Here is a 52,894-nt window from a genome sequence, read left to right on the forward strand (position 1 = left end):
GCCTCGTCTTCGAGACGGCCAGGGATCGTCATCGCGCGCTCAGCCCAGCATCGAGCCGCGCACGTCCGCCACCGGCAGGTGCGTGGTGCGCAGCAGCAGCGCGGCCACGTTCTCGCCGGCGTCCAGCCGCGCGCGCATCTCGTCGGGGTCGAACTCCACGCCGATCGGGTTCACCTCGAAATGCGGGCCGTGCATGAAGGCATTGGCCTCGTCGTTGGAGGTGTAGCTGTCGGTCTGGAACTCCATCTGGTTGCCGTCGGGGTCGGCGTAGTACAGCGACACGGTGATGCCGTGGTGCACGCACCAGTACGGCGTGACGCCCTTGGCCTTGAGTTCGGCATGCTTGTCGAGCAGCTCGCGCAGCGAGCCGAAGCCGTAGGCCACGTGGTCGACGCCCGGCTGGCCGCGCGGCGCCGCCGCCTCCGACGGGCCCTTCATCAGCCCGAGGTTCAGCAGCGCCACGCGGTGGTGCTCGTCGTCGTAGGTGACGAAGGCGATCACCGGGTTCTGGTACTGCACCTTGGCGCAGAACACGCAGGTGTACCAGGCCAGCATCTGCTCGAAGCGGTATGTGCGGTAGACGATGTGCGCGAACGTGGTGGGGCGGATGCCGGAGCTCATGGTGTCGCCTTCTTTATCGGTAAAACTGACTTTTTTGGCCTGAATCTTCTTTTTATCGATAATATTTGCGCATCCCGCCCCACCCACTCGGTACAAACCCGCCCGCCCATGAGCCAGAACCCGCCGCCGCCCACCGACGACCTGCAAGGCGCCACGCGCGCGAGCATGGTGTTCGAGCGCCTGCGCGAAGACATCCTCGAAGGCCGGCTGGCGCCGGGCGAGAAGCTGCGCATCGAGGCGCTGGAAGCGCGCTACGAGGTGGGCGCGAGCCCCATCCGCGAGGCGCTCAACCGGCTCATCTCGGTGCGGCTGGTCGAGCAGTTCGAGCGCCGGGGTTTTCGCGTGGCGGCGCTGTCGCGCGACGACCTGGTCGACCTGGTGCGCGCGCGGCGGCTGCTCAACGAGGTGGTGGTGCGCGAGTCGTTGCTGCATGGCGACCAGGCCTGGGAAGACGAGGTGGTGCTGGCCTACCACCGCATCTGGCGCTGCCCCATGACGCTGCCCACCGGCCAGACCAACCGCGAGTGGGAGGTGCTGCATCGCCGCTTCCATGCGTCGCTGATCGCGGCCTGTCCGTCGAAGTGGCTCACCGACTTCCACGAGCTGCTGTTCGACGCGTCCGACCGCTACCGCCGCCTCAATGTGCGCGAGCGCGACCTGGAGCACACGCGCACGGAGCACCGCGAGATCATGGAAGCCGCCGTGAGCCGCAATGCGCCGCTGGCGGTGCAGCGGCTCAACGACTCCATCGACACGCTGCTGTCGCACGCGGACGCGCTCGGCGCCGCACCTTCGGCAACCGCTGCGCGCCCCAGCGCGTAGCGGGCTGCTGCGCTGTGCGACAGCGCAGCCCGCGGCCCATCCATCAACCGCCCGTGCGCCCCGGCGGCGTGGCCGTCAGCAGGTTGGCGTCCCGCGCCAGCCGCCACCGGCCGTCCGCCTCCTTGCGCAGCAAGGTGAGCGTGTAGCCCGACCGGTGCACCGGCTCGCCGCCAGCCGGCGTGGCCGTCATGTCGATGCGGTTGCGCATGAAGGCCCACTCGCCCAGCACCTGCAACTCGGCGACTTCGCTCCTGCCTTCGATCCGCACGCCGCGCATGCCTTCGCAGGCCGCGGCAAAGGCATGCTTGCCGAACGGCGCCCGCCCCGGGACCATGAAGACCGCGTCGTCCGTCATCAAGGCGAGCACGGCCGCGGTGTCGCCGCGCCGGCTCGCGTCCATCCAGTCTTCGACGACCTGCCGTATCGCCTTTTCATCGTTCGTCATCGCGATGTCTCCTTTGCTCCTGCGCGCCTTTGCTTGCTGAAACTCACGTGCCGCCATGGTGCGCCGCCGCATGCGCGGCGCGCCCGCTGGACTCCGCCGACGCCAGCTCGTGCGCCGTCAGCACATAGGCCGCGTTCTGCGTCAGGCGGTCGATGGCCAGGTCGATGAACGCCCGGGCACGCGCCGGCTGGGCGGCGCGGCTGCCGTAGTAGATGAACACGCCCGACCGGTCGGCCACGTGCGCGGTGAGCAAGGGCACCAGCCGTCCGGCGCGGATGTGCGCCGCCGCTGTCACGCTGGTGACGAGGCCGATGGCGTGGCCCGCCAGCACCGCCTCGGTCTCCAGCGCCTCGTCGTTGACGCACAGCGCGGGCACCACCGGGTGCTCGATCACCTCGTCGCCCACGCGCACGTACCAGGGCACGATCTTGCCGGTGCTCGGATGGCGAAAGCCGCTGCAGCGGTGGGCCGCCAGCGCGTTCAGGCTGTCCGGCGCGCCGTGGCGGGCCAGGTACGCCGGGGCCGCGCAAACGATCAGCTGGAGCCCGAACAGCCGGCGCGCGATGACGCCCTCGGCCGGCGACGGCCCCACGCGAAAACCCACGTCGACGCGGTCTTCCACCCAGTTGCCGATGCGGTCGTCGAGCTGCACGTCGGGCTGCACCTCGGGGTAGAGGCGGCAGAACTCGTCGAGCAGCGGCCACAGCACCGGCGCGAAGGTCGAGCGCGGGCCCACGATGCGCAGCGGCCCGGCGATCTCGTCGGTGGCGCGGCGCGCCATGTGCAGCGCGCGCTGCAGGCCCACCAGCGCCGGCTGCGCGGCCTCCAGGAACTGGCGCCCCTCGTCGGTGAGCGACATGCTCCGCGTGGTGCGGTGAAACAAGCGCACACCCAGGTGTTGCTCCAGCTGCGCCAGCGCCTGGCTGGCGGCCTGCGGCGTCATGCCCTGCGCGGCGGCCGCCTGGCGCAGGCTGCCGAGTTCCGCGGTCTTGGCGAAGGTGGCGATGGAACGCAGTTCATTGATCGGCATGCGGCCTCCAGTGTGACGGCCGATTATCAAGAGCAGCTTGCCAGTGCTTCAAGGGCATCGCGTCTAGTTCCGCCTGGGGATGCCGGCCTACATTGGCAGCCGGCCGGATGCGCTCAATATGAATCGCAAGGAGTGACGCGCGACATGCAAACCCACGACGAAATGACACTCTCCCGGCGCGAGCTGCTGCTCGCGGGCGCCGCCTCGGCGGCCGCCACCGCCACGCCGGCGCACGCGGCCACGGCGCCGCCCTCCGGGGCCGGCGCGGCCTCCGCCCGCATGAAGACCTCGATGGAGGTCAACGGCAAGCTGCGCACCCTCACGCTCGACACGCGCACGACGCTGCTGGACGCGCTGCGCGAACACCTGCACCTGACCGGCACCAAGAAAGGCTGCGACCACGGCCAGTGCGGCGCATGCACCGTGATCGTCGACGGCCGCCGCATCAACGCCTGCCTCACGCTGGCGGTGATGCACGAAGGCGCCAAGGTCACCACCATCGAGGGCCTGGGCACGCCGGGCGCGCTGCACCCGATGCAGGCCGCCTTCGTCAAGCACGACGGCTACCAGTGCGGCTACTGCACGCCGGGGCAGGTGTGCTCGGCCGTCTCGGTGCTCGAGGAAATCCGCCAGGGCATCCCGAGCCACGCCAGCGCCGACCTCACCGCACAGCCGCTGCTGAACGCGGCCGAGCTGCGCGAACGCATGAGCGGCAACATCTGCCGCTGCGGCGCGTACAGCAACATCGTCGACGCCATCACCGAGGTGGCGGGGAGAACGTCATGAGGTCCTTCACCTACGAACGCGTCTCCTCGGCGGCCGACGCCGTGGCGCACGCGGCCCGCGTGCCGGGCGCGCGCTTCATTGCCGGGGGCACCAACCTGCTCGACCTGATGAAGCTGGAGATCGAGACGCCCGTTCACCTGATCGACGTCAACGGCCTGGGCTTCGATCGCATCGAAAGCACCTCCGACGGCGGCCTGCGCGTCGGTGCGCTGGTGCGCAACACCGACCTGGCCGCCGACGCCCGCGTGCGGCGCGACTACGGCCTACTTTCGCGCGCGCTGCTGGCCGGTGCCTCGGGCCAGCTGCGCAACAAGGCGACCACCGCGGGCAACCTGCTGCAGCGCACGCGCTGCCCGTACTTCTACGACACCCACCAGGCCTGCAACAAGCGCCAGCCGGGCAGCGGCTGCGCGGCCATCGGCGGCTACACGCGCCAGCACGCGGTGGTAGGCACGAGCGAGGCCTGCATCGCCACGCACCCGAGCGACATGGCCGTGGCCATGCGCGCGCTCGACGCCACGGTGGAGACCGTGCGCGCCAACGGCACGCGCCGCACCATCCCGATCGCCGATTTCCACAAGCTGCCCGGCGCCACGCCGCACGTGGAAACCGCGCTGGCGCCCGGCGAGCTGATCACCTCGGTCAGGCTGCCCGCGCCCCTGGGCGGCAGGCACATCTACCGCAAGGTGCGCGACCGGGCCTCGTACGCGTTCGCGCTGGTGTCGGTCGGTGCCATCGTGCAGCGCGACGGCAGCGCCCGCGTGGCGGTGGGCGGCGTCGCGCACAGGCCGTGGCGCATCGAGGCCGCGGAGGCCGAGATGCCGCGCGGCGCCAAGGCCGTGGCCGCCGCGCTGTTCGCCGGCGCCACGCCGACCGTGCAGAACGCCTTCAAGCTGCCGCTGGTCGAGCGCACGCTCGACGCGGTGCTGGCCGAAGCCAGGAGCTGAGCGATGAAGTTCGACACACCCGCCACCACCAACCCCATCGACCAGCTCAAGGTGATCGGCCAGCCAGTGGACCGCATCGACGGCCCGCTCAAGACCACGGGCACCGCGCCCTACGCGTATGAACGCCACGACGTGGCGGCGAACCCGGCGTACGGCTGCATCGTCGGCTCGGGCATTGCGAAGGGGCGCATTCTTTCGTTCGACCTGTCGCGCGCCAAGGCCGCGCCCGGCGTGCTCGCCATCGTCACGCACGAGAACGCGGGCAAGCTGGACAAGGGCCGCTTCAACGCCGCCCGGCTGCTGGGCGGCCCGGTGGTCGAGCACTACCACCAGGCCATTGCGCTGGTGGTGGCCGAAACCTTCGAGCAGGCGCGCGCCGCCGCGCAGCTGGTGCAGGTGACGTACGCGCGCACCGAAGGCGCGTTCGGCCTCGCGCACGCCAAGGCCTCGACCGAGCGGCGCACCACCGACCGCGACAACACCGTCGGCGACTTCGCCGGCGCGTTCGCCAAGGCGGAGGTACGGCTGGACGCCACCTACAGCACGCCCGACCACTCGCACGCGATGATGGAGCCGCACGCCACCCTTGCCGCATGGGACGGCGACAGGCTCTCGGTGTGGACCTCGAACCAGATGATCGACTGGACCACCGGCGACCTCGCCAGGACGCTCGGCATGCCCAGGGACAAGGTGCACCTGATGTCGCCGTACATCGGCGGCGGCTTCGGCGGCAAGCTGTTCCTGCGCGCCGACACGCTGCTGGCGGCGCTGGGCGCGCGCATTGCGCGGCGGCCGGTGAAGGTCGCGATGCAGCGCCCGCTCATCGCCAACAACACCACGCACCGGCCCGCGACCATCCAGCGCATCCGCATCGGCGCCACGCCGCAGGGAAAGATCACGGCCATCGGCCATGAAAGCTGGTCGGGCAACCTGGCCGACGGCAAGCCGGAGAACGCGGTGCAGCAGACGCGCCTGCTCTACGCGGGCGAGCACCGCCTTACGGGCACGCGCCTGGCGCTGCTCGACCTGCCCGAAGGCAACGCCATGCGCGCGCCGGGCGAGGCGCCGGGGCTGATGGCGCTGGAAGTCGCCATCGACGAAATGGCCGAGCGGCTGGGCATCGACCCGATCGAGTTCCGCGTGCTGAACGACACGCAGGTCGATCCGGCCAACGCCGCGCGGCCTTTCTCGCAGCGCCGCCTCGTCGAATGCATGCGCACCGGGGCCGAGCGCTTCGGCTGGAACCAGCGGGGCGCGAGGCCGGGCCTGGTGCGCGATGGCCGCTGGCTGGTCGGCATCGGCATGGCGGCGGCGTTTCGCAACAACCAGGTCACGAAGTCGGGTGCGCGCGTGGCGCTCGACAGGCTCGGCACGGTCACGGTCGAGACCGACATGACGGACATCGGCACCGGCAGCTACACCATCATTGCGCAGACCGCCGCCGAGATGATGGGCGTGCCGCTGGAGCGCGTGGTGGTGCGCCTGGGCGACTCGCGCTTTCCGGTGTCTTCCGGCTCGGGCGGCCAGTGGGGCGCCAACTGCTCGACGGCCGGCGTCTATGCGGCCTGCACCAAGCTGCGCGACGCCGTGGCACGGCGCGCGGGGCTCGAGCCGGTGGGCGCGGTGTTCTCGGACGGGATGGTGCGCGCGGGCGCGCGCAGCGTGCCGCTCGCGGGCCTGGCAGGGCTGGAGGGAGAAGGCGCCATCGTCGCCGAAGACGTGCTGGAGTTCGGCAACCTCGACAAGCAATACCAGCAGTCCACCTTCGGCGCGCATTTCGTCGAGGTGGGCGTCGATGCGTTCACGGCCGAGATCCGCGTGCGGCGCATGCTCGCGGTGTGCGCCTCGGGGCGCATCCTGAACCCCAAGTCGGCGCGCAGCCAGGTGATCGGCGCGATGACCATGGGCGTGGGCGCTGCGCTGATGGAAGAGCTGGCCGTGGACGAGCGGCTGGGCTTCTTCGTCAACCACGACCTGGCGGGCTACGAGGTGCCGGTGCATGCCGACATTCCGCACCAGGAGGTGATCTTCATGGACGAGACCGACCCGATCTCCTCGCCCATGAAAGCCAAGGGCGTGGGCGAACTCGGCATCTGCGGCGTGGGCGCCGCGGTGGCCAACGCGGTCTACAACGCGACCGGCGTGCGCGTGCGCGACTACCCGATCACGCTGGACAAGCTCATCGCGCGCATGCCGGACGCGGCCTGAGCGCGCGGAGACTCGCGCGTCGGGTTCATCGGTCAGGTTCGTCGGATTGGCAAGCGCGGCTTGCCAGTTCTACAAGGCGCCACGGGCTAGTTCCGCGGGGCGGGGCTGCCTAGAGTCGAGGCATGCACTCCCAGCCCGTTCCGAACGCCGATCCTGCACAGCGCCCGCGCCATGCGGCCGTGCTCGCCATCATCCTTGCGAGCTACCTGATGATCGTGATCGACATCTCGATCGTCATCACCGCATTGCCCAAGATGCAGGCCGGCCTGCACCTGTCGCCGGCGAGCCTGTCGTGGGTGCAGAACGCCTACACGCTGGCCTTCGGCGGGCTGCTGCTGCTCGGCGCGCGGGCGGGCGACATCCTGGGGCGGCGGCGCATGTTCATCGCCGGTCTCGGGCTCTTCACGCTGGCCTCATTCGCCATCGGCATTTCACCGTCGCCGGCATGGCTGCTGGCCGCGCGCGCGGTGCAGGGCGTGGGCGCGGCGGTGCTCGCGCCGTCGACACTGGCGCTGCTGTCCACCCACTTCGCCGAAGGGCCGGCACGCACGCGCGCACTCGCCTACTATGCGGCCGCGGCCGGCGTGGGTGCGAGCGTGGGCCTGGTGCTGGGCGGGCTCGTTGCCGACCTGCTCTCGTGGCGCGTGGGCTTCTTCATCAACGTGCCGCTGGGCCTTGTGCTCATGTTCGGCGCGCGGCGCTGGCTGGCGGAAACGCCGCGCCGCGCGGGGCGGCTCGACCTGGTGGGCGCGGTGAGCTCCACGCTGGGCATGAGCGCGCTGGTGTACGGCATCGTGCGCTCGGCGGAAGCCGGCTGGGGCGAAGGCATCGCGCTGGCGGCGCTGCTGGCGGGCGTCGCGCTGCTGGTGCTGTTCGTGGCCAACGAGCGCCGCGTGGCGCAGCCGATTCTTCCGCTGCGCCTGTTCGCCCACCGCGAGCGCAGCGCGGCCTGTGCCGCGCGCGTGTTGTTCCTGGGCGGCATGGTGGGCTTCTGGTTCTTCACCACGCAGTACCTGCAGGGCGTGCTGGGCTACCGCCCGCTCGAGGCCGGCCTGGCGTTCCTGCCGGCCACCCTGCCCAACTTCGCGGCGGCCATGCTGGTGCCCGCGCTCACGCGCAGGTTCGGCAATGCGCGCCTGCTGGCGGCGGGCCTTGCGACAGGCATCGTGGGCATGGCATGGCTCGCGCAGGTGTCGGCGCACTCGCCGTACCTCACGGGCGTCGCATTGCCGATGGTGCTCATCGGCATCGGCCAGGGCGGCGTGCTGGGGCCGCTCACGGTGGCGGCGGTGAGCGGCGTGGACGCGGAAGACGCCGGTGCGGCGTCGGGCCTGGTGAACGTGGCGCACCAGCTCGGCGGATCGCTCGGGCTGGGGCTGCTGGTGGCGGTGTTCGCGGCCTCGAGTACAACAGCGCCGGCGCTGCCTTCGGTGCAGTTGGCCCACCGCATCGCCGCGACCTTCGACGCCAGCACCGTCATGCTGACGATGGCGCTGGCGATCGTCTGGCTGTTCATTGTGCGGCGCCGCATGCCCGAACCCGCCGCAGCCGTGCGCGCTTGACAAGCCTTGCGGCGGCGCCCAATACTCAACTCGCTGGTTAACCATAAACAGGAGACCCGAGATGAAGTACCAAGGAAGCTGCCACTGCGGCGCGGTCAGGTTCGAGGCCGAGGGCGAGATCGGCACGGCCACCGCGTGCAACTGCTCGATGTGCCAGCGCAAGGGCATCCTCATGTGGTTCGTGCCGCGCAGCGCGCTGCACCTGCTGACGCCCGAGGAGAACGCGTCCACCTACATGTTCCACAAGCACATCATCAAGCACCGCTTCTGCCCGACCTGCGGCATCCATCCTTACGGCGAAGGCGTGACGCCCACGGGCGAGCCCATGGCCGCCATCAACCTGCGCTGCATCGAGGGCATCGACCTGCAGGCCATTCCGGTGCAGCACTTCGACGGCCGCTCGAAGTGAGCGGCTGACCGCCGACTGACGGGCCCGGCGCGGGAAAGCCACGAACCGCCGGCCTTGCCTCTCGTTCGTCACCCGCGGCGCGGCAGATGTGTCAAAGTCCGACAAAGACTCTTGAGCGTCACCGTTGCGGAACCGCCCCTTGTTCAGTCGACCCTCCATCACCTCCCGGACGATGGCTTTCGTGGCTGTCGTCTGCCTGAGCCTCGTCGCGCTGGACGGCTGGAACAGCTGGAACTCCCGCTCCGAGGAGCTGCGGCAGATGAGCACCGCGGCGTCGAACCTCGCGCGCGCCATGGCGCAGCAGGCCGACGACACCATCAAGGAGGCCGACACCGCGCTGGTCGGCGTGGTCGAGCGCATCGAGTACGACGGCACGGGGCCGGCGGCCGTGGAGCGGCTTCGCAAGGTGCTGGCCTCCCAGGTAACCGAACTGCCGCAGCTCGACGCGCTGCACGTGTACGACAAGGACGGCAACTGGATCGTCAACTCGCGGCACAACGCGCCGGAGAACCTCAACAACGCCGACCGCGAGTACTTCATCTTCCACCGCACCCACGCAGAGCGCGGCCCGCACATCGGCATTCCGGTGAAGAGCCGCACCACCGGGCGGCTGCTGGTGCCGATCTCGCGGCGCATCGACCAGGCGGACGGCAGCTTCGCGGGCGTGGCGCTCGCGACCATCGACATCGACTTCTTCATGAAGTTCTACGACAGCCTGGACATCGGCGAGGCGGGTGCCGTGGCGCTGGTGCTGGAAAACGGCACGATGATGACGCGCCGGCCCTTCAGCGCCGGCACGGTCGGGCGGGACATGCGCGACACCGACCTCTTTCGCGCCTACACGGCGCAGGGGCCGGCCGGCACCGCCTACATCCGCTCGGCGCAGGACGGCGTGACGCGCCTGAACAGCTTCCGGCGCGTGGCGAACTACCCGCTGTTCGTGGCGGCCGCGTTGTCGAAGGACGAGATCCTTGCCGTCTGGTGGCACGACACGCTGTGGCATTCGGCCGGCGTCATCCTGCTGGCGGGCATCGTCGGCTTCGTCGGGCTGCGGCTGGTCAGGCAGATCGAGCTGCGCACCAAGACCGAGGCCGAGCTGCGCCGCGCGCGCGACGCGCTCGAGAAGCTCAACAAGACACTCAACACGCTCGCCATGGAAGACGGCCTCACGGGCCTGGCGAACCGCCGGCAGTTCGACGCGACGCTCGACACCGAATTCAGCCGCGCGCTGCGCGACGCGAGCACGCTGGCGCTGATCCTGATCGACGTCGACTGCTTCAAGCAATACAACGACATCTACGGCCACGCCGCCGGCGACGAGTGCCTGCAGTCGATCGGGCGCACCATCGCCGAGCTGACACCGCGGCGCCCGGGCGACCTCGCCGCGCGCTACGGCGGGGAAGAGCTGGCCGTGCTGCTGCCCGAGACGGAGGTGGCCGACGCCGTCGAGCTGGCGGAACGCATCCGCCACGCGGTGCGCAACCTGAAGATCGAGCACACGGGCACCGAAGCCGGCTTCGTGACCCTGAGCGCCGGCGTGGATACGCTCAGCCCCGTGCCCGGCGCGGGCCAGGCCAAGGAACTGATCCGCTCGGCCGACAAGGCCCTGTACGTGGCCAAGACGGCGGGGCGCAACCGGGTGTGCACCAACGAAGACGCCGGCCCCGACGGCTGAAGGACACTGGTCAGACCGCTCAGACCGCTCAGACCACTCCGACCGCATTCACCGGCGACGCCAGCGCGTGCCGTTCCAGCGCACGCATCACCGCCGCCGTGCGCGTCTCCACGCCCAGCTTCACGTACACATGCTCCAGGTGCTTGTGCACGGTGCGCGGGCTGATCTCCAGCAGGGCGGCGATCTCGGCGTCGGTCTTGCCGCGTGAAAGCCAGTGCATCACGTCGCCCTCGCGTGGCGTGAGGACGGGCGCCGGTCCCACAGGTCCCGCAGCTTGCACAGTTGCATCGGGCGCGGCGGACAGCGGCAACTCGGCACGGCAGGTCAGCAGCCGGTACAGGAAGGCCACCGCCACCGCATGCTCCAGCCCCGCGCGACGGTAGTAGTCGGCCAGCCCCGCGCGACGGTAGTAGTCGGCCAGCCCCGCGCGACGGTGGTAGTCGGCCTGCGGCGCGCGCCGGCAGTAGTCGGCCTGCGGCGCGACGTGGCGCAGCCCATGGCGGCCCGGCGCCTGCGCGACGCTGTGCTTCGCGCGCAGGCCATCGTCGCCGTGATGCCGCGCGGGCGCCCCCGCGGACTCCAGTTGCTCGAGCAAGCGAAGCGCGCTTGCGCAGTCATTGCGCGTCAGATGCGTCATGGCATGCCCCTTTCACCGTGCATACGCATTGCTGCGTATGGCGCCTGTGCGCATCGGGACGCAGGATGCGCGCAGGCCCTTCGCCCCCTCGATCCAGTATAGGCAGGCGAACGCCACGCATGCCGCCTGTCGGCGAAGGGGATACACATGGCCATCGACGAAACACGGCTTAACGCGTTCATGGGTAACTTCGTGCATGACCTGGGGGCCGTGATGCACGCGGCCACCATCGTCGTGGGCGACCAGCTCGGCCTGTACAAGGCGCTGGCCGAAGGCCCGACGAACGTGGAGACGCTCGCGCGCCGCACCGAGACCGACCCGCGCTACCTGCGCGAATGGCTCTCGGCCCAGGCCGCCAGCGGCTACGTGCAGTACGAGCCCAAGGGCGAGATGTTCTCGCTGTCCGAGGAGCAGGCCTTCGCGCTGGCGCAGGAGGGCAGCCCCGCATTCATACCGGGCGCCTTCCAGATCGCCGTGGCGCAGTTCAAGATCATTCCCAAGATGGTCCAGGCCATGCGCACGGGCCTGGGCATCGGCTGGCACGAGCACGACGCCGCCCTCTTCCACGGCACCGAGCGCTTCTTCCGGCCCGGCTACGCGGCCAACCTGGTGAGCCAGTGGATTCCGGCGCTCGAAGGCATTGCACCGCTGCTGGAGCGCGGCGCGCGCGTGGCGGACGTGGGCTGCGGGCACGGCGCCTCCACGCTGCTGATGGCGCAGGCCTACCCGAAGTCCAGCTTCGTGGGTTTCGACTACCACGCGCCTTCGATCGAACGCGCGCGCGAAACGGCGAACAAGGCCGGCGTCGACGATGCGCAGCGCCTGCGTTTCGAAGTCGCGAGCGCGAAGGATTTCCCCGGCGAAGACTACGACCTGGTGGCCGTGTTCGACTGCCTGCACGACATGGGCGACCCCGTGGGCGCGGCCTCGCACGTGCGCAGCACGCTCAAGCCGCAGGGCACGTGGATGATCGTCGAGCCCTTTGCCAACGACCGTCTCGAGGACAACCTCAACCCCGTGGGGCGCGTCTTCTATTCGGCGTCGAACTTCATCTGCACGCCGGCCTCGCGCTCGCAGGAGGTCGGCCTGTGCCTGGGCGCGCAGGCCGGCGAGGCGCGCATCCGCGACGTGGTCACGCAGGGCGGCTTCAAGCACTTCCGCCGCGCCAGCCAGACCCCGTTCAACCTGATCTTCGAAGCCCGTCCGTGAGGACATCCAAGGAGCTGCCATGTCACGCCAATACATCGACTGCCGCGAATTCCCGAGCACGATGAACTGCAGCGTCGCGCTCTCGGCCGACACCGAGGGCGAACTGCTCGATGCCGCGGTGCAGCACGCCGTGTCTGTCCACGGCCATGCCGACACCCCCGAGCTGCGCAAGCAGCTGGCCACCCTCTTCAAGACCGGCACGCCGCCCGTGCAGGCGCCGGCCCAGCAGAAGGTGCCTGCCTGACGCAGCTGCCGTGCGGGCCGGCTTGCGGCTCGCGCGCCGATGAATACCTTCGGGGGCCCGCCATGGGCACCCCTGGCTGAAACCCGAGCGCCCTGCCCGAGCGCTCCCCTGCCCGCCAAGCGCGCTTTGCCAAGTCGCGCTATGGTTCGCTGCCACCCACGGCGAACCACGAGAAGGCAGGGCCCATGATCGACCTCCACATCAACGGTCAGTCCGTTGCCGTCAACGCCCCCGACGACATGCCGCTGCTCTGGGCATTGCGCGACGTCGTCGGCCTCACCGGCACCAAGTTCGGTTGCGGCATCGCGCAGTGCGGCGCCTGCACCGTGCACCTGGACGGCCAGCCCGTGCGCTCGTGCGTGCTGCCGGTCGGCTCGGTCGGCAAGCGCGCCGTCACCACCATCGAAGCCATCTCGCAGACGCCCGCCGGCCAGCGCATCCAGCAGGCCTGGCTCGAGGTCGACGTGGTGCAGTGCGGCTACTGCCAGTCGGGCCAGGTCATGTCGGCGGCCGCGCTGATCCAGCGCACGCCGAACCCGAGCGACGCCGACATCGACATGGCCATGTCGGGCAACGTGTGCCGCTGCTGCACCTACTCGCGCATTCGCGCCGCCATCAAGCAGGCCGCCACGGGCAAGCCCGAGGTGCTGCAGTCGGTGGTGACGATGCCGGCAAGGAGCGCATCGTGAACGCGCCCGCGGGCATCAGCCGCCGCGCCGCGCTGCAGGCCGGCGGCCTCGCGCTGGCCTTCACCTGGGTCGGCGGCAGCAAGGCGCTCGCGGCCATCAGCCCGCGCCGGCAGCCCGCCGACGCGGCCGCCGCGCTCGACGACGGCAACCCCGCCTTCGCACCGAATGCCTTCGTCCGCATCGACGCCGACGGCGGCGTGCGCCTGGTGATGCCGATGGTCGAGATGGGCCAGGCGATCTACACCGGCTCGGCGATGCTGCTGGCCGAAGAGCTTGGCGTGGAGCTCGACCAGGTGCGCGTGGAGCACTCGCCGCCGAACGAGGCGCTCTACGGCATGCCGCTGCTCGGCGGCCAGATCACCGGCGGCTCGACCAGCACGCGCGGCACCTACGGCGTGCTGCGCGAGGCGGGCGCCGTGGCGCGCACGCTGCTGGTGAGCGCCGCGGCCGCGCAATGGAAGGTCGACCCGGCCAGCTGCACCGTGGCGCGCGGCGTGGTGAGCCACGCGGCTTCGAGCCGGCAGCTCGGCTTCGGCGCGCTCGCCGGCGCCGCCGCGCAGTTGCCGATGCCCGAGAAGGTCGCGCTGAAGGAGCCGAAGGACTTCAAGCTCATCGGCCAGCCGCTGCGGCGCGTCGATTCGCCCGGCAAGGTCAACGGCAGCACGCAGTTCGGCCTCGACGTGCGCGTGCCGGGCATGAAGGTGGCCACCGTCAAGGCCTGCCCCACGCTCGGCGGCGTGCTGGCCTCGGTGGACGACAAGGCGGCGCGGGCGATACCGGGCGTCGTCGACGTCATTCGCATCAAGGACGCGGTGGCCGTGGTGGGCGAGCATTTCTGGGCCGCGAAGCGCGGCCTGGAGGCGCTGAAGATCCAGTGGACGCCGGGGCCGAACGCCGCGCTCACCACCCAGCAGCTGCGCGCCTCGCTGACCAACGCGCTCGCGAAAGACAAGGCCATCGTCGGCAAGGAAACCGGCAAGCGCCCCGAAGGCACGCTGGTGCAGGCCACCTACGACCTGCCGATGCTGGCGCACGCCACCATGGAGCCGCTCAACACCACGGTGCACGTGCGGGCGGACCAGTGCGAGATCTGGGTCGGCACGCAGGTGCCGGCGCGCTGCGTGGGCGTGGCCGCCAAGATCACCGGGCTGGCCGAAGACAGGATCGTGCTGCACAACCAGTACCTGGGCGGCGGCTTCGGCCGGCGGCTGGAGACCGACTCGGTCGAGCAGGCCGTGGCCTTCGCCAGGCAGGTGCCCTACCCGCTGAAGGTGGTGTGGACGCGCGAGGAAGACATTCGCCACGACATCGTGCGCCCGATGTACCACGACGACATCTCGGCGGTGGTCGACGGCGACGGGCAGATCCTCTGGTTCGGCGACCGCATCGCGGGCGGCACCGTGCTGGGCCGCTGGGCCCCGGCCTTCATGGGCAAGGACGGCATGGACGGCGACCTGATCGAGTGCGTGGCCGAGCCCTGCTACGACCTGCCCAACCTCAAGGTCGAGTGGGTGCGCCACGACATGCCCGCGGGCCTGAACGTCGGCTGGTGGCGCGGCGTGGGGCCGACGCACAACCTGTTCGTGATGGAGAGCTTCATCGACGAACTCGCGCAACGCGCCAGGAAGGACCCGGTGGCCTACCGCCGCGCGATGCTGAAGAAGAACCCGCGCACGCTCGCGGTGCTCGACCTGGCCGCCGAGAAGATCGGCTGGGGCAAGGGCGCGCTGCCGCCGCGCGTAGGGCGCGGCGTGGCGGTGGGCGACCCGTTCGGCAGCCGCGTGTGCGCCATCGTCGAGGCCGAGGTCACGCCGCAGGGCGAGGTGCGCCTGCGCCGCGCGGTGGTGGCGCTGGACTGCGGCATCGCGGTGAACGCGAGCTCCATCGAGGCGCAGATCCAGGGCGGCCTGCTGTTCGGCCTGAGCGCCGCGCTCTTCAGCGAGATCACGCTGCGCGACGGCGCCATCGAGCAGAGCAACTTCCACGACTACCGCATGCTGCGCATCAACGAGTCGCCACCGGTCGAGGTGCATACCGTGAAGAGCGGCGAAGCCCCCGGCGGGCTCGGCGAGGTGGGCACGGCCATTGCCGCGCCCGCCCTGGCCAACGCGATCTTCGCGGCCACCGGCGTGCGCCTGCGCGCGCTGCCGGTGAACCGCGCGCTGCTGGCGCAGGACAAGGATGCGCTGAAGAAGAAGATCGCCGATGCCGGGCCTGCTGGGCCTGCCGGTGCTGCCGCGCAATCGGCGCATCCGGTGCAGGGCGAAAGGAGCGCCGCATGAAGCGCTTCCTCAACGTGCTGGCGGTGCTGCTCGTCGTGGGCGCGGCGCTGTACTTCTTCCTGAACCGCACCGACAAGTCCCCAGGCGAGGCGCCCGTGCTGGCCGGCGCGGCGCCCGATGCGGCGCTGCTGGTGCGCGGCGAATACCTCACCAAGGCCGCCGACTGCATCGCGTGCCACACGGTGGCCGGCAAGGGCCAGCCCTTCGCGGGCGGCGTGCCCTTCGTGCTGCCCTTCGGCACGATCTACTCGTCGAACATCACGGCCGACCCGGCCACGGGCATCGGCGGGTGGAGCGACGACCAGTTCGTGCGCGCGGTGCACGACGGCGTGCGCGCCGACGGCCAGCGCCTGTACCCGGCGTTTCCGTACACCTCTTACACGGCGCTGAGCCGCAACGACGTGCTGGCCATCAAGGCCTACCTGTTCAGCCTGCCCAAGGTGAACCAGCCGAACAAGGAGGCCGACCTGGGCTTTCCGTTCAACCAGCGCTGGGCCATGGGCTTCTGGAACGCGGCCTTCTTCAAGAGCAGCCGCTTCGAGTCCGACGCGTCGAAGCCGCTCGCGTGGAACCAGGGCAAGTACCTGGCCACCGCGCTGGGCCATTGCGCGGAATGCCACACGCCGCGCAACTTCGCCTTCGCGATGAAGGCCGGCGACAACCTCGCGGGCGAATCCATTCAGGGCTGGCGCGCCTACAACATCACGTCGGACGCGAAGAACGGCATCGGCGCATGGACCGACGCCGAGCTGGCTGCCTACCTCGGCACCGGCCATGCCGACGGCCGCGGCTCGGCCTCGGGCCCGATGGGCGAAGCCGTGGAGCACAGCCTGCAGCACCTGAAGCCGGAAGACACGGCCGCGCTCGTGAGCTACCTGCGCACGGTGCCGGCGAAGGCCGGCAAGGACCCGATCGAGATCGACGCGAAGCCGCCATGGGCCGTGGCGGCCAGCGCGGCGGCGCCCGCGGCCAACACCGCCGAAGGCCACGAGCAGGGCCTGCGGCTCTTCGCGGCGGCCTGCGCAAGCTGCCACCAATGGAACGGGCAAGGCCAGCAGACCAGCTTTGCCGCGCTGCTGGGCACGCGCGGCGTGAACGACGCGGGCGGCGCCAACGTCACGCAGATGATCCTGCAGGGCGTGAACATGCGCGTGCACGACCGCGAGGTCTACATGCCGGCCTTCGGCAAGGCCTACACAGACACCGAAGTCGCGGCGCTCGCCAACTACGTGATCGCGCAGTTCGGCAACAAGCAGGCGACGGTGACGCCCGAGTTCGTGGCCAGCCAGCGAACCAGATAGCGCCTGCGATAGCGCACCGCCGGCACCTGCAAGCGCTCATTCCCGCTATCGCCGGAATTGGGCGGTTCAATCGCCGCCCGCCATCTTCCGGCAGAGAATTTGAAGCTCCACCGCAGCACGAAACCAGGAGTCCCCATGAGCAACGACAAGACCGAAGCCAAGTGTCCCTTCAGCCAGGCCTCAGGCGCCGGCACCACCAACCGCGACTGGTGGCCCCAGCAGTTGCGCATCGACCTGCTGCACCAGCACTCGTCGAAATCCGATCCGATGGACAAGGACTTCGACTACGCCGCCGCATTCAGGAGCCTCGACCTCGCCGCGCTGAAGAAAGACCTCGCCGCGCTGATGACCGACTCGCAGGACTGGTGGCCGGCCGACTTCGGCCACTACGGTCCGCTGTTCATCCGCATGGCCTGGCACAGCGCCGGCACCTACCGCATCGGCGACGGCCGGGGCGGCGCCGGCCGCGGGCAGCAGCGCTTTGCGCCGCTCAACAGCTGGCCCGACAACGTGAGCCTCGACAAGGCGCGCCGCCTGCTGTGGCCGATCAAGCAGAAGTACGGCCAGAAGATCTCGTGGGCCGACCTGATGATCCTCACCGGCAACGTGGCGCTGGAAACCATGGGCTTCAAGACCTTCGGCTTCGCGGGCGGCCGTGTCGACGTGTGGGAACCCGACCAGGACGTGTACTGGGGCCGCGAGACCACCTGGCTCGGCGGCGACGTGCGCTATGCGAAGGGCTCGCCGGGCGTGGTGGAAAACCACGGCGTGCTGGTGAAGGACGACGACAGCAAGGTGGCGCACACGCGCGACCTGGAGAACCCGCTGGCCGCCGTGCAGATGGGCCTGATCTACGTGAACCCCGAGGGCCCCGACGGCAACCCCGACCCGCTGGCCGCGGCACGCGACATCCGCGACACCTTCGGGCGCATGGCCATGGACGACGAGGAAACCGTGGCGCTGATCGCCGGCGGCCACAGCTTCGGCAAGACCCACGGCGCGGCCCCGGCCTCGCACGTGGCGCACGAACCCGAAGCCGCCGGCATCGAGGACCAGGGCTTCGGCTGGAAGAACGGCTTCGGCACCGGCAAGGGCGGCGACGCCATCACCAGCGGCCTGGAGGTGACCTGGACCACCACGCCCACGCAGTGGAGCAACAACTTCTTCGAGAACCTGTTCGGCCACGAATGGGAGCTCACGAAGAGCCCCGCCGGCGCGCACCAGTGGGTGGCCAAGGACGGCGCCGGTGCCGGCACCATCCCGCACGCGCACGATGCGTCCAAGCGCCTTGCGCCGACCATGCTCACCACCGACCTGTCGCTGCGCGTCGACCCGGCCTACGAGAAGATCTCGCGCCGCTTCCTCGCCAACCCCGACCAGTTCGCCGATGCCTTCGCGCGCGCCTGGTTCAAGCTCACGCACCGCGACATGGGTCCGCGTGCGCGCTACCTCGGGCCCGAGGTGCCGGCCGAAGTGCTCATCTGGCAAGACCCGATTCCCGAGGTCGACCACGCGCTGGTCGATGCGCAGGACGTCGCCGCGCTGACGAAGAAGGTGCTGGCCTCGGGCCTCACGCCCGCGCAGCTGGTCTCGACCGCCTGGGCCTCGGCCTCGACCTTCCGCGGCTCCGACAAGCGCGGCGGCGCGAACGGCGCGCGCATTCGCCTGGCGCCGCAGAAGGACTGGGCCGTCAACGAGCCGGCGCAACTGGCCAAGGTGCTGCAGGTGCTCGAAGGCATCCGCGCTGAGTTCAATGCCGCGCAGGCCGGCGGCAAGAAGATCTCGCTCGCCGACCTGATCGTGCTGGCCGGTGGCGCGGGCGTGGCGCAGGCCGCGCGCAGCGCAGGCCGCGAGGTCGAGGTGCCCTTCTCGCCGGGCCGCACCGACGCCTCGCAGGACCAGACCGACGTGCAGTCCTTCGCGCCGCTGGAGCCTGCCGCCGACGGTTTCCGCAACTACACCAGGGCCCGGTTCAGCGTGCCGGCCGAAGTGCTGCTGGTCGACCGCGCACAGCTGCTGACGCTCACCGCGCCCGAGATGACGGTGCTCGTCGGCGGCCTGCGCGCGATCGGTGCCAATGCGGGCCAGTCGCGGGACGGCGTCTTCACGAAACAGCCGGGCGCGCTGAGCAACGACTTCTTCGTCAACCTGCTGGACATGGCCACCGAGTGGAAGCCGGTCGCGGGCAAGGAACAGTACGAAGGCCGCGACCGCAAGTCGGGCGAACTCAAGTGGACCGGCACGCGCGCCGACCTGGTGTTCGGCTCGAACGCGCAGCTGCGCGCAGTCGCCGAGATCTACGCGAGCTCGGATGCGCAGGAGAAGTTCGTCAGCGACTTCGTGGCCGTGTGGACCAAGGTGATGAACCTCGACCGGTTCGACCTGGCCTGAGGCGGGCACACCGCCCTTTCACGCCGGAGGCCGGGAAGCCTCCGGCGTGCCGGCGCCGAACTGAACCCGCAGCGCAGGCGGACGCCCCACGGTGGCCAACGGACACCGTGTCTCCTGCGCACACACCGCCACACCCCTCAGCGGCAGGCGGTTTCCCCCAAGTTTCACTTTTGCGATCCGGTCCGCCAGCACGGCGGCATCGCGCTCGCGCGCGCCGCATTCACGCGCCTCGAATTTCCATTGAACGGGAAATTCAAATATTCACTCACGAGAAGACCGGGTTAACCCTCGCATCGACCTCGCCTCCATTGCCCATAATTCACCAACTTTTCCATTCAATGAAACTTTCTTGGAAGCAAGACCTTCAGCCATGAGCTCTCCCTCTCTCGTCGGCGTATTCCCCGTTCTCCCCACCCCCTTCGATGCGCAAGGCCGCCCCGATGTCGGCTCGCTGCGCAAGCTCGTCGCGTACTTGCTGCGGTGCGGCGTCGACGGCATCACCTACCCCGGCGTCGCAAGCGAGGTGGGGCAACTCACGCCGGACGAGCGGCTGTCGCTGGTCGATGCCGTGCTCGACGAAGTCGCGGGCCGCGTGCCGGTGATTGCCGGCGTCTCCAGCAGCGACGCGGCCCTCACGGGCCGGCTCGCCGCCGCGGCCAGCGCGCGCGGCGCGGCGGCGCTGATGGTGGCGGTGCCCCCGGATCGCAAGAGCGCCGCGGAGCAGATCGGCTACTTCACGCAGGTCGCCAAGGCCGCGCCCGAGGCCTCGCTCATGCTGCAGAACGTGCCGCTTCCCGTGGGCGCGGGGCTCGACCCCGAAGTGCTGCTCGAGGTGATCGCGGCCGTGCCCGCCATCCGCTACGTGAAGGAAGAAACGCTGCCGAGCGGACAACGCCTCACGGTGCTGCGCGACCGCGGCCCCGCACACCTTCTGGGTGTGTTCGGCGGCGCGGGCGGGCGCTACATCACCGACGAACTGCGCCGCGGCGCGGCCGGCACCATGCCCGCCATCGAGCTGGCCGAGGTGCACACGGCGCTCTTCAAGGCGCACCGCGAAGGCGACGCCGACCGGGTGCGCGCGCTCTTCACGCGCATGCTGCCGGTGCTCAACGTGCAGGCGGTGTTCCGCTGGTCGCTCACCAAGTACGTGCTGAAGAAGCGCGGGCTCATTGCCGACACGCGCCAGCGCATGCCGGGCCCGCTGCTCGACGCGCTCGACGCGGCGGACGTCGACGCCTTCCTGGGCGACATCGGCGACCTGCTGCTGCCGCAGGACCAGCTGCCATGACGGCCGTTGCAAGAATCGCGCAGGTCGAGAGCTTCATCGTCTCGCTGCCGCGCGACACCCCCTACCTGGGCCCGCTGGGCCCCGGCGAGCAGGTCAACGAACGCGGCTACCTCGTGCGCCAGGGCAACCGCGCGATCTATCCCTCCACCGACATGTCGGTGCTGATCAAGATCACGGCCGACGACGGCACCGTGGGCTGGGGCGAGACCTACGGCATCGTCGCGCCCGACGCGGTGACCAGCATCATCGACGACGTGATCGGCCCGGTCATCGTGGGGCGCGATCCGCGCGACGCGGTGGTGATCCAGGAAGACCTGTACGACCTGATGCGCGTGCGCGGCTTCTTCGGCGGCTTCTATGTCGACGCCATCGCGGGCATCGACATCGCGGTGTGGGACCTGTTCGGCAAGCTGGTGGACCAGCCCGTGGTCAAGCTGCTCGGCGGCCAGCGGCTGCAGACGGTGCCGGCCTACGTGTCGGGCCTGCCCGGCGCCACGCTCGAGGCGCGGGTGGCGCTGGCGCGCAGCTTCGTCGACAAGGGCTTCGACGCCTTCAAGTACCACGCGGCCGTGTCCTTCGACGGCATCGTCGCCGAGATGCGCGCGCTGCGCGAAGGCCTGGGCGACGCGGTCAAGCTGATGGTCGACCTGCACTGGAAGTTCACCGCGCAGGAGGCCATCCAGCTGATCGACCAGCTCGTGCCCTACGTGCCCTACTTCGTGGAGGCGCCCTGCCAGCCGGAGGACATCGAGGGCCAGGCCCACGTGGGCGCCAGCGTGCGCGTGCCGCTCGCGCTCGGCGAGGAATGGCGCACCGTGTTCGAGTACCGCCCGCGCCTGGAGCGCCGCGCGATGTCGATCGTGCAGCCCGAGATGGGCCACATCGGCATCAGCCAGTTCATGCAGATCGGCCGCATGGCCAACGCCTTCCACATGAAGGTGATCCCGCACGCCAGCATCAGCCTGGGCATCTACCAGGCCGCCAGCCTGCATGCGACGGCCGCGCTGCCCAACGCACCCATGCACGAATACCAGCACTCGGTGTTCGACCGCAACCTCCCGTACGTCAAGACCGCGATGCGCTGCGAGGCCGGCGCCTTCCACCTGCCCGAAGGGCCGGGGCTGGGCATCGAGCCCGCGCCGGAGGTCTGGCAGTTCCTCAGAAAGAAAGGCCATTCGCAATGAAGGCATCCTTGATCGCCATTGACTGGGGCACGTCCAACCTGCGTGCCAGCCTGCTCGACGAAGGCGGCGGGCTGATCGAAGCGCGCAGCGCGCCCGGCGGCATCATGGCCGTGCCCGAGCGCCGCTTTGCCCAGGCGCTGCTGTCGCTGTGCGCGGACTGGATCGACACGCATGCCGTGCCGCTCATCGCGAGCGGAATGATCGGCAGCCGCCAGGGCTGGCAGGAGGCACCTTACGTCGAATGCCCCGCGGGCCTGCTGTCGGCCGCATCGCAGCTGGTGCGCGTGGAAGTCCGGCCCGGTGCCGTGCTGCACATCGTGCCCGGCATCCGCTGCATGGGCGGCGACGGCGTTCACGACGTGATGCGCGGCGAGGAAACGCAGCTCTGGGGCGCGGCGCTGGCCGCGGGCAGCTGCTGCGTGCTGCCGGGCACGCACAGCAAATGGGCCTGGCTGGGCGAAGGCGGCGCCGTCGACCGCTTCGAGACCTTCATGACCGGCGAGCTCTACGGCCTGCTCACCAGGCACGGCATCCTGGGGCGGCTCATGGCATTCGGCGCCGCGCGCCCCGAGACCTTCGAGGCCGGCGTCAGGCTGGGGCTGCGCGAGCATGCCAATGCACCGCATGTGATCTTCGCGGCGCGCACCGCGGGCCTGATGGGCGACATCGACGCGCAGGGCCTGCCCGACTACCTCTCGGGCATCCTCATCGGCATCGAGATCGCGAGCGCCACGGCGCGCCATCCGCAACGCAGCGTGACCTTGCTGGGCGACGACGACCTGTGCAGCCGCTATGAAACGGCGCTGCGGCTGGCGGGCATCGATTCGACCCGCGCAAGCGACGGCGCGACCACGCGCGGGCAATGGCGCGTTGCGCTCGAAGCGGGTCTGGTGACCGCTCGCATGAAAGCGCCGGCATGAACGGCCTGATCGCCATCCTGCGCGGCGTGTCGCCCGAAGAGGCGCTGGCGGTGGCCCATGCGCTGGAAGAAGGCGGCGTTCGCTGCATCGAGGTGCCGCTGAACTCGCCGCGTCCGCTGGCCAGCATCGAGGCGCTGTCGCGCGCGTTCGGCGACCGCCTGCGCATCGGCGCGGGCACGGTGCTCGGCAGCCAGCAGGTCGACCAGGTGGCGGACGCGGGCGCGAGCCTGGTGCTGTCGCCCCACTTCAATGCCGAGGTCGTGCAGCGCGCCAAGGCACGCGGCATGTACGCGATGCCCGGCGTGGCCACGCCCACCGAGGCCTTTGCCGCGCTGGCCGCCGGCGCCGACGCGCTCAAGCTCTTTCCGTCCGAACTGCTCGGCACCGCCGCGCTGAAAGCCTGGCGCGCGGTGCTGCCCACGGGCACGCCGATGTTCAGCGTCGGCGGTGTCGACATCGGCACCATCGCGGCGTTCAAGACGGCGGGCGCCGCGGGCGTGGGCATCGGCTCGGCGCTGTACACGCCGGGCATCGCCCCCGCCGAACTGGCGGGCCGTGCCCGCGCACTGGTCGATCGCTGGTCGGCCGCCTGAACACCCTTCGAGGAGACATCGATGACACGCACCCCCAAGACAACCCTGCTGCGCATCGCGCTGGCCTGCGCGCTGCTTCCCGCGCTGGGCGCCGCGCAGGCGCAACAACCGCCGGCCTACCCGTCCAAGCCCATCAAGCTGATCGTGCCCGTGCCGGCCGGCGGCGCCGCCGACGTCATGGCGCGCATGATCGCCGTGCACCTGCAGACCAAGTGGGGCCAGGCCGTGGTGGTCGACAACAAGCCCGGCGCCGGCTCCAGCGTGGGCATGGCGGTGGTCGCCAAGGCCGCGCCGGACGGCTACACGCTCGGCATGGGCAACGTGGCGGCGAACGCCATCAACCCCGCCATGAAGCCGGAGTCGTTTCCCTACGACCCGGTGAAGGACTTCGCCGCCGTGACGCTGGTGGGCATCACGCCGCTCATCCTGGTGGTGAACCCGCAGAAGGTGCCGGCGCGCACCGTGCCCGAGTTCGTGGCGTACCTCAAGGCGAACCCCGGCAAGCTCAGCTACGGCTCTTCGGGCGCGGGGTCGGCGCTGCATGTGGGCATGGAGCTCTTCATGCAGAAGACCGGCACCTCGATGGTCCACGTGGCGTACAAGGGCTCGGCGCCCATGCTCACCGACCTGCTGGGCGGGCAGATCGACGCTTCCATGGACGCGGCCGCCACCTCGTGGCCGCAGGTGCAGTCGGGCAAGCTGCGCGCGCTCGGCGTGTCGACCGCCAAGTCGGTCTACTTCGCGCCCGAGCTGCCGCCGATCGCCCAGGCGGTGAGCGGCTTCGAGATGAACCCCTGGCACGGCGTGATGGCGCCCGCGGGCACGCCGAGCGCCATCGTGGAGAAGCTCTCCACCGAGATCCAGGCGTTCCTGCGGCTGCCCGACACCGAGGCCAAGCTGCGCGACCGCGGCGTGGTGCGCGTGGGCTCCACCGCCGCCGAGTTCGCGAAGACCGTGCGCGACGAATCGGCGTTCTACAAGAAGCTGGTGACCGACGCGGGCATCAAGGCCGAGTAGCCCGCGCCCGGAGCCGACCATGACCCATTCATCGCTCCCACGACGCCGGGCCCTCGGGCTGCTTGCCGCATCGCTTGCATCGGGCGCCTGGCCTGCATGGGCCAGCGATGCGGGCACAGGGACCACGGCAGCCACGGCAGCCACGGCGGGCACAGCGGGCGCATGGCCCACCCGGCCCCTGACCGCCATCGTGCCCTTCGCGCCGGGCGGCGCGGGCAACGGCTCGCTGCGCATCCTGGCCGAGCTGATCGGACCGCGCATCGGGCAGCCCATCGTGGTGGACAACCGCCCTGGCGCGGGCGGCATCACGGGCACGCTGGCGGTGACGTCGAGCCACGACGACCACATGCTGCTGCTGGGCAGCACCACCATGACCATCCTGCCCGCGCTGCGCAACGACCTGGGCTACGACGTGCAGCGCGACCTCCAGCCCGTGGGCATGATCTCGACACAGCCGCTGGTGCTGGCCGTGGCTGCCAACTCGCCCCTGCACGGCATCGACGATCTCGTGGCCAAGGGCCGCGCCGGCGAACTCAGCGCGGGCAACAGCGGCGTCGGCACGCTGTCGCACCTGGCCACCGAGCTGCTGAACCAGAAGCTGGGCGCGCGCATCCTGGCCGTGCCCTACAAGGGCGACAGCGTGCTGATTCCCGACGTGGTGGCCGGCACCGTGTCGCTGGGCGTGATGAACCTGCCGGTTGCGCTGCCGCTCATCCAGGCGGGCCGCCTGCGCGCGGTGGCCGTCACCTCGGCGCAGCCGCTGGCGAGCCTGCCGGGCGTGCCGGTGCTGCGCTCGCGCGGCGACGAGTTCGTCATCGCGGGCTGGGCCGCGCTGTTCGCGGCGAAGAAGGTGCCCGCCGCCGGCGTCGAACGGCTCGGGCAGCTGCTGCGCGAGGCGCTGGACACGCCCTCGGTGCGCGAGCGCTTCGCCGGCTTCGGCGTGACGCCGCAGGCCTCCACGCCGGCGCAGTTGCGCGCGTTCGTTCGCAGCGAGACCGCGCGCTGGGGCGAGCTGGTGCGCGGGCGCGGCATCAAGCTCGAGTGAGGCGGCACGGCGCGGGCCGGGCACGGACCGGGCATAGAATCGGCACACTTGTTCCGCTCTCTGGAACTTCTCTCGTGCCTTCATGAAACGCAGCACCGGCGCCACCCCTGGCGGGCCTCCCGATCCGAGCTCTTCTCCGGCGAACACCCCGGCCGGCCCCGCACAGGAGGCCACCCCTCCAGCAGCAACCCAGGCAGCCCCTGGCCTGGGCGTGCTGGAGAAGGCCATGAACCTCCTGAACATCGTGTCGGCACGCCGCACGCCGATGACCTTCACGGAGCTGCTGCGCGCCTGCGACCTGCCCAAGGCCACGCTGCACCGCATCCTGGCGACGCTGGTGCGCGAAGGGCTGCTGCGGCACAACGCCTACGACAAGACCTTCCAGCTCGGCCTGCGCCTGCTCGAGCTCGCGCACGACGTGTGGAGCGAGTTCGACCTGCGCGTGGCCGCACAGGACGAAATCGCCAGGCTGCGCGACGCGCTCGGCGAGAGCGTGGAACTCACGGTGCTCGACGGCACCTTCGTGGTGATCCTGGCCAGCGAGCCGGCGGGCGACGCGCCGGCCGCGCGTTCGGCGGTGGGGCAGCGGCTGCCGGTGCATGCCAGCGCGTCCGGCAAGGCCATTGCCGCGAGCCTCGACCCGGCGGGCCAGCGCCGGCTGGTGCAGGCGCTGGCGCTGGAACGCTTCACGCCGCAGACCATCGTGTCGCCGGCCGGGCTGCGCGCCGAGTTCGACCTGGTGCGCTCGCGCGGCTATGCCATCGAGCAGGGCGAGCGCGACCCGGGCCGCGCGGGCGTCGCCGCGCCGATCTTCGACTACGAAGGCCGCCCCATCGGCGCCATCGCCATCGCCACCGACGCGAGCCGGCTCGACGCGGCACGCGCGCACAGCCTGTCGTCCGCGCTGATCGGCGCGGCGCGCAACATCTCGCACAGCGCCGCCGGCAAGGCAATGTCGATCGCCACCCAGGCCCCGCCCGAACTGGGCGCCAGCACCGAGGTGCGCTGCGTGAGCCAGGTTCGCTCGCTGCTCGGCGAAGGACCGATGTGGTCGCCGCGGGACAACGCGCTCTACTGGGTCGACATCTTCACGCCCTCCGTGCACCGCTACGACGCCGCCACCGGCGCCGACAGCGAAACGCCGCTCGGCACCATGGCCAGCCTGGTCGTGCCCAAGGCCAGCGGCGGCCTGCTGGTGGCCACGCCGGGCGGCCTGATGGCGCTCGATTTGTCGACGCGGCGCCTCACCCCTTTCTGCCACCCCGAAGCAGGGCGCCCCAACGTGCGCTACAACGACGGCAAGTGCGACCGCCGCGGCCGCCTGTGGGTCGGCTCGATGGACATGGGCGCCGCAGCCAACCGGGGCCACCTGTTCTGCGTCGAGGGCAACGGCAGCTGGCGGCAGGTCGACACCGGCTTCACCGTGCCGAACGGCATGGGCTGGAGCCCCGACAACCGGTCGATGTACCTGACCGACACCTACCGCCAGACCATCTACCGCTACGACTTCGACCTGGCGAGCGGCACCATCGGCAACCGGCAGGCGCTCATCGCCATTCCTGCATCGGACGGCAAGCCCGACGGCCTCACCGTCGACGACCAGGGCTGCCTGTGGGTCGCGCTGTGGGACGCCTGGCAGATTGCGCGCTACTCGCCCGACGGCCAGCTGATGCAGCGCGTGCGCGTGCCGGTGCCGCGACCGACCAGTTGCTGCTTCGGCGGGGACAACCTCGACACGCTGTTCATCACCAGCGCATCGCTGCGCCTGGACGAAGCACAGCTGGCCAGCGCGCCGCTGTCGGGCTCGCTGTTCGCGCTGAGCCTGCCGGATGCACGCGGCCTGCCGGAGGCCACTTTCGCAGGCTGAGCCCGCGGCTCGCGGCTTGCGGAAACAGGCGGCATCCGGGCGCTCACCACGACTGCTCGCCCACCACCCGCCGCACCGTCTGCAGCGCACTGCGCAGGCTCGCCAGGTCCACCGACCCCAGCGCCAGGCGCAGCGCGTGCGGCACATGGGGCGTGGCGGCGAAGGGCTCGGCCGTCGACACCGACACCCCTTCGCGCACCAGCGCGGCCGCGACGCGGTCGGCGCGGGTTTCCTCGGGCAGCGGCAGCCAGACGAAGTACGACGCCGGATGGCGCACGCAGCGCAGCCCCGCGAGCACCTCGGCGGCAATCGCCTGGCGCGCCGCGGCGTCCTGGCGCTTCTGCGCCTCCAGCCGCTCGACCGTGCCGTCTTCCAGCCATGCGCAGGCGATGGCGGTGGTCACGCCGGGCGTGCACCAGGTCGTGACGCGGATGGCGCGTTCGATCTTCGGCACCCAGGCATCGGGCACCACGACGAAGCCCACGCGCAGCCCCGTCGCCACGCTCTTCGAAAAGCCCGAGACATACACCGTCGTTTCGGGTGCGAGCACCGCCAGCGGCGGCGGCGGTTCGTCGGCGAGAAAGGCATAGGCCGCGTCCTCGATGACGAGCAGGCCCTCGCGCCGCGCGATGGCGGCCAGGCGGCGGCGCCGGCTCGCGCCCATCACCCAGCCGAGCGGGTTGTGCAGCGTCGGCATGGTGTAGATGGCGCGGACCTTCCGGTTCGCGCACAGGCGCTCCAGCGCGTCGAGGTCGGGCCCCTGCCCCGCGGCCGGAATCGGCGCGAGCTCGAGCCGATGGGCGTCGGCGAGCAGCTTGAATCCTGGATAGGTCAAGGCGTCGACCGCCACCACGTCGCCCGGTTGCAGCAGCGCCATCGCCGTGACCGCCAGGCCGTGCTGCGCGCCGTCGACGATCAACACGCGCGAGGCCTCGACCTTCAGCCCGCGCGCGGCAAGGTGCCGGGCGATGCTGGCGCGCTCGTGCATGCGCCCGCCGTGCGGCGCATAGCGCAGCATCGCTTCGACTTCACCGCCGCCGGCAAGCTGCCGCAGCGCGCCGCGCAACAGCTCGGCCTGCCCGGGCAGCGAGGGGTAGTTGAAGTTCAGGTCGACCAAGCCCGCAGCCACGGCCTGCTGGTCGAGGCCGCGGCCCGGCGCCAGCGAGGTCTCGCGCACGAAGGTGCCACGGCCGACCTCGCCGCTCACCAGCCCCATGGCCTCGAGCTCCGCATACACGCGCGACGCCGTGACCAGCGCCAACCCGTGGCGCTCGGCCAGCTGCCGGTGCGTGGGCAGGCGCGTGCCGGGCGTCGGTTGTCCGGCGCGGATCTCGGCGGCGAGCCGGTCGACCAGTTGCTTGTAGCGGGCTTCAGCCATCGTTCAATGTATTCATGACAATTTTTTGATTGTATTGATCGACTTGCCTACGATCGGTGTGTTCCGCCCGCCCACACGCACAACGCACACCCCACCACCACCACCATGCACATCGCGATCCTCACCTTCGACGGCTTCAACGAACTGGACTCGCTCATCGCGCTGGGCGTGCTCAACCGCATCAAGAAACCCGGCTGGCGCGTCACGCTGTGCTGCCCCACGCCGGAGGTCACGTCGATGAACGGCGTGACGGTGCGCGCGCAGTCGCTGCTCGAAGAGGCACGCGATGCGGGCGCCGTGGTCGTCGGCAGCGGCATCCGCACGCGCGACGTGGTGGCCAGCCCCGAACTGATGGGCCGCCTGGCGCTGGACCCAGGTCGTCAGCTGATTGCGGCGCAGTGCTCGGGCACCCTGATCCTGGCCAGGCTCGGCCTGGTGGCCGGCGTGCCGGCCTGCACCGACCTGACCACCAAGCCCTGGGTGCAGGAGGCCGGCGTCGAGGTGCTGAACCAGCCCTTCTTCGCACGCGGCAACGTCGCGACCGCGGGCGGCTGCTTTGCCTCGCCCTACCTGGCCGCCTGGATCATCGCGCGCGCCGAAGGGCTGGAGGCCGCGACCTCGGCGCTGCACTACGTGGCGCCGGTGGGAGAGAAGGAGGCGTACGTGGCCAACGCGCTGAAGAACATCACGCCCTATCTGGCACAGTGAGGCCATGACCGCGAAGGACCTCTCCCGCATCTATCGCAGCTACATCGCCTGCCTGAACGCGCAGGACTGGGCGAACCTGGGTACTTACGTTCACGACGAGGCGATGCACAACGGCCGGCCCCTCGGACTGGCGGGCTACCGCGCGATGCTGGAGAAGGACTTCGACGACATCCCGGACCTGTTCTTCGGCGTGCAGCTGCTCGTTGCCGAGCCGCCGCGCGTGGCCAGCCGGCTGCAGTTCCATTGCGCGCCCAAGGGCGAGTTCATGGGCCTGCCGGTGAACGGCAAGACCGTCTCGTTCACCGAGAACGTGTTCTACGAATTCAGGGACGCGAAGATCGCGAGCGTGTGGTCGGTCATCGACAAGGCGGCCATCGAAGGCCAGCTTTAAAGACCGAAGACCAGCAGCAGGTTGTTGGCCGGCATCTCGTGCCGCTCGCGCAGCGAGAGCCCCGAGCGGCGCGCTTCTTCTTCCACGTCCTTCAGCCGGCGAATGCCCCATGACGCGTCGCGGCTGCGCAGGCTTTCGTCGAACGCAAGGTTGCTCGGCGCCGGCAGCGTGTCTTCGAAGTACGGGCCGTAGGTGATCAACAAGCCGCCGGGCCGCAAGTGCCGCGCGGCACCCTGCATCAGGCCCACGCACGCGGCCGGCGGTGCGATGTGCAGCATGTTGGCGCAGTAGATTGCATCGAAGCGCTGCGTGAACGCGGGCCCCTGCGACGGCCACTGTGCGGCCGTCACGTCGAGCAGCAGCGGCGGCAGCAGGTTGGGCAGGCCGGCGTGCGCGACCCGCGCGGCCAGCGCGGGCAACGCGCGCGCATCCGCATCGGTCGGCTGCCACATCCATTCGCTCAGGGCTGCGGCGAACCAGGCGGCATGCTGGCCCGTGCCGGACGCGATCTCGAGTGCGGCACCGCGCGCGCCGAGCACCTTGCCCAGAACATCGAGGATGGGTTGCTTGTTGCGCTCGGCGGCGGTGCTGTGGGAAAGATCGGTCATCGGGGTCAGTCTTTGAAACGGGTACAGGCAACAGATAACGGATAACAGGTGAAGGGGCTTCAGCGAACATCGAACAGCGCGGCGGCGTTGCCCCAGGCAATGCGCTGCGCCACGTCGTTCGGCAGATCGCCGAGCCACACGCGGTAGCCGCGCATCGTCTCGTCGTACGCGCTCCAGCGCTGGTTGACCCAGGTGTCGGAGCCGACCATGAAGCGCTCCGGGTACTTGAGGATCAGCGCGCGCCACGCCGGGCAGAGCTTGCCGCCCTCGCAGGTCAGCCCCGGCCGGTACGAAAGCTCGCCCATCAGCAGCGGATAGCGCTCCAGCAGCGCCTGCACACGCTCGATGGGCGCACCGCCGATGCCGGTGTGGGCCCATATCAGGCGCAGGCTCTGGCCCTTCGACGGCGCGTTGGCCATCAGCAGGTCGACGGCCTCGTCGTCGACGTGCGCCAGCACCGCGAGCTTGCGCTGCTCGGCCAGCACCATCAGCTTCTTCGCGACGGGCCCGTTGGCGTTCGCGCTGTCGTACAGGTGGAACTCGCCGAGCCCCTTGTAGGGCCCGCTCGCGGTGCCGCGCGCGAGTTCGGCCTGCACCATCTCGTAGATGGTCTCGTCGCGGAACCAGTTGCCGTAGTCGTCGCGGTTGCGGTACAGCCGCACGAAGGGCACCACGCTCACGCCCGCGGCACGGGTCTCGCGCGATGCGGCCAGCGTCTGCGTGCCTGCGTTGGGCCGCGAGTTGGCGACGATCGCCTTGACCTTGTTGCGCTGCATGCGCGCCAGCGCCTCGGCGGGCGGGAACGGGCCGGTGTTGCCGTCCCACGCTTCCTGGTTGTAGTGCAGGTGCGTGTCGAACAGGGGGCCGTCGTAGTCCGCCGCCGTCGCGGCTGCCGCGCAGGCGGCCAGGAGCAGGGCTGCGATGGGCGCGGTGGCTCTCATGCGTACCTCGTTGGTGGTGATGCGCCGATTATTCCCGGCCCGACCGCCCGGCACGAGAGAAACCCGGGCCTTCAAGCGGTCGGCACGGTGCCTCCGTCGATCACGTATTCGGTGCCGGTGATCGCACCCGCGCGCGCCGACACCAGGAAGCCGATGAGCTCCGCCACCTCCTTCGGCCGCGCCGGGCGCCCGAGCGGAATGCCGCCGAGCGAGTCCATCAGCATCTGCTGCGCGCCCTCGTGGTCGGTGCCGTTGGCGCTGGCCAGCCGGTCGACCAGCGCCACGGCGGCTTGCGTTTCCACCCAGCCCGGCGACACGCGCACCACCCGCACGCCGCGCGGGCTCACCTCCTTCGACAGGCTCTTGCTGTAGGTCGACAACGCGGCCTTCGCGGCGGCGTAGGCGGTGGTCGCATCGGGCAGCGGCAGTTGCCGCTGGATGGACGTGACGTGCACGACCACGCCGCCGCCCTGTGCCAGCATGCCGGGCAACAGGGCGCGGTCGAGACGCACCGCGGGGTAGAGGTTCAGGTCCAGCGCCTGCTGCCATTCGTCGTCGCCGAGCACCGCGAAGCCGCCTGAAGGCGCCGACGAGCCGCCCGCCACGTGCACCACGATGTCGACGCCGTGCAGCGTGTCTTCGACGGCCTGCGCAACCGTGGCGCACCCGGCAGCCGTCGCGATGTCGGCTGCGACGAAGGCCGCCTTCATGGGCGACTCGGGCCGGCTGCGCGCCGTGGTCAGCACCGTGGCCCCGGCCTCGGTGAGTTGCGCCACGACGGCTTCGCCGATGCCCTTGGTGCCGCCGGTCACCAGCGCGCGCCGGCCTTCGAGCTCGACCGGGTTGCGGATCTCCAGCGATGCGATGAGGCCGTCGCGCAGCGTGAACACGTGCATCAGGTCGGCGCGCTTGCCGGGAAAGTTGCCTTCGACGCGAGTCAGCAGGCGGAAGCTCTCGGTGCCGTCCTGCAACAGGCCGAGCGGCGTCAGCCGGAACCGGTACTTCGCCTGGGAGGCCTGTCGCCACGCCGCGATGGCGGCCCTGCCGCGGCGGGTCTCGCCCTCGTCCTTCACGGTGGCGTCTTCAATGAAGCAGCCGGCCAGCAGGTCGGTGTTCGATTCTTCGTGCGATGCGAGGTAGCGCGCAATGGCGCCGGGATAGGTCTGGGTCATGGGGTTGCGTGAGCCTGTGTTTGCAAGGCGCCCATGCTCGACCTAAGCTCGCGGCATGGGAAGTACGCACCAAGAAGTTAGCGCCTCGCATGAGCCTGGCCCCGCACCCGCGCAAGAACCGGCGCGCAAGGCCTACACGCCGCTGTCAGCGGCCATCGACGTGGAGGCCTGCCTCGGCCTTCTCGAAGGCCGCTGGAAACTGGTGATCCTGTTCCATCTGTTCGACGGCCAGGTGCAGCGCTTCTCCGACCTGGAAAAGCGCGTGACCGGCATCTCGCAGAAGATGCTCGCGCAGCAGCTGCGCCAGCTCGAGGCCGACGGCATCGTGCTGCGCACCGTGCACTCGCAGGTGCCGCCGAAGGTCGACTACCGCTTGACGCCGTGGGGACAGCGGCTGTGCCCCGCGCTCGATGCGATGCTGAAGTGGGCCGAGCTCAGGGAACACTACGGCAGCTGACGCGCCACCGGGACGTGCACGTCCCACTTCTGCGCCCGGTCGACGCTCCGCGCGCAGGTCACCGCGATCAGGCGGCGGGTGTGCTCCGAGAGTTCGCCGCGCTTGTCGACCGACGACCAGCGAATCGTGTCCCACCGCGCGCCCAGCGGCACGGCGCACCTCGGCACGAAGACCTTGAGGTTGGGCTCGCTCGCGTTCCACTTCGCCTCCCCCTTCGCGTTCTCGCTCGCGACGAACTCGCGCGCCTTCTCGCGAATCTCGTAGAGGCCCTGCACGGTGTCGTTCGAGCGCATGTCCTCGATGCCCGTCGCGGCATGGGCGTTCGCGAACGCGGTGAGCAGAAAAACAGAGACAGCGGAAAGAGCGGTGGTGCGGCTATGCATGATTCGAAGCAGTGTCGTCGAAGTCTCCCTTGCGCAGCTTCAGCGCCACGTCGAAGAACGACGCCAGCACGCGGCTCTCGCGCCGGATCTGCAGGCAGTACAGGTAGGTCTGCGTCGCGGCGGGGTCGCCTTCGATGCGAACGGTGCGCAGGCGCGCATCGGGAATGAACTCCGCTTCCGACACGGCCCCGATGCCGATGCCGCGCGCCGCCGCTTCGCGGATCGCCTCGCGGCTGCCGATTTCCATCGCGAGCTTCGGGCGCACGCCCGCGCGTGCGAACGCCTCGTCGAGCGCACGACGGGTGCTGGAGCCGCTTTCGCGCTGGAGCATCGGCTGCCCGTGCAGCTCTTCGAGCCGGACCTCGCCGCGGTTGGCAAAGGGATGGTCGCGGTGAACGAACAGGATCAGCGCATGCCGCGCATACGGCGTGGCGCTGAAGCCCGGCGCCTCATGAAAGCGCGCCAGCACGCCGATGTCGACGGCATACGCCTCGAGGTCCTTGAACACCGCCGACGAGTTGCCCATGCGGATCGACACGTCCAGCCGCGGATAGCGCTTGCGGTAGGCGTCGACCATCTCGATCACGTGGAACGGGCCGACCGCGCCCAGCTTGAGCTCGCCCGACTGCAGGTCGCCGCTGTCGTGCAGCAGGTTGTACGAATCGAGCTCGAGCGACGCGATCTGCCGCGCGATGGGCAGCAGGCGCTCGCCCACGTCCGTGAGCTCGATGCGGTGCCCCTGCCGGTGGAACAGCATGACGTTGTGCTGCCGCTCCAGCGCCTGCACCTGCGTGGTCAGCGTGGGCTGGCTCAGGCCGACCGCGCGCGCGGCCGCGCTGAAGCTTCCGTGCTGGGCCACTGAGAGAAAAGCGCGAAGCCTGGCTGCCGTCATCCATAGATTATTTGAATGGTTCTGTGACAAATCCGTGATCGATCTGATATGCGGGTGTCACATAGCGTTCTTAGCCTTGGGGTAGTCCGAAGCCCACCGCCACTTCACGTCCCCCTGCCTCTCAGCCCCGCCTCATCCACGCCATGAACACCCTTCCTCTTCTGCGCCGCAGCCTGGCCGCCCTTGCGCTCTGCGCCGTCGCCGCCGTGCCGGCCCTGGCCGCCCCGCCCCTCACCATCGGCCTGATCCCCGCCGAAGACTCGCAAGCCATGATCGAAAGCAGCCGCCAGGTGCTCGACAGCCTGCAGCAGCAGCTCGGCATGCCGGTGAAGCCCTTCGTGGCCACCGACTACAACGGCGTGATCGAAGCGCTGCGCTCCAGGAAGCTCGACGTGGCCTACCTCGGCCCGTTCTCCTACGTGCTGGCCAACCAGGTCGCCGGCGTCGAAGCCTTCGCGGTCGCCGTGACGAAGAAGACGGGCCAGAGCTCGTACAGGAGCGTGATCATTGCGCGCAAGGACAGCGGCCTCGCCAAGCCCGCCGACCTGAAGGGCCGCACCTTCGCCTTCGTCGACCCGACCTCCGCCTCCGGCCACCTGTTCCCCAAGGCGGGCCTGCTGCAGGCCGGCAACGACCCCGACACCTTCTTCGGCCGCGTGATCTTCTCGGGCTCGCACGACGCCAGCATCCTGGCCGTGGCCAACAAGAAGGTCGATGCCGCCGCGGTGGCCGACCGCATCCTCGCAAGCGCCATCGCCAAGGGCCAGGTGAAGGCCGACGAGCTCGAGATCGTCTGGTCGTCCAGCCCCATTCCCGAGTCGCCGATGGTCTGGCGCAAGGACCTCGACCCCGCGCTCAAGGCCAAGATCGCCAAGGCACTGGCCAACGTCAAAGACCTGCCGTGGGGCGACCAGGGCGTGCTCAACGGCTTTCAGCCGACCAGCGACGCGGCCTACGACGTGGTGCGCGACACCGCCAAGGTGCTCAAGCTCGACCTGCGGAGCATGAAGTGATCCGCATCCGCCAGCTCACCAAGCGGTACGGCGACAACGCCGTGCTGCGCGGTGTGGACCTCGACGCGGCACCGGGCGAGTTCGTGGTGGTGCTCGGCGAGTCGGGTGCCGGCAAGTCGACCCTGCTGCGCTGCGTGAACCGCCTGGCCGTGGCCGACGGCGGCGAGCTCACCGTCGACGGCATGGACGCGGTGAACTGCGCGGACACGCGCGCCCTGCGCCAGCGCGTGGCCATGATCTTCCAGCACCACAACGTGGTGCCGCGGCTCAGCGCATTGAAGAACGTGCTGACCGGCCGGCTGGGCGCGGTGTCGACGCTGGCGTCGGTCCTGCACTTCTTCAGCCGCGCGGACATCGCGCTGGCCCACGAGTGCCTGGGCCGCGTGGGCCTCGCGCACAAGGCGAACGAGCGCACCGATTCGCTCTCGGGCGGCCAGATGCAGCGCGTGGGCATCGCCCGCGCGCTGGCGCAGCAACCGCGCCTGATTCTTGCGGACGAACCGGTCGCGAGCCTCGACCCGCAGACCTCGCGCAAGGTGCTGCAGTACCTGCACGACGCCTCGCGCGACCTGGGCATCACCGTGCTGTGCAACCTGCACCAGGTCGACTACGCGCGCGAGTTCGCCGACCGCATCGTCGGCCTCTCGCAAGGCCGCGTGGTCTTCGACGGCGCGCCGCGGGCCATGGGCCAGGACGACATCGACCGCATCTACCTGCCGCAACCCGAACCCGAACGCAAGGACCCGGCCCGCCCGCGGGCGCTGGCCATGCCGTCGATGGCCGGGCACGGAGGATGACACCCATGAACCCGCAGGAATCGACCAAATACGCCTGGACCGGCCCGGTGCCCGAAGGCCGCCGCAGCTGGGTGCAACTGCTCATCGGCGGCTGCGCGATCGCATGGGCGCTGCAGTGGAGCGCCGCCGGTGCGCAGCTCAGCTGGTCCGAACTCGCGGCGGGGCTGCCGCAGATCCTGGACTTTCTAGGACGCACCCTGCCGCCCGACCTGAACATCCTGGGCCGGCTCATGGCGCCCGCGCTGGAGACCATCCAGATCGCGGTGTGGGGCACGCTGCTGGCCGTGGTGCCCGCCATTCCCCTTTCGTTCCTGGCCGCGCGCAACCTGCAGAGCAACCGCTGGGTGTACCAGAGCACGCGGCAGGCATTGAACGTGGTGCGCAGCATCAACGAGCTGATCCTGGCGCTGGTGTTCGTGTCGGCCGTGGGCCTGGGGCCGTTCCCCGGCGTGCTGGCGCTCGCGCTGCACGGCGCGGGCATGCTGGGCAAGTTCTTCGCCGATGCCATCGAGGAGATCGACCAGGGCCCGCTGGAGGCGCTGCGCGCCACCGGCGCGCGGCCGCTGCAGGTGATCGTGTTCGGCGTGCTGCCGCAGGTCGTCACCGCGTGGATCGCGGTGGTGCTCTACCGCTTCGAGGTGAACCTGCGTTCGGCCACGGTGCTGGGCATGGTGGGCGCGGGCGGCCTGGGCTTCGAGCTGGTGAGCAGCCTCAAGCTCTTTCGCTATCCCGAGACGGCCACCTGCATCATCGTGATCACCGTGATGGTGATCGTGGCGGACACGCTGTCGAGCCAGCTGCGCCACCGCATCCAGCGCAATGGCCGTCACTGACATTTCCCTTCCGGTTCGCGGCTGCGCGACCCCTTCCTGAACCCCCATGTGGACCTACTGCAACCCCGTCGATGTGCATGCCGGCTGCGGCTCGCTCGATGAACTCCCCCGCCTGCTGGGCGAACGCCGCGCGATCCTCATCGCGTTCCCTGAAGCGATCGCGCTCGGCCTGGTCGGCCGAGTGCGCGGCCTGCTGGGCGAGCGGCTCGCCGCCGTCGAGACCGAGGTGCTGCCGAACCCCGACGTGGCCTGGCTCGCGCCCATGTACGAGCGGCTGTGGCGCGACCATGCCGATGTCGACTGCGTCGTCGCGCTCGGCGGCGGCAGCGTGATCGACTGCGCCAAGGTCATGCTCACGCGCCCGGCCACCGGGCGCTTCGACGAGCTGCTGGCGGTGCTCGAAGGCGCGAAGCCTGCTGCGGCTTCGCTGGGCCGGCATCGCCGGCTGCTGGCCATTCCGACCACCGCGGGCACCGGCAGCGAAGTGACGCCGTGGGCCACCGTGTGGGACCAGGCGCGCGCGCGCAAGCTGTCGCTTCATCTGCCGTGGACCTGGCCCGAGGCCGCCATCGTCGATGCCGACCTGATGCTGAGCCTGCCGCACGCGGCCACGCTGGCCAGCGGGCTCGATGCGCTGTCGCACGCGCTGGAGTCGCTGTGGAACGTGCACCGCAACCCGGTGTCGGCCAGCCTGGCCGTGAGCGCGGCGCGCAGCATCGTCGCCACGCTGCCGGCCTTGCTGGCGCAGCCGGCCAGCGCCGAGCTGCGCGAGCGGCTCGCCACCGCGGCACTGCAGGCCGGGCTTGCGTTCTCGAACACGCGAACGGCGCTCGCGCATTCGCTGTCCTACGACATCACGCTCAGCCACGGCACGCCGCACGGCATCGCGTGTTCTTTCAGCCTGCCGCGGATCATGCGGCTGGCGGCCGGGCGCGACGCCGGGCTCGACGCGCTGCTGCTCTCGGTGTTCGATGCCGGGCACATCGACGAGGCCGTGGCGACGCTGTCGGGCTTCCTGGCAAGCCTGGGCGTGAGCGTCGATCCGGCGCACTACGGCATTGCCGAATCGGACTGGAACGACCGCATCCAGCAAGCCCTGGCCGGCGCACGCGGGCGCAATTTCATCGCCGCGGCCTGAACGCCGCACGTTCTTTCACCTTACCCTTACCGACACCATGAACGCACCTACGACCCCCACCGCCCTGCCCGCGCACCAGCTCCAGGCCGTCATCTTCGACTGGGCCGGCACGCTGGTGGACTTCGGCTCGCTCGCGCCCACGCAGATCTTCGTGGAAGCCTTCGCCAGCTTCGGCATCGAGATCAGCCTGGCGCAGGCGCGCGGCCCCATGGGCCTGTCGAAGCGCGACCACATCCGCACGCTGCTCGAGGAACCCGCGATCCATGCGCAGTGGGTCGAGCGCTTCGGCGCGGCGCCGGGCTCGAAGGACATCGACGCGCTGTACGAGCGCTTCATGCCCATGCAGATCGACAAGGTGGGCGAGTATTCGCAGCCCATTCCGGGCGCCATCGACACGCTCGCATGGCTGCGCGCGCAGGGCCTGAAGATCGGCTCGTGCTCGGGCTACCCGCGCCAGGTGCTCGACGTGCTGCTGCCGCTCGCGGCCAAGGCCGGCATCGTGCCCGACCACGTGGTGGCGGGCGACGAGCTGCCGGCCGGCGGCCGCCCCGGCCCCTACATGGCATTGGCCAACGTGCTGGCCCTGAAGGTGGGCGACGTGCGCGCCTGCATCAAGGTGGACGACACCACGCCCGGCATCGAGGAAGGCCGCAACGCGGGCATGTGGTGCGTCGGCCTGACGCTCTCGGGCAACGAGGTGGGCCTGACCGAAGAGGCGCTGAACAAGCTGCCCGCGGCCGAACGCGAAGCGCTGCGCGCCGGTGCCGAGCAGCGGCTGCGCGCGGCCGGCGCACACATCGTGATCGACAGCGTGGCCGACCTGCCGCGCGCCGTGCACGAGATCGCGCGGCTGCAGCGCGAAGCCTGAGGCTCAGCGCATCGGCCGGAAGGCCGCGCGCACTTTCTCATCGAGTTTCTCGCCGGCTTCCTCGCTGAACAAGGCCGGCGCTGGCGGCGGCATTGTCCGAGCGATTTGTCCGGGCTCGGTGTCCTTCGAAGGGCGCAGCATGGCGAGGGCGCCGGCGCCGCTCGACATGGCGCTGAAGACCATCGACGTGACGAGCCGGTGACGGCGGGAAGGAGCGCGTGAGCGGGAAGGCGTGAGGTCGTCCATGCCGGGTTCTCCTGGTGTTCTCGGGTTTCGGGAGCCCCGATCGAAGAAGCCGGACGTATCTCGAATGTGTGCACCCGCGGCCGATTCGAATGGGCGTGTACCTGCCGCGAATGGCGATACACGGCCATGCAAAACAGCGGCGCAATGTGCAAGACGCGCCGGCCGCGCGCTGCCACAGTGCCTCATCCCTTGGTAGGCCTGCACGCACCCGGCGTGCAATAGCCCTGTACCAATGGGGTGTTGACGCGCGCGACAGGGTCCGTAGAGTTGCAGCGTCCTCCACTTCGCACAACGAGAACCCCCCATGAGCAATCCGCCCGACACCTCGAAGAAGACACCGCTGACCACCGCCTTCGGCGCGCCCGTGGTCGACAACCAGAACAGCCTCACCGCAGGCCCGCGAGGCCCCGTGCTGATGCAGGACGTGTGGCTCCTCGAGAAGCTCGCCAACCTGAACCGCGAGATCATTCCCGAGCGCCGCATGCATGCGAAGGGCTCCGGCGCGTTCGGCACCTTCACCGTCACGCACGACATCAGCCGCTATACGCGCGCCAGGCTCTTCAGCGCCGTGGGCAAGAAGACCGAGATGTTCGCCCGCTTCACCACCGTGGCCGGCGAGCGCGGCGCGGCCGACGCCGAGCGCGACATCCGCGGCTTCGCGCTGAAGTTCTACACGGAAGAAGGCAACTGGGACATGGTGGGCAACAACACGCCGGTGTTCTTCCTGCGCGACCCGCGCAAGTTCCCCGACCTGAACAAGGCCGTGAAGCGCGATCCCCGGACCAACATGCGCAGCGCCACCAACAACTGGGACTTCTGGACGCTGCTGCCCGAGGCGCTGCACCAGGTCACCATCGTGATGAGCGACCGCGGCATTCCGGCCAGCTACCGCCACATGCACGGCTTCGGCTCGCACACCTACAGCTTCGTGAGCGCGCAGAACGAGCGCTTCTGGGTCAAGTTCCACTTCAAGACGCAGCAGGGCATCAAGAACCTCACCGACGCCGAGGCCACGGCCGTGGTGGGCGGCGACCGCGAGAGCCACCAGCGCGACCTGTTCGACTCGATCGAACGCGGCGACTTCCCCAAGTGGACGCTGTATGTGCAGGTGATGCCCGAGGCCGACGCCGAGAAGGTGCCTTACCACCCCTTCGACCTCACCAAGATCTGGCCCAAGAAGGACTACCCGCTGATCGAAGTGGGCGTGATGGAGCTCAACCGCAATTCCGAGAACTTCTTCGCCGACGTGGAGCAGAGCGCCTTCGCGCCCAACAACCTGGTGCCCGGCATCAGCGTGTCACCCGACAAGATGCTGCAGGCGCGCCTGTTCGCTTATTCGGACGCACAACGCTACCGCCTGGGCGTGAACCACCACCAGATTCCGGTGAACGCGCCGCGCTGCCCCGTGCACAGCGACCACCGCGACGGCACCATGCGCGTGGACGGCAACTACGGCGGCCTGCCGCACTACGAACCCAACAGCTTCGGCCAGTGGCAGGAACAGCCCGACTACCGCGAGCCGCCGCTCAAGCTGCGCGGCGACGCCGACTTCTGGAACTTCCGCGAGGACGATGCCGACTACTTCAAGCAGCCCGGCGACCTGTTCCGCCTGATGAAGCCCGAGCAGCAGCAGGTGCTGTTCGAGAACACCGCGCGCGCCATGGGCGATGCGCCGGAGTTCATCAAGCGCCGCCACATCGACAACTGCAGCAAGGCCGACCCGGCCTACGGCGCGGGCGTGGCGAAGGCGCTGAACCTCCTCTGAGCCGATGCCCGGGCCGCGGCTTCGGCTGCGGCCGCCTTCGAGAGGACAGACCAGATGGCTCGATTCGTTCTGGTGCCGGGTGGCTGGCACGGCGGCTGGGCATTCGACGCGGTAGGCCGGGCGCTGTCGAACGAAGGCCACGAGGTCCAGGCGCTCACGCTCTCGGGGCTGGGCGACGAGCCCGCGAACGGCGCCAACCTCGAGCGCCACATCGGCGAGGCGGTGCAGGCGCTTCGCGGGCGCGACGCGCCTGCCGTGCTGGTCGGTCATTCGTACGGGGGCATGGTCATCACCGGCGCGGCGGACCGGGCGCCTTCGCGCGTGAAGGCGCTCGTCTATGCCGATGCCTATGTGCCGGACAGCGGCGCATCGCTCTGGTCGCTCACCACGCCGAACTACCGGGAACGTTTCATCGCGGGCGTGGCTGCGGATGGCCTGACCTGCGCGCCGGCAGCCCACCTCGACAAGCGATGCCGGCCTCATCCGATCGCCACCTTCCTGCAGACGATCGAGCTGAGCGGCGATTGGCGCGGCGTTCGCAGCAAGGCCTTCATCGCTGCGTTCGGCTGGGAAGGAAGCCCGTTCATCGCGCTGTACGAGCGCTTTCGGCTGGACCCTGAATGGGCGACGTATCGGCTTGAGTGCGCGCACGATATTCCGCGGCTGGCTCCCGACGCCTTCGCGAAAATTCTCCTGGCGTACGCATAGCGCAGCCGAGCGCAGCAGCTCGAAAGCCGGTCGGTGCGCCCGCCTGGAAGAACGTGCCGTCGTGGTTCGTCTACAGCGACGGCGACGGCGACAAGAACATTCCGCCGGCCGCGCAGGCCTTCATGGCCGAGCGCGCCAGGTCGGTGAAGACGGTGGTGGTCAAGGGTGCCTCGCACGTGGTGATGACCTCCAGGCCCGACATGGTCGCCAAGCTGATCGCCGAGGCCGCGAGCCGATAGCCCAAGGCCCCGGCCAAAGCCTCGCGGCAGCGGCCACGCCGGGGCGGTAGTAGAGTTGCACGGTCTTCAACACGGCCTCCTGTCGCCAGGGAGCAAGAGATCGACGCAACCGATACCCCTCCACGCTGCTGCATCGTCGGCGGCGGCCCGGCCGGCATGGTGCTCGGGCTGCTGCTCGCGCGTGCCGGCGTGAACGTGGTCGTGCTGGAGAAGCACACCGACTTCCTGCGCGACTTTCGCGGCGACACCGTGCACCCCTCCACGCTGGAGATCCTGCATGAGCTGGGCCTGCTCGACGCCTTCTTGCAGCGCCCGCACGATCGCATCGACGAGCTGCGCGCCACCTTCGAAGGCCGCGCCTTCCCCGTGGCCGACTTCACCCACCTGCCCTCGCACAGCAAGTTCCTCGTGCTGATGCCGCAGTGGGAGTTCCTGGACTTCATGTGCGACGAGGCGCGGCGCTACCCTGGCTTCGAACTGTGGACCGACGCCGAAGCCATCGGCCTGCTGCAGGACAACGGCCGCGTCAACGGCGTGAAGGTGCGCCGCGGCGGCCGCACCGGCAAGCCGCAGGACCACGAGCTGCACGCCTCGCTGGTGGTGGCCGCCGACGGCCGGCATTCCACGCTGCGCGACGCGGCCGCGCTGCCGCACATCAGCTACGGCGCGCCCATCGACGTGCTGTGGATGCGCATTCCCAAGCAGCCCGGCGACCCCGATTCCACCGCCGGCCACATTGCCGGCGGCCGCTTCCTGGTGACGCTGAACCGTGGCGACTACTGGCAGTGCGCCTTCGTCATTCCGAAGGGCGGCCATGCGGCGCTGCAGGCGCGCGGCATCGAGGCGTTCCATGCCGAGCTCGCGCAGATCGCGCCCTTCCTGCGCGAGCGGCTGCCGCAGGCGCTGCCCGACTGGAAGGCGGTGAAGCTACTCGAAGTGACGGTCGACCGGCTCGAGTCGTGGGCCTGCAAGGGGCTGCTGTGCATCGGTGACGCGGCGCACGCCATGTCGCCGGTGGGCGGTGTGGGCATCAACCTGGCCGTGCAGGACGCCGTGGCCGCCGCCAACCTGCTGGCACCGGCGCTGGCCGGCACGGCGACCGACAAGCAGATCGACACGCTGCTGCCGCAACTGCAGCGCCGCAGGGAATGGCCGGTGCGCGTGACGCAGGCGGCCCAGCGGCTGGTGCAAAACCGCGTGCTGGTGCCCGTGCTGGGCGGTGAGCTGTCGACCGTGCCGGGGCATGTGCCCTGGCCGCTGCGGCTGCTGTCGCGCTGGCCGCGGCTGCGCAGGCTGCCCGCGCGCGTGGTGGGCCTGGGTGTGCGGCCGGAGCACGTGCGGTCGCCTCGCGCCTGAGCGCGGCTCTTTATGCTTTGTTTACGCGCAGGCGTGAACATTCGACGCCGTTTTGACGCACGGCTTTCCACACTCGGTGCTTCGCAAGACCAGAGTGATTCATGGACATCGTGTGGTTGGCCGCTGTGGCGGCCGTGTGGGTTTTATCGGCCGAGGCGCTGGTGCGTTTCTACGGGCTCGATGCGCCGCTGAAGCGGGATCAAGCCGGAGGCAAGGCGGGGCACGCAGCGGGTGTGAGGCGGGTATGAGGCGGGCATGAATCGGGGTGCGGCATGGCGTTGAACGCAACACTCTGGTACCGCGCCGCGGCCTGGGCCAGGCAGGCCCGCGCGCGGCCCGACATGACGCTGTGGTGGTCGTGCTGCGGCACGCCGTCGCTCGGCGCGCAAACGTCCATCGGACGGCATGGCGCGCGCGATGTGCTGGTGGCGTCATGCGCCCACTGCGGCGCCGAGTGGCTCAGCCAGTCGCAGGCGCAGAACCCGGGCGACTGGCGGCCGATGCAGCACGGCGGTGTTGCGGCGGCACGACCGGCATGCGGGCCGGCCCGCACGCCGGCACATGCCATCGAAGACATCGAGGAGCGAGGCGCCTGGCGCCGGCGCAAGCGACGTGACGCGGAAGACTGAAGGGCGGTGCGCAGCGCCGTGTCAGGCCGATGCCACCGGCGCCCACTTCGTGTTCGCGGTGAAGCTGAAGCGCTGCTCCGCGCCGTCGTCGCCACGCCCGTAGCCGCGCAGCCTGAGGTGCGGATAGACGAACGACAGCGTCGTCGCATTGCTCGCGACCTTCGTCCACATGCGGTCGGCCGCGCGCACGACGCGCAGCACGCTGCCCTCGTCGGTGTAGCTCTCCAGCGTGAAGTACGCCGAGTCCGGCGACCACGCATGGCCCCGGCCCCAATGGGCGCCCGGAATCGCGAGGCCGTCGAGCGTCACGCTGTTGAGGCTGTCGCTGTGCGGCTTCTCGGTTTCGTAGGTCCAGACCGTCGTGTGCGCGCCGTCGGGCGAGGCGATGCGTTCGCCGCTGTAGCCGATGTACAGAGGGCTGCCGTCGCCGGGCGCAACGCGCACGCTCAAGGCCGGCGCGCCTGCGTCACCTGGCGCGACCAGTACACGCCGTCCAGCCTGTCGAGCCGCACTTCACCGCCCGTCGACGGCGCATGCACGAAGCGCCCGCCGCCCACGTAGATGCCCGCGTGCGACGGCGTGGAAGAACCGAAGAGCACCAGGTCGCCGGTGCGAAGCTCCGACATGGCCACGGGGCGGCCGAAGGCGGACATGCGCGCCACCGTGCGCGGCGGCACCTGCCCCACGCTGTGGACGTACACGTAGCCGATGAGCCCGCTGCAGTCGAAGCCGCCGTCGGGCGTGTTGCCGCCGTAGCGGTACGGCGTGCCGACCAGGCCGAGCGCGTGGATGGCGATGCTGTTCGATTGCTCGTCGCTCAGCGGCGTGCTGCCGATCGAAGGACCTTGCCCCCGGCCCGAGCGTGGGCCGGGCGGGCTGGCGCAGCCGACCATCAGGATGCACAGCCCGATCGGGATCAGGCGAAGCAGCCAGCGCAGCGGTGTGCGGAAAGAACGGGAGAGCGCGAGTGCATGGAACATGTCGGCGGGCGGGTCTTGTGGACGTGCCCTGACTCTAGCGCGAGTCGGCAATGGGGCCGATACGGCGGTATGAAGGTACCGGGGTAGGGAGGCGATGCCGGGGAAGGCGAGGAAGGCGGGGAAGGCGGCACACCTTGCGCGTTCGGGGCTGCACGAGGAGCCCGACGCGCAAAGATGTGCGGGAGGAGGCGAGTTACTGCGCGGGAGCGACGTTCACGGCGTCCTTCAGCGCCTTGCCGGCGGTGAACTTGGGCGCCTTGCTGGCCTTGATGGTCATCGGCTCGCCGGTCGAGGGGTTGCGGCCGGTGCGTTCGGGGCGGCTGGCCACCGCGAACGTGCCGAAGCCGATCAGTTGCACCGTGTCGCCGCTGGCAAGAGCGCGCGAGAGGTTGTCGATGGCAGAGTCCAGCGCGCGAGCGGCGTCGACCTTGCTGAGGTTGGTGTCGTTGGCGATGGCGGCGATGAGTTCAGTCTTGTTCAAAGCAGGAATTTCTTTCTTCAGTCAAACGGTTGGGAAAAATACAGTGTCGCTGGGCGCACCGGGCACGAACTTTAAACGCCCCGCCGGGGGATGGCGGCGCGCAGGCGTTTCAAAAGTGAAACATCGTGACCGATGACCGGGGTTGCGATGGTACGTGGCCCGCGCACCCCGGGCCGGAATCCGCGTGACAAAGCGCCAGATGCGCTGTGATCCATGCATGCGGGCATAAGTTCAAGGCAATTCGGCTTGTGTAAGCTGCGCCGGCAATGGCATGGCTGGAACGCATTCGACGCTGGCAATACACCAGGCGCACACGGCGTGCGGCATGTGAGCGCGCGCTAGCGGAATTCGCCCGCACGCACGACGATCCCGCCATGGGCGCGCACGTGCTTCGCGCCGATGCACGCGGCACCGTGGTGCGGGTGATGTACATGGCGGGGCACATTCCGCCCGAGCGCTGCTGGTACCTGGTGTCGATCGACAACGCCGCGGTTCGCATGCTGTCGTTCGACGATGTGAAATTGCTCGAGTCACCGTGGCGGTGATCGCCGGCCGAATGTCTTCGGCCGGCGTTCACTTGCGGCTCTCCTCGAGCAAGGTTTTCGCAGCGCTCGCCAGGTCGAACGCCAGGTCGACGAGGTGCATCCGCTGCTTGGCCGTGTCTTGCGTCCACGGCTTCGTGCTGTGGCTGATGCACCAGAGCAGCGAGTGCAGTTGCGTCAGCTTGGCTTCGGCCGCGTCGGCCGCGCTCAGCACGATGGTGTCCGCAGCGGGCCGGGTGCGGAGTCGGGTCGGTTCTTGTAGCGTCATTCTTGCAGTGCTCCCTTTGCAGATTGCGCGTGGCCGGATGCCGGCTCACACGGGCTCCGACTCTAGAGAAGGCAGGCCCGATGCAAACGGGAATTTGCGCTAGTAATTCTCGAATTGCGCGAGAACCAGCAGCCCCTTGCACAACGCGCCCTGCTCTCGCTTGCGCGATGAGCACATGTCGCCGCGACCGCAATAACATTCAGGCCATCTCAGTTGCCGGACCCCCCATGTCGTTCCTGAAAAAACTCTTTGGCGCGCGCCCCTCGGCGCCACTGCAAGCCGTCAGCGTCGCCGCCTACGCGGAAGGCTATGCAACGCATGTTCGCCTCGCCCTGCCCGGCACGCAGGTGGAGGTCGAGCATGGCGCCACGCCCGGTCTCACGCGCGTGCACTGGACCTTTCCCGACGGCGGCAAGGTGAGCACGTTCCTGGGCAATGCGTATGCGCGCTACCTGCAGCAACCCGAGGCGATGAACGCACTCTTCGCCGAGCATCTGGCCGATGCACGGCGCACGCAGGAGGCCGACGACAGCACGGAGCTGTCTCGCATCCTTCCCGTGCTGAAGACGACAGAGTGGGTGAGTGCTTCGCAGGCCCAGTTGGCGAGCAGCAACGCACCGGCGGACCAGTTCCCGGTGCTGGGCAAGCTCGCGGGATCGCTGGTGCTGGCCTACGTGGAAGACACGCCCGAGGCCATGCGCTACATCACGCCAAGCCGGCAGAAGCGCATCGACACGGACTTCGCGGCGTTGAACGACACCGCGCTCGAGAACCTGAAAGCCTTTCTTCCTCAACTGCGCGTCGAGGGCGGCGGCGGCCGCTATGCGGCGCGGCTCGATCACAACTACGACGCGAGCATGGTCCTGGTCTTCGAGCATTGGCGCGACCGGCTGTCCGTGCCGGGCGACCCGGTGTTTGCCATCGCGGCGCGCGATGAACTGCTGATATGCGGCAGTGAAGACCACGAGTCGGTGGCGGCGTTGCGCGACATGGCCCGGGAGATTGCAGCGAAGTCCGCCTATGGGTTGACGAGCGAATTGTTCGTCTGGCGTGACGGGCGGCTGCAGGTGCTGGCGGACGCCGGCTGAAGAGGAGCCGGAGCTACCAGTCGATCGGTGCGTCGTCCATGTCGGTCATCACCACGGCCTTCAATGCGGCGGCAATCCCCGCGATTTTCCGGCGCTGCGCGTCGAGCGGATCGTCGAACGCCGCCACGTAGGCCGTCACCAGCTTGCCGCGCGCATAGCGCAGGAACGGCTGCCACTCGTCTTCGTGGAAGAACTCGGCATCTGCTTCGCCGAGTGCAAGCTGGATCTTCTCGCCCGTGCGCGGATTGACGGCAACGTACGGCTGCGCCCTCTCCCGCAGACCGGCGTCGGTCGAAAGAAGTTGCCGCCACTCCGCCAGCGAGATCCCGGCTTTGCCGGCACCGCTGCGCTCGACGATCAAGTTCATTCCCATACCCCAAACTCCGTCTCAAAAAAAAGCGGCTCGTCGCGCAGCATCGTCATCAAAACCCGGGAGCAGCGCGCCAACGCACGGTGTCCGGATACGGTTCCTCGTTCATGAAGCTCAGAAAGATCTCCAGAACTGCATCTGCCGCGAACCACTCGTCGGCCTTGAGCGCAACTTCGCCTGCACCGAACACCAACTGGGTCCCATCGGGAAAAACCGGGCTCGGCTTGCCGTGAAATGCCCGCCATCGCTTTGCGGTACCGGCATCGAATCGCTCCACCATGCAGGTCGCCTTGCCGCCTGCGACTTGAACATGGCTCCCGTCCGCACTCGCGAGCGACGCATACGAGTGCTTGCCTGCGCTCCAAAGCGCGCGCACTCGCTGCCGAACTTGTGCCTGCGTGGGTGCGTCGATTGCAACGAAGTTCTGCCCTTCCAGTCGCATCGTGTTCATGGCGCAAAGGCCTGCAAGGCGCGAGCCACGTTCAACGGCTCTTGCCTGTCGCTGCCTGCTTCGGCACGGAACGCGAACTCGACGATGAGTTCAGGAGCGACAGGGGCGGTCATGCTGGCGACTTTGCCATAGCTGGCTCGGCTGCGGTCGTGGTGCCGAGCTTGAAACCGCCGATGGGCAGGCAAGCCTTGCGGGCTTCGCGCCTGCCCATCGAGCGGATCCCTTCTGATCGCACGAAGGGATTAAAGGGATTAAAGGGGATGAAGCACCTCTAGCTTTTCGCGGCCCTCTGGAACAACGCCGCCGCGTCCTGCGCCAGGTCGGACGCGATCCAGAGCAGGCGGTCCCGGCGATCGGGGCCCACTTCTTCGAACCATCCGTTCATGTTGCCGTAGAAACTCAGCAGCAACGCGTTCAGTTGCTCCAGCCGGTTCTCCAGGAGGTCCCATGCATCCGATGGCGTGATTCCGTCGGGGGAAGTGGGGCCGGAAGCCCGGGCCATAATTCGTTCAGCCATTTGGTGTGCCTTTCTTAAGCGTTAGCACGTCACTTGGTCAGACGGTCAAGGTGTTTCCGCACTTTGGCCGTCGCCATTTTTGCCTCACGTTCGCGTCGCTGCCTGGTGCACCGACGGCCCGCCGTGAAGCGAAGCAGCTCATCTTTCCGTGGTCGTCTTGTGTGCTGCCTCCTGGCCCGTGTAGCGGGTTGTCTTGTTGCAAGGGCATTCACTTTAGATAAGACCGGTGGGGCGCGGCGGAAAAATTGTGCCCAGTAATTCTCGAACTCCGAGGGCAATTGCCGGGCGGTCTGGGCAGTACACAAAGCCTGACAGTCGTCGCCAAAGCTGCTGCGCGGTTCGCGCAAATTGCACCGGCTCGGGACGACCTCGCGGTGACGGCTCTCGAACTCTCGAACCGCACGGCAAACTGCTGTTCAAGCCCCGCCTCGCCGTTCGATGGCTTGCCAGTTAAGCTCGCGAGCACGCCCGGAGGCGGAGGAGACGAAACATGATGCGAATACTCGTGCTGGCGCTCTTGGTGTTCGGGGCCTGGAAAGGCTATGGGCACTACCAGGCAAAGAAGCTCTCCGCGATGGAGAGCGACAAGTTGCCCGCACTCAACCTGACAGGCAACAAGCCAAGCCCTTCGGCGGCGAACTTCGCTTGCGACGGCCGCAAGTACTGCTCCCAGATGACCTCGTGCGCGGAGGCCACCTACTTCCTGAAGAACTGCCCGGGCGTGAAGATGGACGGCAACAACGACGGCGTGCCTTGCGAGCAGCAGTGGTGCCGCTGAAAAAGAGCGCGGCCGTTCGCAGCCTTCCTGCTACAGCAGCCCGCGTGTAGATGCTTTGAGCGTGGCCGCCGCGCGGGTCGAGCAGCCGAGCTTGCGAAACACGCGTTCGACGTGGGTTCGCACCGTGCTCGGGCTGATGCTCAGCGCGCGTGCGACCTGCTTCGTGTTGTCGCCCCGGCTGATGCAGCGCAGAACCTCCAGCTCTCGCTGCGAAAGCGACTGGTCGTCCTGCGCGGGTGCCGCGACTTTCGCGGGCGTGCCCGGCAGCACGCAGGCGAGCAACGCAGTGACGACCTCCTGGTCGAAGCGGCCCGCGTCCACGTCCTGCTGCATGCGCGCGAGCGACTGTGCGTCGCTCAGTTCCTCGCGCCACGGACGGCGGGTGCCATGGGACACCCACTGCTCGGCCGCCGCGACGATCTGCCCTTCGAGCGGCATCGCCATGCCGGAGCGGCCGCGAAAGTAGCCCGAGCCGTCGCGCCGCTCGAAGGCGAACGACGCAATTTCCGCCTCGGCCGCGAGACCGTCGATCTGCCCTGCCGCGCGGGAGGTCCAGTACGGCACGAGCCGCAGGCGCTCCAGCGAAGCGGCCGGCAGCGGCTCGGGCGCGTTCCAGATGGCGTTGGGCACCGCCGCGCGCCCGATGCCGTGGATCAACCCGGCCTTGTACGCACGATGGCGCAAGGCTTCGTCCATTTCGAGCTGTGCGCTGCAATCGCGCGCCAGCCTGGCCACGCGGCGCGAGTAGCCCGTCATCCACGGGAGCTTGAGGTCGATCACGTCGCCGACCAGCTCCAGCCCCACGCGCCGGTGCATCGAAACCGGTTGGTCGGCCACGTCGGTCCACGGCGCGACGGGCGCGTCGAGCAACGCCAACCACTCGGGCGCGCGCGGTGCGGTCGCATCGACGAGGAAGCCGGGGTAGACGCTGTTCGCGCGTCCGCGTGCCAGCGTGAGGGCTTCGTCGAGCCCGTAGAGGCGGCTGAAGATCTCGATGTCGCTCGCCAGGGCCACGACGCAGGTGGCAACGGGCACGTCGTGGCCCTGGAGCACGCCGGGCACGCCGCTGCCGTCGTAGGCCTCGAAGATGGCGCGCAGCGCGGCCTCGGTCTCGGGGCCCAGGCCCAGCGTGCTCGCGATGTCGCCGGCCACCTCGCAATGGATGTTGGCCATGGCGAGCATGCCCTCGGGCAGGGGCATGCTGCGCTGCGAATGAGGCGAACGAGGCGACTGCGGCGCTCTCGGCTTCTGGGATGCCAGGAGGGCCTGCCGGCCCAGCACGTCGTCTTCCAGGAAGTCGGCGAACTCCTGGGCATTGGCCGTGCAACCCGACCAGCGCAGCAGCGCGACGTGCTGCACGGCCTCGATCTGCAACGGGTTGCAGCCGGCTTCGGTCGCGATCATTCCGGCCAGCCAGGCGGTGCGCAGCGAATGGTCGATGGGCTGGCCCATGCTCAGGTCGCCGATGAAGGCGAGCGCGCGGACCGCGTCAAAGACGGTGATGGTGGTGTCGTCGGGCATGGGGTCGGTGTGGCAGGCGGACAGCATCGCACAGTCTTCGCCGGCCGGTCCGGGCCGTGTCGGTCATTCGACGGATAGCGCGGGCGGCGGTGCCGGAAAAGAATGGTTGCACCCGCCTCGCACGAGGCGCAACACCCTTCCCTCTCCTTCCTTCTCGACCCACAACCTCTGCACAACCACCATGTCCGACGCCCTTCATCAGCCCCAACCCGAGCGAGCCGCCTGGCTGCGCAAGCTCTACTTCATTCGTGCCGCCTTCTCCTTCGTGTGGGTCGCGCTGGTCTTCACCGTTGCCAAACAGTCGCCCGCCGTGGCGACTGTGCTGCTGATCGTCTACCCCGCATGGGACGCCCTGGCGAACCTGCTGGACGCCAGGATGACGGGCGGCACCAAGGCCAACCCCACCCAGACGCTGAACGCCTGGATCAGCACGATGGTCGCCGTGGCCGTCACGGTCTCCCTCGTGCTCGAGTTCCAGGTGAGCCTGCTGATCTTCGGGGCCTGGGCCATCGTGTCGGGCCTGCTGCAGCTGGCCACGGCCATTCGCCGCCGCAAGAGCGACCGCGGGCAGTGGGTGATGATGCTGAGCGGCGCGCAGTCCGCGCTGGCCGGCGGCTTCTTCATCGCACAGCAAGGCGGCAGCGCACCGGTGCTGCAGACGATCGTCGGCTATGCGGCGGTCGGGGCCGTGTACTTCCTGATCTCGGGGCTGGTGATTCTTTTTCGCAAGCCCGGGGCCGGAGCGCGCGAACTCGCCCGGTAAATGCCGAATGCCGAATGCCGATGCCAGCCATATGGCGCGCATCGGCATCCCTCCTGAGCCGCCACTGAAGCGTGCCGGCGGTCACGTTGAGCATGCAAATGCAGATGATCGGCAATGCCTGCCGATCGTCTGCTGCTTGCTCAACGGCCCGTTGTCAAAGCACTTACCAGAGCATTTACCAAAGCATTTACCAAAGCATTTACCAAAGCATCTTGAAGCCCGCGCTGGCATTGATGCCGCTGCGCGTGCGCGTGTCGCCGCTCAGGTCCCACAGCTTGCTCACCTCGCCGTACAGGCTGGTCGTGCGGCTCAGCTGCCAGGACGCGCCGCCCGCCAGCTCGGTGCTGGTGCCACCCGTGCGCGTGGCGATGTCGGTGAAGCCGGCCGGGCCGATGAAGCGCGTCACGTCGGTGCCGCTGCTGCTGCGGTGGACGTTCACGCGCACGTAGGGCTGCAGCAGCCCCGCGCTGGTGGCGATCTCGCCCTTGAGCCGCACACCCGCGCGCACCAGCCAGCCATCGTGGCTGTCCTGCTGCACCAGCGCACCGACGATGCTGGTGTTGTCCAGGCTCACGCGCTGGTGCACCAGTTGCAGCTGCGGCTCGATGCTCCAGTTGGGCGTGATCGCGAAAGACTGGCCCACCTCGATGGCCGCCAGCAGGCTGTCGCCCTTGCCCGAACTGCCGAAGCTCAGCGTGGGCGACGCGGTGTAACGGTGGCGCCCGCCCTGCAGCACGCCGTCGACGTACAGGCCGCTGCCGTTCTTCCAGGTGGCATAGGCGCCGATGTACTCGCTGCGCAGGTCGCTGGAACCCACGCCGAGGTTCGCCAGGCCGCTGGCGAAGCCGGTCACGCGCATGTCGCCGTCGAGCTGGCCCACATAGACGCCCACGCGCCAGTTGGGGTCGGCCCACAGGTCGGTGCCGGCCTGGAAGCCGGTGAGGCGCCCCTTGCTCGTTGGGCTCACGGTGCCGCCTTGCGAGATGATGCGGTCGGTGCTGATGACGCGGCCCCAGGCCTGGCGATAGGCCTGGCCGGGCGCGGCGGAACCTGCGTCGTTGCTGGCGGGACGGATGTCGTCGCCCGTGCGCTGGCGCAGGCCGCCCAGCATGGCCAGGCTGGCCTCGCGGAACTGCTCGGGCAGCGCGGCGTACAGCGGCACTTCGGCGCGGTAGGTCGGCACGACCAGGCCGCCACCGGTGGCCGGCGGCACGGCCGTGGTGGTGGAGCGCAGGTACCAGTTCTCGCCCGCGCCGCTGGCGTCGGCCGCGTACAGCCGGTACTCGTAGGCACCCGCATCGACGTGGCCGCCCGCGAGGCTGAAGGCGCTCTTGGTGGTCTGTGCGGTGGTGGTGGCACCGCCGACGGCGCTGATCAACTCGATGCCGTTGCCGCTGGTCAATGCGCCCAGGCCGCCGAGGTTGGTGACCTGCACGTTGGT

59 protein-coding genes and 1 pseudogene (1 of these 60 cut by a window edge) are annotated in these 52,894 nt (G+C 69.5%); 38 read left to right on the forward strand and 22 right to left on the reverse strand.

What is annotated here, in order from left to right; all coding sequences use genetic code 11:
• Both BM004_RS31120 and BM004_RS31125 read right to left on the reverse strand, forming a co-directional pair.
• A protein-coding gene (locus tag BM004_RS31120; protein ID WP_093219114.1) for a nuclear transport factor 2 family protein crosses the window boundary here: on the reverse strand, positions 1–32 show its 5' portion. It extends 397 nt beyond the left edge of the window; the window shows 32 of its 429 coding nt (coding positions 1–32); the start codon lies at positions 30–32; its stop codon lies off the left edge, out of view.
• A gap of 7 nt (positions 33–39) precedes the next feature.
• A complete protein-coding gene (locus tag BM004_RS31125; RefSeq protein WP_093219116.1) occupies positions 40–621 on the reverse strand; it encodes a VOC family protein in 582 nt (193 codons plus the stop codon).
• Between the two features lie 108 nt (positions 622–729).
• Here BM004_RS31125 and BM004_RS31130 point away from each other — a divergent pair, with 108 nt between their 5' ends.
• Complete coding sequence (locus tag BM004_RS31130) at positions 730–1,443, forward strand: GntR family transcriptional regulator (protein WP_093219117.1); 714 nt, start codon at positions 730–732, stop codon at positions 1,441–1,443.
• 43 nt (positions 1,444–1,486) lie between these two features.
• Here the strand turns inward: BM004_RS31130 and BM004_RS31135 are convergent, their stop codons facing one another.
• On the reverse strand, positions 1,487–1,888 hold the full coding sequence (locus BM004_RS31135; protein WP_093219119.1) for a YybH family protein: 402 nt from the start codon (positions 1,886–1,888) through the stop codon (positions 1,487–1,489).
• Between the two features lie 43 nt (positions 1,889–1,931).
• Positions 1,932–2,918, reverse strand: a complete 987-nt coding sequence (locus BM004_RS31140; RefSeq protein WP_093219120.1) for a LysR family transcriptional regulator — start codon at positions 2,916–2,918, stop codon at positions 1,932–1,934.
• 144 nt (positions 2,919–3,062) lie between these two features.
• Here BM004_RS31140 and paoA point away from each other — a divergent pair, with 144 nt between their 5' ends.
• The 6 genes from paoA to BM004_RS31170 all read left to right on the forward strand — a co-directional run bounded on the left by paoA (position 3,063) and on the right by BM004_RS31170 (position 10,505).
• Positions 3,063–3,704, forward strand: a complete 642-nt coding sequence (paoA, locus tag BM004_RS31145; RefSeq protein ID WP_093219200.1) for an aldehyde dehydrogenase iron-sulfur subunit PaoA — start codon at positions 3,063–3,065, stop codon at positions 3,702–3,704.
• Positions 3,701–4,651: an FAD binding domain-containing protein gene (locus BM004_RS31150; RefSeq protein ID WP_093219122.1), complete on the forward strand. Its 951-nt coding sequence runs from the start codon at positions 3,701–3,703 to the stop codon at positions 4,649–4,651. Before paoA ends, BM004_RS31150 begins: the two co-directional genes overlap by 4 nt.
• Positions 4,652–4,654: 3 nt before the next feature.
• Positions 4,655–6,859, forward strand: coding sequence for an aldehyde oxidoreductase molybdenum-binding subunit PaoC (paoC, locus tag BM004_RS31155; protein WP_093219123.1), 2,205 nt, complete (start codon positions 4,655–4,657; stop codon positions 6,857–6,859).
• Positions 6,860–6,981: 122 nt separating this feature from the next.
• Positions 6,982–8,421 (forward strand): MFS transporter, encoded by a 1,440-nt coding sequence (locus BM004_RS31160; RefSeq protein ID WP_093219125.1) that lies wholly within the window; start codon positions 6,982–6,984, stop codon positions 8,419–8,421.
• Between the two features lie 61 nt (positions 8,422–8,482).
• Complete coding sequence (locus BM004_RS31165; RefSeq protein WP_093133082.1) at positions 8,483–8,830, forward strand: GFA family protein; 348 nt, start codon at positions 8,483–8,485, stop codon at positions 8,828–8,830.
• Between the two features lie 172 nt (positions 8,831–9,002).
• Positions 9,003–10,505, forward strand: a complete 1,503-nt coding sequence (locus BM004_RS31170) for a sensor domain-containing diguanylate cyclase (protein WP_256220125.1) — start codon at positions 9,003–9,005, stop codon at positions 10,503–10,505.
• A 28-nt stretch (positions 10,506–10,533) separates the two neighbouring features.
• Here BM004_RS31170 and BM004_RS42525 read toward each other — a convergent pair whose 3' ends face one another.
• Positions 10,534–11,142: a helix-turn-helix transcriptional regulator gene (locus BM004_RS42525; RefSeq protein ID WP_093219128.1), complete on the reverse strand. Its 609-nt coding sequence runs from the start codon at positions 11,140–11,142 to the stop codon at positions 10,534–10,536.
• Positions 11,143–11,289: 147 nt separating this feature from the next.
• On the opposite strand from BM004_RS42525, the gene BM004_RS31180 reads away from it, so the two are divergent.
• From BM004_RS31180 to BM004_RS31240, 13 genes are all read left to right on the forward strand, one after another.
• Complete coding sequence (locus tag BM004_RS31180) at positions 11,290–12,351, forward strand: class I SAM-dependent methyltransferase (RefSeq protein ID WP_093133076.1); 1,062 nt, start codon at positions 11,290–11,292, stop codon at positions 12,349–12,351.
• A 19-nt stretch (positions 12,352–12,370) separates the two neighbouring features.
• Positions 12,371–12,595 carry a DUF1059 domain-containing protein gene (locus BM004_RS31185; protein ID WP_093133074.1) on the forward strand — a complete coding sequence of 75 codons (225 nt, stop codon included), beginning with the start codon at positions 12,371–12,373 and terminating at the stop codon, positions 12,593–12,595.
• A 185-nt stretch (positions 12,596–12,780) separates the two neighbouring features.
• On the forward strand, positions 12,781–13,284 hold the full coding sequence (locus BM004_RS31190; RefSeq protein ID WP_093219129.1) for a (2Fe-2S)-binding protein: 504 nt from the start codon (positions 12,781–12,783) through the stop codon (positions 13,282–13,284).
• Complete coding sequence (locus tag BM004_RS31195; protein ID WP_093219131.1) at positions 13,281–15,566, forward strand: xanthine dehydrogenase family protein molybdopterin-binding subunit; 2,286 nt, start codon at positions 13,281–13,283, stop codon at positions 15,564–15,566. The genes BM004_RS31190 and BM004_RS31195 overlap by 4 nt, the downstream gene beginning before the upstream one ends.
• On the forward strand, positions 15,563–16,867 hold the full coding sequence (locus BM004_RS31200) for a c-type cytochrome (protein ID WP_093219133.1): 1,305 nt from the start codon (positions 15,563–15,565) through the stop codon (positions 16,865–16,867). Before BM004_RS31195 ends, BM004_RS31200 begins: the two co-directional genes overlap by 4 nt.
• 135 nt (positions 16,868–17,002) lie before the next feature.
• A complete protein-coding gene (gene katG, locus BM004_RS31205; RefSeq protein ID WP_093219134.1) occupies positions 17,003–19,258 on the forward strand; it encodes a catalase/peroxidase HPI in 2,256 nt (751 codons plus the stop codon).
• A 370-nt stretch (positions 19,259–19,628) separates the two neighbouring features.
• The gene (locus BM004_RS31210) at positions 19,629–20,546 is read left to right on the forward strand and encodes a dihydrodipicolinate synthase family protein (RefSeq protein WP_093219136.1); all 918 of its coding nucleotides are present in this window, start codon (positions 19,629–19,631) and stop codon (positions 20,544–20,546) included.
• Complete coding sequence (locus BM004_RS31215) at positions 20,543–21,730, forward strand: mandelate racemase/muconate lactonizing enzyme family protein (RefSeq protein WP_093219137.1); 1,188 nt, start codon at positions 20,543–20,545, stop codon at positions 21,728–21,730. Before BM004_RS31210 ends, BM004_RS31215 begins: the two co-directional genes overlap by 4 nt.
• Positions 21,727–22,650, forward strand: a complete 924-nt coding sequence (locus BM004_RS31220; protein ID WP_093219139.1) for a 2-dehydro-3-deoxygalactonokinase — start codon at positions 21,727–21,729, stop codon at positions 22,648–22,650. The genes BM004_RS31215 and BM004_RS31220 overlap by 4 nt, the downstream gene beginning before the upstream one ends.
• Positions 22,647–23,243 (forward strand): 2-dehydro-3-deoxy-6-phosphogalactonate aldolase, encoded by a 597-nt coding sequence (locus BM004_RS31225; protein WP_093219140.1) that lies wholly within the window; start codon positions 22,647–22,649, stop codon positions 23,241–23,243. Before BM004_RS31220 ends, BM004_RS31225 begins: the two co-directional genes overlap by 4 nt.
• 21 nt (positions 23,244–23,264) lie before the next feature.
• Entirely contained in the window at positions 23,265–24,260 is a 996-nt protein-coding gene (locus BM004_RS31230; protein ID WP_093133056.1) for a Bug family tripartite tricarboxylate transporter substrate binding protein, read from the forward strand.
• Positions 24,261–24,279: 19 nt separating this feature from the next.
• A complete protein-coding gene (locus BM004_RS31235; RefSeq protein WP_093219142.1) occupies positions 24,280–25,305 on the forward strand; it encodes a Bug family tripartite tricarboxylate transporter substrate binding protein in 1,026 nt (341 codons plus the stop codon).
• 226 nt (positions 25,306–25,531) lie between these two features.
• The gene (locus BM004_RS31240) at positions 25,532–27,172 is read left to right on the forward strand and encodes an SMP-30/gluconolactonase/LRE family protein (protein ID WP_093219203.1); all 1,641 of its coding nucleotides are present in this window, start codon (positions 25,532–25,534) and stop codon (positions 27,170–27,172) included.
• Between the two features lie 43 nt (positions 27,173–27,215).
• Here the strand turns inward: BM004_RS31240 and BM004_RS31245 are convergent, their stop codons facing one another.
• Complete coding sequence (locus BM004_RS31245) at positions 27,216–28,550, reverse strand: aminotransferase-like domain-containing protein (RefSeq protein WP_093219143.1); 1,335 nt, start codon at positions 28,548–28,550, stop codon at positions 27,216–27,218.
• Between the two features lie 105 nt (positions 28,551–28,655).
• On the opposite strand from BM004_RS31245, the gene BM004_RS31250 reads away from it, so the two are divergent.
• Positions 28,656–29,258 carry a DJ-1/PfpI family protein gene (locus tag BM004_RS31250; RefSeq protein WP_093219145.1) on the forward strand — a complete coding sequence of 201 codons (603 nt, stop codon included), beginning with the start codon at positions 28,656–28,658 and terminating at the stop codon, positions 29,256–29,258.
• Positions 29,259–29,262: 4 nt separating this feature from the next.
• Positions 29,263–29,649: an ester cyclase gene (locus BM004_RS31255; protein WP_093219146.1), complete on the forward strand. Its 387-nt coding sequence runs from the start codon at positions 29,263–29,265 to the stop codon at positions 29,647–29,649.
• Here the strand turns inward: BM004_RS31255 and BM004_RS31260 are convergent.
• The 4 genes and pseudogenes from BM004_RS31260 to BM004_RS42140 form a co-directional block, all read right to left on the reverse strand.
• Positions 29,646–30,257 carry a DUF938 domain-containing protein gene (locus BM004_RS31260; protein ID WP_093219148.1) on the reverse strand — a complete coding sequence of 204 codons (612 nt, stop codon included), beginning with the start codon at positions 30,255–30,257 and terminating at the stop codon, positions 29,646–29,648. The genes BM004_RS31255 and BM004_RS31260 overlap by 4 nt on opposite strands.
• A 59-nt stretch (positions 30,258–30,316) precedes the next feature.
• Positions 30,317–31,198: an amidohydrolase family protein gene (locus tag BM004_RS31265; RefSeq protein WP_093219149.1), complete on the reverse strand. Its 882-nt coding sequence runs from the start codon at positions 31,196–31,198 to the stop codon at positions 30,317–30,319.
• Between the two features lie 71 nt (positions 31,199–31,269).
• Entirely contained in the window at positions 31,270–32,094 is an 825-nt protein-coding gene (locus tag BM004_RS31270; protein ID WP_093219205.1) for an SDR family oxidoreductase, read from the reverse strand.
• Positions 32,068–32,370, reverse strand: a pseudogene (locus tag BM004_RS42140) (nuclear transport factor 2 family protein); the annotation flags it as partial. The gene BM004_RS31270 and the pseudogene BM004_RS42140, both read right to left, overlap by 27 nt.
• A gap of 55 nt (positions 32,371–32,425) precedes the next feature.
• On the opposite strand from BM004_RS42140, the gene BM004_RS31275 reads away from it, so the two are divergent.
• Positions 32,426–32,827: a winged helix-turn-helix transcriptional regulator gene (locus BM004_RS31275; protein ID WP_093219151.1), complete on the forward strand. Its 402-nt coding sequence runs from the start codon at positions 32,426–32,428 to the stop codon at positions 32,825–32,827.
• On the opposite strand, the gene BM004_RS31280 is transcribed toward BM004_RS31275, so the two are convergent.
• Both BM004_RS31280 and BM004_RS31285 read right to left on the reverse strand, forming a co-directional pair.
• Entirely contained in the window at positions 32,815–33,210 is a 396-nt protein-coding gene (locus tag BM004_RS31280; protein ID WP_143072577.1) for a hypothetical protein, read from the reverse strand. The two genes, BM004_RS31275 and BM004_RS31280, sit on opposite strands and share 13 nt — an antisense overlap.
• Positions 33,203–34,102 (reverse strand): LysR substrate-binding domain-containing protein, encoded by a 900-nt coding sequence (locus tag BM004_RS31285; RefSeq protein WP_093219154.1) that lies wholly within the window; start codon positions 34,100–34,102, stop codon positions 33,203–33,205. The genes BM004_RS31280 and BM004_RS31285 overlap by 8 nt, the downstream gene beginning before the upstream one ends.
• Before the next feature lie 143 nt (positions 34,103–34,245).
• On the opposite strand from BM004_RS31285, the gene phnD reads away from it, so the two are divergent.
• Genes phnD through phnX form a run of 5 tightly spaced genes read left to right on the forward strand, consistent with a single transcriptional unit; the run spans position 34,246 to position 38,751 of the window.
• Positions 34,246–35,115, forward strand: a complete 870-nt coding sequence (gene phnD, locus BM004_RS31290; protein WP_093219155.1) for a phosphonate ABC transporter substrate-binding protein — start codon at positions 34,246–34,248, stop codon at positions 35,113–35,115.
• Positions 35,112–35,912 (forward strand): phosphonate ABC transporter ATP-binding protein, encoded by an 801-nt coding sequence (gene phnC / locus BM004_RS31295; protein WP_093219157.1) that lies wholly within the window; start codon positions 35,112–35,114, stop codon positions 35,910–35,912. The genes phnD and phnC overlap by 4 nt, the downstream gene beginning before the upstream one ends.
• Positions 35,909–36,745, forward strand: coding sequence for a phosphonate ABC transporter, permease protein PhnE (phnE, locus tag BM004_RS31300; RefSeq protein ID WP_218152755.1), 837 nt, complete (start codon positions 35,909–35,911; stop codon positions 36,743–36,745). The genes phnC and phnE overlap by 4 nt, the downstream gene beginning before the upstream one ends.
• A 46-nt stretch (positions 36,746–36,791) precedes the next feature.
• Positions 36,792–37,883, forward strand: coding sequence for an iron-containing alcohol dehydrogenase PsrA (psrA, locus tag BM004_RS31305; RefSeq protein WP_093219160.1), 1,092 nt, complete (start codon positions 36,792–36,794; stop codon positions 37,881–37,883).
• Between the two features lie 37 nt (positions 37,884–37,920).
• Complete coding sequence (phnX, locus tag BM004_RS31310; protein WP_093219161.1) at positions 37,921–38,751, forward strand: phosphonoacetaldehyde hydrolase; 831 nt, start codon at positions 37,921–37,923, stop codon at positions 38,749–38,751.
• Positions 38,752–38,754: 3 nt separating this feature from the next.
• Here the strand turns inward: phnX and BM004_RS31315 are convergent, their stop codons facing one another.
• Positions 38,755–38,997, reverse strand: a complete 243-nt coding sequence (locus BM004_RS31315) for a hypothetical protein (RefSeq protein ID WP_143072578.1) — start codon at positions 38,995–38,997, stop codon at positions 38,755–38,757.
• A 304-nt stretch (positions 38,998–39,301) separates the two neighbouring features.
• On the opposite strand from BM004_RS31315, the gene BM004_RS31320 reads away from it, so the two are divergent.
• From BM004_RS31320 to BM004_RS31340, 6 genes are all read left to right on the forward strand, one after another.
• A complete protein-coding gene (locus BM004_RS31320) occupies positions 39,302–40,762 on the forward strand; it encodes a catalase (RefSeq protein WP_093219164.1) in 1,461 nt (486 codons plus the stop codon).
• Positions 40,763–40,816: 54 nt separating this feature from the next.
• A complete protein-coding gene (locus BM004_RS31325; RefSeq protein ID WP_093219166.1) occupies positions 40,817–41,470 on the forward strand; it encodes an alpha/beta fold hydrolase in 654 nt (217 codons plus the stop codon).
• A gap of 53 nt (positions 41,471–41,523) precedes the next feature.
• Positions 41,524–41,709 carry an alpha/beta fold hydrolase gene (locus tag BM004_RS42530; RefSeq protein WP_371271152.1) on the forward strand — a complete coding sequence of 62 codons (186 nt, stop codon included), beginning with the start codon at positions 41,524–41,526 and terminating at the stop codon, positions 41,707–41,709.
• Positions 41,710–41,841: 132 nt separating this feature from the next.
• Positions 41,842–43,065, forward strand: a complete 1,224-nt coding sequence (locus tag BM004_RS31335; protein ID WP_256220130.1) for an FAD-dependent oxidoreductase — start codon at positions 41,842–41,844, stop codon at positions 43,063–43,065.
• A gap of 101 nt (positions 43,066–43,166) precedes the next feature.
• Positions 43,167–43,313: a hypothetical protein gene (locus BM004_RS41615; RefSeq protein ID WP_177206663.1), complete on the forward strand. Its 147-nt coding sequence runs from the start codon at positions 43,167–43,169 to the stop codon at positions 43,311–43,313.
• Positions 43,314–43,337: 24 nt separating this feature from the next.
• On the forward strand, positions 43,338–43,694 hold the full coding sequence (locus BM004_RS31340; protein ID WP_093219170.1) for a hypothetical protein: 357 nt from the start codon (positions 43,338–43,340) through the stop codon (positions 43,692–43,694).
• Positions 43,695–43,715: 21 nt separating this feature from the next.
• On the opposite strand, the gene BM004_RS31345 is transcribed toward BM004_RS31340, so the two are convergent.
• The 3 genes from BM004_RS31345 to BM004_RS31355 all read right to left on the reverse strand — a co-directional run bounded on the left by BM004_RS31345 (position 43,716) and on the right by BM004_RS31355 (position 45,155).
• Entirely contained in the window at positions 43,716–44,144 is a 429-nt protein-coding gene (locus BM004_RS31345; RefSeq protein ID WP_143072579.1) for a hypothetical protein, read from the reverse strand.
• Positions 44,141–44,674 (reverse strand): C40 family peptidase, encoded by a 534-nt coding sequence (locus BM004_RS31350; RefSeq protein ID WP_177206664.1) that lies wholly within the window; start codon positions 44,672–44,674, stop codon positions 44,141–44,143. The genes BM004_RS31345 and BM004_RS31350 overlap by 4 nt, the downstream gene beginning before the upstream one ends.
• A 193-nt stretch (positions 44,675–44,867) precedes the next feature.
• On the reverse strand, positions 44,868–45,155 hold the full coding sequence (locus BM004_RS31355; protein ID WP_093133007.1) for an HU family DNA-binding protein: 288 nt from the start codon (positions 45,153–45,155) through the stop codon (positions 44,868–44,870).
• Positions 45,156–45,421: 266 nt separating this feature from the next.
• On the opposite strand from BM004_RS31355, the gene BM004_RS40935 reads away from it, so the two are divergent.
• The gene (locus BM004_RS40935; protein WP_143072580.1) at positions 45,422–45,700 is read left to right on the forward strand and encodes a hypothetical protein; all 279 of its coding nucleotides are present in this window, start codon (positions 45,422–45,424) and stop codon (positions 45,698–45,700) included.
• A 28-nt stretch (positions 45,701–45,728) separates the two neighbouring features.
• Here BM004_RS40935 and BM004_RS31360 read toward each other — a convergent pair whose 3' ends face one another.
• Positions 45,729–45,965, reverse strand: coding sequence for a hypothetical protein (locus BM004_RS31360; RefSeq protein ID WP_093334567.1), 237 nt, complete (start codon positions 45,963–45,965; stop codon positions 45,729–45,731).
• A gap of 227 nt (positions 45,966–46,192) precedes the next feature.
• On the opposite strand from BM004_RS31360, the gene BM004_RS31365 reads away from it, so the two are divergent.
• Complete coding sequence (locus BM004_RS31365) at positions 46,193–47,053, forward strand: DUF1444 domain-containing protein (protein ID WP_093219178.1); 861 nt, start codon at positions 46,193–46,195, stop codon at positions 47,051–47,053.
• A 13-nt stretch (positions 47,054–47,066) separates the two neighbouring features.
• Here the strand turns inward: BM004_RS31365 and BM004_RS31370 are convergent, their stop codons facing one another.
• From BM004_RS31370 to BM004_RS31380, 3 genes are all read right to left on the reverse strand, one after another.
• On the reverse strand, positions 47,067–47,420 hold the full coding sequence (locus BM004_RS31370; protein WP_093219181.1) for a hypothetical protein: 354 nt from the start codon (positions 47,418–47,420) through the stop codon (positions 47,067–47,069).
• Positions 47,421–47,475: 55 nt separating this feature from the next.
• A complete protein-coding gene (locus tag BM004_RS31375) occupies positions 47,476–47,874 on the reverse strand; it encodes a hypothetical protein (RefSeq protein ID WP_256220127.1) in 399 nt (132 codons plus the stop codon).
• Between the two features lie 271 nt (positions 47,875–48,145).
• Positions 48,146–48,391, reverse strand: a complete 246-nt coding sequence (locus BM004_RS31380) for a hypothetical protein (protein ID WP_093219183.1) — start codon at positions 48,389–48,391, stop codon at positions 48,146–48,148.
• Between the two features lie 490 nt (positions 48,392–48,881).
• Here BM004_RS31380 and BM004_RS31385 point away from each other — a divergent pair, with 490 nt between their 5' ends.
• Positions 48,882–49,169: an excalibur calcium-binding domain-containing protein gene (locus BM004_RS31385; RefSeq protein WP_093132999.1), complete on the forward strand. Its 288-nt coding sequence runs from the start codon at positions 48,882–48,884 to the stop codon at positions 49,167–49,169.
• Positions 49,170–49,199: 30 nt separating this feature from the next.
• Here the strand turns inward: BM004_RS31385 and BM004_RS31390 are convergent, their stop codons facing one another.
• Complete coding sequence (locus tag BM004_RS31390; RefSeq protein WP_093219213.1) at positions 49,200–50,690, reverse strand: HD domain-containing phosphohydrolase; 1,491 nt, start codon at positions 50,688–50,690, stop codon at positions 49,200–49,202.
• A 181-nt stretch (positions 50,691–50,871) separates the two neighbouring features.
• On the opposite strand from BM004_RS31390, the gene BM004_RS31395 reads away from it, so the two are divergent.
• Positions 50,872–51,453 carry a DUF308 domain-containing protein gene (locus BM004_RS31395; protein ID WP_093219186.1) on the forward strand — a complete coding sequence of 194 codons (582 nt, stop codon included), beginning with the start codon at positions 50,872–50,874 and terminating at the stop codon, positions 51,451–51,453.
• A gap of 199 nt (positions 51,454–51,652) precedes the next feature.
• Here BM004_RS31395 and BM004_RS31400 read toward each other — a convergent pair.
• A partial coding sequence (locus BM004_RS31400) for an autotransporter family protein (RefSeq protein ID WP_143120474.1) occupies positions 51,653–52,894 on the reverse strand: 1,242 nt, incomplete at its 5' end.

Source organism: Variovorax sp. OK212 (assembly GCF_900112425.1).
Taxonomy (GTDB): domain Bacteria; phylum Pseudomonadota; class Gammaproteobacteria; order Burkholderiales; family Burkholderiaceae_C; genus Variovorax.

What these genes read in the sequence shown, in the direction of transcription:
- BM004_RS31125 (WP_093219116.1), bottom strand. Translation starts at nt 621, where the DNA reads ATGAGCTCCGGCATCCGCCCCACCACGTTCGCGCACATCGTCTACCGC.
- BM004_RS31130 (WP_093219117.1), top strand. Translation starts at nt 730, where the DNA reads ATGAGCCAGAACCCGCCGCCGCCCACCGACGACCTGCAAGGCGCCACG.
- BM004_RS31135 (WP_093219119.1), bottom strand. Translation starts at nt 1,888, where the DNA reads ATGACGAACGATGAAAAGGCGATACGGCAGGTCGTCGAAGACTGGATG.
- BM004_RS31140 (WP_093219120.1), bottom strand. Translation starts at nt 2,918, where the DNA reads ATGCCGATCAATGAACTGCGTTCCATCGCCACCTTCGCCAAGACCGCG.
- paoA (WP_093219200.1), top strand. Translation starts at nt 3,063, where the DNA reads ATGCAAACCCACGACGAAATGACACTCTCCCGGCGCGAGCTGCTGCTC.
- BM004_RS31150 (WP_093219122.1), top strand. Translation starts at nt 3,701, where the DNA reads ATGAGGTCCTTCACCTACGAACGCGTCTCCTCGGCGGCCGACGCCGTG.
- paoC (WP_093219123.1), top strand. Translation starts at nt 4,655, where the DNA reads ATGAAGTTCGACACACCCGCCACCACCAACCCCATCGACCAGCTCAAG.
- BM004_RS31160 (WP_093219125.1), top strand. Translation starts at nt 6,982, where the DNA reads ATGCACTCCCAGCCCGTTCCGAACGCCGATCCTGCACAGCGCCCGCGC.
- BM004_RS31165 (WP_093133082.1), top strand. Translation starts at nt 8,483, where the DNA reads ATGAAGTACCAAGGAAGCTGCCACTGCGGCGCGGTCAGGTTCGAGGCC.
- BM004_RS31170 (WP_256220125.1), top strand. Translation starts at nt 9,003, where the DNA reads ATGGCTTTCGTGGCTGTCGTCTGCCTGAGCCTCGTCGCGCTGGACGGC.
- BM004_RS42525 (WP_093219128.1), bottom strand. Translation starts at nt 11,142, where the DNA reads ATGACGCATCTGACGCGCAATGACTGCGCAAGCGCGCTTCGCTTGCTC.
- BM004_RS31180 (WP_093133076.1), top strand. Translation starts at nt 11,290, where the DNA reads ATGGCCATCGACGAAACACGGCTTAACGCGTTCATGGGTAACTTCGTG.
- BM004_RS31185 (WP_093133074.1), top strand. Translation starts at nt 12,371, where the DNA reads ATGTCACGCCAATACATCGACTGCCGCGAATTCCCGAGCACGATGAAC.
- BM004_RS31190 (WP_093219129.1), top strand. Translation starts at nt 12,781, where the DNA reads ATGATCGACCTCCACATCAACGGTCAGTCCGTTGCCGTCAACGCCCCC.
- BM004_RS31200 (WP_093219133.1), top strand. Translation starts at nt 15,563, where the DNA reads ATGAAGCGCTTCCTCAACGTGCTGGCGGTGCTGCTCGTCGTGGGCGCG.
- katG (WP_093219134.1), top strand. Translation starts at nt 17,003, where the DNA reads ATGAGCAACGACAAGACCGAAGCCAAGTGTCCCTTCAGCCAGGCCTCA.
- BM004_RS31210 (WP_093219136.1), top strand. Translation starts at nt 19,629, where the DNA reads ATGAGCTCTCCCTCTCTCGTCGGCGTATTCCCCGTTCTCCCCACCCCC.
- BM004_RS31215 (WP_093219137.1), top strand. Translation starts at nt 20,543, where the DNA reads ATGACGGCCGTTGCAAGAATCGCGCAGGTCGAGAGCTTCATCGTCTCG.
- BM004_RS31220 (WP_093219139.1), top strand. Translation starts at nt 21,727, where the DNA reads ATGAAGGCATCCTTGATCGCCATTGACTGGGGCACGTCCAACCTGCGT.
- BM004_RS31225 (WP_093219140.1), top strand. Translation starts at nt 22,647, where the DNA reads ATGAACGGCCTGATCGCCATCCTGCGCGGCGTGTCGCCCGAAGAGGCG.
- BM004_RS31230 (WP_093133056.1), top strand. Translation starts at nt 23,265, where the DNA reads ATGACACGCACCCCCAAGACAACCCTGCTGCGCATCGCGCTGGCCTGC.
- BM004_RS31235 (WP_093219142.1), top strand. Translation starts at nt 24,280, where the DNA reads ATGACCCATTCATCGCTCCCACGACGCCGGGCCCTCGGGCTGCTTGCC.
- BM004_RS31240 (WP_093219203.1), top strand. Translation starts at nt 25,532, where the DNA reads ATGAACCTCCTGAACATCGTGTCGGCACGCCGCACGCCGATGACCTTC.
- BM004_RS31245 (WP_093219143.1), bottom strand. Translation starts at nt 28,550, where the DNA reads ATGGCTGAAGCCCGCTACAAGCAACTGGTCGACCGGCTCGCCGCCGAG.
- BM004_RS31250 (WP_093219145.1), top strand. Translation starts at nt 28,656, where the DNA reads ATGCACATCGCGATCCTCACCTTCGACGGCTTCAACGAACTGGACTCG.
- BM004_RS31255 (WP_093219146.1), top strand. Translation starts at nt 29,263, where the DNA reads ATGACCGCGAAGGACCTCTCCCGCATCTATCGCAGCTACATCGCCTGC.
- BM004_RS31260 (WP_093219148.1), bottom strand. Translation starts at nt 30,257, where the DNA reads ATGACCGATCTTTCCCACAGCACCGCCGCCGAGCGCAACAAGCAACCC.
- BM004_RS31265 (WP_093219149.1), bottom strand. Translation starts at nt 31,198, where the DNA reads ATGAGAGCCACCGCGCCCATCGCAGCCCTGCTCCTGGCCGCCTGCGCG.
- BM004_RS31270 (WP_093219205.1), bottom strand. Translation starts at nt 32,094, where the DNA reads ATGCACGTGTTCACGCTGCGCGACGGCCTCATCGCATCGCTGGAGATC.
- BM004_RS31275 (WP_093219151.1), top strand. Translation starts at nt 32,426, where the DNA reads ATGGGAAGTACGCACCAAGAAGTTAGCGCCTCGCATGAGCCTGGCCCC.
- BM004_RS31280 (WP_143072577.1), bottom strand. Translation starts at nt 33,210, where the DNA reads ATGCATAGCCGCACCACCGCTCTTTCCGCTGTCTCTGTTTTTCTGCTC.
- BM004_RS31285 (WP_093219154.1), bottom strand. Translation starts at nt 34,102, where the DNA reads ATGACGGCAGCCAGGCTTCGCGCTTTTCTCTCAGTGGCCCAGCACGGA.
- phnD (WP_093219155.1), top strand. Translation starts at nt 34,246, where the DNA reads ATGAACACCCTTCCTCTTCTGCGCCGCAGCCTGGCCGCCCTTGCGCTC.
- phnE (WP_218152755.1), top strand. Translation starts at nt 35,909, where the DNA reads ATGACACCCATGAACCCGCAGGAATCGACCAAATACGCCTGGACCGGC.
- psrA (WP_093219160.1), top strand. Translation starts at nt 36,792, where the DNA reads ATGTGGACCTACTGCAACCCCGTCGATGTGCATGCCGGCTGCGGCTCG.
- phnX (WP_093219161.1), top strand. Translation starts at nt 37,921, where the DNA reads ATGAACGCACCTACGACCCCCACCGCCCTGCCCGCGCACCAGCTCCAG.
- BM004_RS31315 (WP_143072578.1), bottom strand. Translation starts at nt 38,997, where the DNA reads ATGGACGACCTCACGCCTTCCCGCTCACGCGCTCCTTCCCGCCGTCAC.
- BM004_RS31320 (WP_093219164.1), top strand. Translation starts at nt 39,302, where the DNA reads ATGAGCAATCCGCCCGACACCTCGAAGAAGACACCGCTGACCACCGCC.
- BM004_RS31325 (WP_093219166.1), top strand. Translation starts at nt 40,817, where the DNA reads ATGGCTCGATTCGTTCTGGTGCCGGGTGGCTGGCACGGCGGCTGGGCA.
- BM004_RS41615 (WP_177206663.1), top strand. Translation starts at nt 43,167, where the DNA reads ATGGACATCGTGTGGTTGGCCGCTGTGGCGGCCGTGTGGGTTTTATCG.
- BM004_RS31340 (WP_093219170.1), top strand. Translation starts at nt 43,338, where the DNA reads ATGGCGTTGAACGCAACACTCTGGTACCGCGCCGCGGCCTGGGCCAGG.
- BM004_RS31350 (WP_177206664.1), bottom strand. Translation starts at nt 44,674, where the DNA reads ATGTTCCATGCACTCGCGCTCTCCCGTTCTTTCCGCACACCGCTGCGC.
- BM004_RS40935 (WP_143072580.1), top strand. Translation starts at nt 45,422, where the DNA reads ATGGCATGGCTGGAACGCATTCGACGCTGGCAATACACCAGGCGCACA.
- BM004_RS31360 (WP_093334567.1), bottom strand. Translation starts at nt 45,965, where the DNA reads ATGACGCTACAAGAACCGACCCGACTCCGCACCCGGCCCGCTGCGGAC.
- BM004_RS31365 (WP_093219178.1), top strand. Translation starts at nt 46,193, where the DNA reads ATGTCGTTCCTGAAAAAACTCTTTGGCGCGCGCCCCTCGGCGCCACTG.
- BM004_RS31370 (WP_093219181.1), bottom strand. Translation starts at nt 47,420, where the DNA reads ATGAACTTGATCGTCGAGCGCAGCGGTGCCGGCAAAGCCGGGATCTCG.
- BM004_RS31375 (WP_256220127.1), bottom strand. Translation starts at nt 47,874, where the DNA reads ATGAACACGATGCGACTGGAAGGGCAGAACTTCGTTGCAATCGACGCA.
- BM004_RS31380 (WP_093219183.1), bottom strand. Translation starts at nt 48,391, where the DNA reads ATGGCTGAACGAATTATGGCCCGGGCTTCCGGCCCCACTTCCCCCGAC.
- BM004_RS31385 (WP_093132999.1), top strand. Translation starts at nt 48,882, where the DNA reads ATGATGCGAATACTCGTGCTGGCGCTCTTGGTGTTCGGGGCCTGGAAA.
- BM004_RS31390 (WP_093219213.1), bottom strand. Translation starts at nt 50,690, where the DNA reads ATGCCCGACGACACCACCATCACCGTCTTTGACGCGGTCCGCGCGCTC.
- BM004_RS31395 (WP_093219186.1), top strand. Translation starts at nt 50,872, where the DNA reads ATGTCCGACGCCCTTCATCAGCCCCAACCCGAGCGAGCCGCCTGGCTG.